56 protein-coding genes and 1 tRNA gene (1 of these 57 cut by a window edge) are annotated in these 56365 nt (G+C 68.3%); 16 read left to right on the top strand and 41 right to left on the bottom strand.

What is annotated here, in order from left to right:
• The 3 genes in view from ABB55_RS07755 to ABB55_RS07745 are tightly spaced (at most 21 nt apart) and all read right to left on the bottom strand, a layout consistent with a single transcriptional unit that may run on beyond the window.
• On the bottom strand, positions 1-206 hold the 5' portion of the coding sequence (locus ABB55_RS07755) for an EscF/YscF/HrpA family type III secretion system needle major subunit (protein ID WP_083463442.1). Its footprint begins 112 nt before the window's first position; the window shows 206 of its 318 coding nt (coding positions 1-206); it begins with the start codon at positions 204-206; the stop codon falls past the left edge of the window.
• 21 nt (positions 207-227) lie between these two features.
• A complete protein-coding gene (locus ABB55_RS07750) occupies positions 228-485 on the bottom strand; it encodes an EscE/YscE/SsaE family type III secretion system needle protein co-chaperone (protein ID WP_054358298.1) in 258 nt (85 codons plus the stop codon).
• The gene (locus ABB55_RS07745) at positions 482-1171 is read right to left on the bottom strand and encodes a Crp/Fnr family transcriptional regulator (RefSeq protein WP_054358297.1); all 690 of its coding nucleotides are present in this window, start codon (positions 1169-1171) and stop codon (positions 482-484) included. Before ABB55_RS07745 ends, ABB55_RS07750 begins: the two co-directional genes overlap by 4 nt.
• Before the next feature lie 478 nt (positions 1172-1649).
• Between ABB55_RS07745 and ABB55_RS07740 the strand changes: the two genes are divergently transcribed.
• Complete coding sequence (locus tag ABB55_RS07740) at positions 1650-3929, top strand: FHA domain-containing protein (protein ID WP_054358296.1); 2280 nt, start codon at positions 1650-1652, stop codon at positions 3927-3929.
• Between the two features lie 251 nt (positions 3930-4180).
• Here the strand turns inward: ABB55_RS07740 and sctU are convergent, their stop codons facing one another.
• From sctU to ABB55_RS07595, 29 genes are all read right to left on the bottom strand, one after another.
• Positions 4181-5314 (bottom strand): type III secretion system export apparatus subunit SctU, encoded by a 1134-nt coding sequence (sctU, locus tag ABB55_RS07735; RefSeq protein ID WP_054358295.1) that lies wholly within the window; start codon positions 5312-5314, stop codon positions 4181-4183.
• Positions 5311-6159 carry a type III secretion system export apparatus subunit SctT gene (sctT, locus tag ABB55_RS07730; RefSeq protein ID WP_054358294.1) on the bottom strand — a complete coding sequence of 283 codons (849 nt, stop codon included), beginning with the start codon at positions 6157-6159 and terminating at the stop codon, positions 5311-5313. Before sctT ends, sctU begins: the two co-directional genes overlap by 4 nt.
• A gap of 7 nt (positions 6160-6166) precedes the next feature.
• Positions 6167-6433: a type III secretion system export apparatus subunit SctS gene (sctS, locus tag ABB55_RS07725; protein WP_054358293.1), complete on the bottom strand. Its 267-nt coding sequence runs from the start codon at positions 6431-6433 to the stop codon at positions 6167-6169.
• Between the two features lie 10 nt (positions 6434-6443).
• Complete coding sequence (gene sctR / locus ABB55_RS07720) at positions 6444-7085, bottom strand: type III secretion system export apparatus subunit SctR (protein WP_054358292.1); 642 nt, start codon at positions 7083-7085, stop codon at positions 6444-6446.
• A gap of 92 nt (positions 7086-7177) precedes the next feature.
• Complete coding sequence (locus ABB55_RS07715; RefSeq protein ID WP_054358291.1) at positions 7178-8212, bottom strand: FliM/FliN family flagellar motor switch protein; 1035 nt, start codon at positions 8210-8212, stop codon at positions 7178-7180.
• Complete coding sequence (locus ABB55_RS07710) at positions 8209-8958, bottom strand: hypothetical protein (protein ID WP_054358290.1); 750 nt, start codon at positions 8956-8958, stop codon at positions 8209-8211. The genes ABB55_RS07715 and ABB55_RS07710 overlap by 4 nt, the downstream gene beginning before the upstream one ends.
• Positions 8955-9434, bottom strand: a complete 480-nt coding sequence (gene sctO, locus ABB55_RS07705) for a type III secretion system stalk subunit SctO (RefSeq protein WP_054358289.1) — start codon at positions 9432-9434, stop codon at positions 8955-8957. The genes ABB55_RS07710 and sctO overlap by 4 nt, the downstream gene beginning before the upstream one ends.
• Positions 9431-10735: a type III secretion system ATPase SctN gene (gene sctN / locus ABB55_RS07700; RefSeq protein ID WP_152982241.1), complete on the bottom strand. Its 1305-nt coding sequence runs from the start codon at positions 10733-10735 to the stop codon at positions 9431-9433. The genes sctO and sctN overlap by 4 nt, the downstream gene beginning before the upstream one ends.
• A gap of 71 nt (positions 10736-10806) precedes the next feature.
• Complete coding sequence (gene sctL, locus ABB55_RS07695) at positions 10807-11460, bottom strand: type III secretion system stator protein SctL (protein WP_054358287.1); 654 nt, start codon at positions 11458-11460, stop codon at positions 10807-10809.
• Positions 11439-12173 (bottom strand): hypothetical protein, encoded by a 735-nt coding sequence (locus tag ABB55_RS07690; RefSeq protein WP_054358286.1) that lies wholly within the window; start codon positions 12171-12173, stop codon positions 11439-11441. Before ABB55_RS07690 ends, sctL begins: the two co-directional genes overlap by 22 nt.
• A 115-nt stretch (positions 12174-12288) precedes the next feature.
• The gene (sctJ, locus tag ABB55_RS07685; RefSeq protein WP_200912009.1) at positions 12289-13089 is read right to left on the bottom strand and encodes a type III secretion system inner membrane ring lipoprotein SctJ; all 801 of its coding nucleotides are present in this window, start codon (positions 13087-13089) and stop codon (positions 12289-12291) included.
• A 43-nt stretch (positions 13090-13132) separates the two neighbouring features.
• On the bottom strand, positions 13133-13855 hold the full coding sequence (sctI, locus tag ABB55_RS07680; RefSeq protein WP_054358285.1) for a type III secretion system inner rod subunit SctI: 723 nt from the start codon (positions 13853-13855) through the stop codon (positions 13133-13135).
• Between the two features lie 338 nt (positions 13856-14193).
• Positions 14194-14484 (bottom strand): hypothetical protein, encoded by a 291-nt coding sequence (locus tag ABB55_RS07675; protein WP_054358284.1) that lies wholly within the window; start codon positions 14482-14484, stop codon positions 14194-14196.
• 107 nt (positions 14485-14591) lie between these two features.
• Positions 14592-15383 carry a hypothetical protein gene (locus ABB55_RS07670; protein WP_054358283.1) on the bottom strand — a complete coding sequence of 264 codons (792 nt, stop codon included), beginning with the start codon at positions 15381-15383 and terminating at the stop codon, positions 14592-14594.
• Positions 15380-15931: a hypothetical protein gene (locus ABB55_RS07665; protein WP_054358282.1), complete on the bottom strand. Its 552-nt coding sequence runs from the start codon at positions 15929-15931 to the stop codon at positions 15380-15382. The genes ABB55_RS07670 and ABB55_RS07665 overlap by 4 nt, the downstream gene beginning before the upstream one ends.
• The gene (locus ABB55_RS07660; protein ID WP_054358281.1) at positions 15924-17099 is read right to left on the bottom strand and encodes a MotA/TolQ/ExbB proton channel family protein; all 1176 of its coding nucleotides are present in this window, start codon (positions 17097-17099) and stop codon (positions 15924-15926) included. The genes ABB55_RS07665 and ABB55_RS07660 overlap by 8 nt, the downstream gene beginning before the upstream one ends.
• A 21-nt stretch (positions 17100-17120) precedes the next feature.
• On the bottom strand, positions 17121-19253 hold the full coding sequence (gene sctV, locus ABB55_RS07655; RefSeq protein WP_054358280.1) for a type III secretion system export apparatus subunit SctV: 2133 nt from the start codon (positions 19251-19253) through the stop codon (positions 17121-17123).
• A gap of 232 nt (positions 19254-19485) precedes the next feature.
• Positions 19486-20670, bottom strand: coding sequence for a hypothetical protein (locus tag ABB55_RS07650; RefSeq protein WP_054358279.1), 1185 nt, complete (start codon positions 20668-20670; stop codon positions 19486-19488).
• Between the two features lie 172 nt (positions 20671-20842).
• Positions 20843-22066: a hypothetical protein gene (locus ABB55_RS07645; RefSeq protein ID WP_152981965.1), complete on the bottom strand. Its 1224-nt coding sequence runs from the start codon at positions 22064-22066 to the stop codon at positions 20843-20845.
• A 5-nt stretch (positions 22067-22071) separates the two neighbouring features.
• On the bottom strand, positions 22072-22650 hold the full coding sequence (locus ABB55_RS07640; protein WP_054358277.1) for a hypothetical protein: 579 nt from the start codon (positions 22648-22650) through the stop codon (positions 22072-22074).
• A 174-nt stretch (positions 22651-22824) separates the two neighbouring features.
• The gene (locus tag ABB55_RS07635; RefSeq protein ID WP_054358276.1) at positions 22825-23313 is read right to left on the bottom strand and encodes a tetratricopeptide repeat protein; all 489 of its coding nucleotides are present in this window, start codon (positions 23311-23313) and stop codon (positions 22825-22827) included.
• A gap of 303 nt (positions 23314-23616) precedes the next feature.
• On the bottom strand, positions 23617-24093 hold the full coding sequence (locus ABB55_RS07630) for a type III secretion system chaperone (protein WP_054358275.1): 477 nt from the start codon (positions 24091-24093) through the stop codon (positions 23617-23619).
• Positions 24094-24126: 33 nt separating this feature from the next.
• Complete coding sequence (locus ABB55_RS07625) at positions 24127-25050, bottom strand: hypothetical protein (RefSeq protein WP_054358274.1); 924 nt, start codon at positions 25048-25050, stop codon at positions 24127-24129.
• A 16-nt stretch (positions 25051-25066) separates the two neighbouring features.
• Positions 25067-26089 (bottom strand): type III secretion system translocon subunit SseC family protein, encoded by a 1023-nt coding sequence (gene sctE / locus ABB55_RS07620; RefSeq protein WP_054358273.1) that lies wholly within the window; start codon positions 26087-26089, stop codon positions 25067-25069.
• Between the two features lie 19 nt (positions 26090-26108).
• Positions 26109-26681, bottom strand: coding sequence for a tetratricopeptide repeat protein (locus tag ABB55_RS30280; RefSeq protein ID WP_160321189.1), 573 nt, complete (start codon positions 26679-26681; stop codon positions 26109-26111).
• A 284-nt stretch (positions 26682-26965) separates the two neighbouring features.
• The gene (locus ABB55_RS07610) at positions 26966-27346 is read right to left on the bottom strand and encodes a hypothetical protein (RefSeq protein ID WP_054358271.1); all 381 of its coding nucleotides are present in this window, start codon (positions 27344-27346) and stop codon (positions 26966-26968) included.
• A gap of 21 nt (positions 27347-27367) precedes the next feature.
• Positions 27368-27748 (bottom strand): type III secretion apparatus assembly protein SctX, encoded by a 381-nt coding sequence (gene sctX, locus ABB55_RS07605; RefSeq protein WP_054358270.1) that lies wholly within the window; start codon positions 27746-27748, stop codon positions 27368-27370.
• Between the two features lie 92 nt (positions 27749-27840).
• Complete coding sequence (locus tag ABB55_RS07600) at positions 27841-29664, bottom strand: hypothetical protein (RefSeq protein ID WP_054358269.1); 1824 nt, start codon at positions 29662-29664, stop codon at positions 27841-27843.
• Positions 29665-29799: 135 nt separating this feature from the next.
• Positions 29800-30234, bottom strand: a complete 435-nt coding sequence (locus ABB55_RS07595) for a hypothetical protein (RefSeq protein ID WP_054358268.1) — start codon at positions 30232-30234, stop codon at positions 29800-29802.
• 257 nt (positions 30235-30491) lie between these two features.
• Here ABB55_RS07595 and ABB55_RS07590 point away from each other — a divergent pair, with 257 nt between their 5' ends.
• On the top strand, positions 30492-31121 hold the full coding sequence (locus ABB55_RS07590; RefSeq protein ID WP_054358267.1) for a hypothetical protein: 630 nt from the start codon (positions 30492-30494) through the stop codon (positions 31119-31121).
• A gap of 35 nt (positions 31122-31156) precedes the next feature.
• The gene (locus ABB55_RS07585) at positions 31157-31510 is read left to right on the top strand and encodes a hypothetical protein (protein ID WP_152981963.1); all 354 of its coding nucleotides are present in this window, start codon (positions 31157-31159) and stop codon (positions 31508-31510) included.
• A 238-nt stretch (positions 31511-31748) separates the two neighbouring features.
• Here ABB55_RS07585 and ABB55_RS07580 read toward each other — a convergent pair whose 3' ends face one another.
• Together ABB55_RS07580 and ABB55_RS07575 are read right to left on the bottom strand one after the other, a co-directional pair.
• Complete coding sequence (locus tag ABB55_RS07580) at positions 31749-32093, bottom strand: hypothetical protein (protein ID WP_054358265.1); 345 nt, start codon at positions 32091-32093, stop codon at positions 31749-31751.
• A 182-nt stretch (positions 32094-32275) separates the two neighbouring features.
• On the bottom strand, positions 32276-33643 hold the full coding sequence (locus ABB55_RS07575; RefSeq protein WP_054358264.1) for an aminotransferase: 1368 nt from the start codon (positions 33641-33643) through the stop codon (positions 32276-32278).
• 236 nt (positions 33644-33879) lie between these two features.
• On the opposite strand from ABB55_RS07575, the gene ABB55_RS07570 reads away from it, so the two are divergent.
• A complete protein-coding gene (locus ABB55_RS07570) occupies positions 33880-35766 on the top strand; it encodes an SUMF1/EgtB/PvdO family nonheme iron enzyme (RefSeq protein WP_210168252.1) in 1887 nt (628 codons plus the stop codon).
• 179 nt (positions 35767-35945) lie between these two features.
• Here ABB55_RS07570 and ABB55_RS07565 read toward each other — a convergent pair whose 3' ends face one another.
• From ABB55_RS07565 to ABB55_RS07550, 4 genes are all read right to left on the bottom strand, one after another.
• The gene (locus tag ABB55_RS07565; protein ID WP_338053645.1) at positions 35946-36836 is read right to left on the bottom strand and encodes an ABC transporter permease; all 891 of its coding nucleotides are present in this window, start codon (positions 36834-36836) and stop codon (positions 35946-35948) included.
• A complete protein-coding gene (locus ABB55_RS07560) occupies positions 36833-37852 on the bottom strand; it encodes an ABC transporter permease (RefSeq protein WP_083463441.1) in 1020 nt (339 codons plus the stop codon). Before ABB55_RS07560 ends, ABB55_RS07565 begins: the two co-directional genes overlap by 4 nt.
• Positions 37845-38927 carry an ABC transporter ATP-binding protein gene (locus tag ABB55_RS07555; protein WP_054358262.1) on the bottom strand — a complete coding sequence of 361 codons (1083 nt, stop codon included), beginning with the start codon at positions 38925-38927 and terminating at the stop codon, positions 37845-37847. Before ABB55_RS07555 ends, ABB55_RS07560 begins: the two co-directional genes overlap by 8 nt.
• Before the next feature lie 138 nt (positions 38928-39065).
• Positions 39066-40238: an extracellular solute-binding protein gene (locus ABB55_RS07550; protein WP_244471993.1), complete on the bottom strand. Its 1173-nt coding sequence runs from the start codon at positions 40236-40238 to the stop codon at positions 39066-39068.
• 343 nt (positions 40239-40581) lie between these two features.
• Between ABB55_RS07550 and ABB55_RS07545 the strand changes: the two genes are divergently transcribed.
• From ABB55_RS07545 to ABB55_RS30275, 8 genes are all read left to right on the top strand, one after another.
• Entirely contained in the window at positions 40582-41310 is a 729-nt protein-coding gene (locus ABB55_RS07545) for a sulfite exporter TauE/SafE family protein (protein ID WP_054358261.1), read from the top strand.
• 23 nt (positions 41311-41333) lie between these two features.
• Positions 41334-42092 (top strand): SDR family NAD(P)-dependent oxidoreductase, encoded by a 759-nt coding sequence (locus tag ABB55_RS07540; RefSeq protein WP_054358260.1) that lies wholly within the window; start codon positions 41334-41336, stop codon positions 42090-42092.
• An 86-nt stretch (positions 42093-42178) separates the two neighbouring features.
• Positions 42179-43147, top strand: coding sequence for an agmatinase (gene speB, locus ABB55_RS07535; RefSeq protein WP_054358259.1), 969 nt, complete (start codon positions 42179-42181; stop codon positions 43145-43147).
• 37 nt (positions 43148-43184) lie between these two features.
• Positions 43185-44306 (top strand): TIGR03364 family FAD-dependent oxidoreductase, encoded by a 1122-nt coding sequence (locus ABB55_RS07530; RefSeq protein ID WP_152981961.1) that lies wholly within the window; start codon positions 43185-43187, stop codon positions 44304-44306.
• Positions 44303-45106, top strand: coding sequence for a phosphonoacetaldehyde hydrolase (gene phnX, locus ABB55_RS07525; RefSeq protein WP_054358258.1), 804 nt, complete (start codon positions 44303-44305; stop codon positions 45104-45106). Before ABB55_RS07530 ends, phnX begins: the two co-directional genes overlap by 4 nt.
• Before the next feature lie 174 nt (positions 45107-45280).
• A complete protein-coding gene (locus ABB55_RS07520; RefSeq protein ID WP_054358257.1) occupies positions 45281-46336 on the top strand; it encodes an AraC family transcriptional regulator in 1056 nt (351 codons plus the stop codon).
• 110 nt (positions 46337-46446) lie between these two features.
• Complete coding sequence (locus tag ABB55_RS07515) at positions 46447-48177, top strand: GMC family oxidoreductase (RefSeq protein ID WP_083463436.1); 1731 nt, start codon at positions 46447-46449, stop codon at positions 48175-48177.
• Between the two features lie 715 nt (positions 48178-48892).
• Positions 48893-49039: a hypothetical protein gene (locus ABB55_RS30275; RefSeq protein ID WP_160321187.1), complete on the top strand. Its 147-nt coding sequence runs from the start codon at positions 48893-48895 to the stop codon at positions 49037-49039.
• Between the two features lie 443 nt (positions 49040-49482).
• Here ABB55_RS30275 and ABB55_RS07505 read toward each other — a convergent pair whose 3' ends face one another.
• The 3 genes from ABB55_RS07505 to ABB55_RS07495 all read right to left on the bottom strand — a co-directional run bounded on the left by ABB55_RS07505 (position 49483) and on the right by ABB55_RS07495 (position 52712).
• Positions 49483-50292 carry an ATP-binding cassette domain-containing protein gene (locus ABB55_RS07505; protein ID WP_083463435.1) on the bottom strand — a complete coding sequence of 270 codons (810 nt, stop codon included), beginning with the start codon at positions 50290-50292 and terminating at the stop codon, positions 49483-49485.
• Positions 50289-51371: an ABC transporter permease gene (locus ABB55_RS07500; protein ID WP_054358253.1), complete on the bottom strand. Its 1083-nt coding sequence runs from the start codon at positions 51369-51371 to the stop codon at positions 50289-50291. The genes ABB55_RS07505 and ABB55_RS07500 overlap by 4 nt, the downstream gene beginning before the upstream one ends.
• A gap of 312 nt (positions 51372-51683) precedes the next feature.
• Positions 51684-52712 carry a sugar ABC transporter substrate-binding protein gene (locus ABB55_RS07495; RefSeq protein ID WP_054358252.1) on the bottom strand — a complete coding sequence of 343 codons (1029 nt, stop codon included), beginning with the start codon at positions 52710-52712 and terminating at the stop codon, positions 51684-51686.
• Positions 52713-53185: 473 nt separating this feature from the next.
• Here ABB55_RS07495 and ABB55_RS07490 point away from each other — a divergent pair, with 473 nt between their 5' ends.
• The 4 genes from ABB55_RS07490 to ABB55_RS07475 all read left to right on the top strand — a co-directional run bounded on the left by ABB55_RS07490 (position 53186) and on the right by ABB55_RS07475 (position 56341).
• Positions 53186-54490, top strand: coding sequence for an ROK family transcriptional regulator (locus ABB55_RS07490; RefSeq protein ID WP_244471992.1), 1305 nt, complete (start codon positions 53186-53188; stop codon positions 54488-54490).
• A complete protein-coding gene (locus ABB55_RS07485) occupies positions 54474-54902 on the top strand; it encodes an RbsD/FucU family protein (RefSeq protein ID WP_054358251.1) in 429 nt (142 codons plus the stop codon). The genes ABB55_RS07490 and ABB55_RS07485 overlap by 17 nt, the downstream gene beginning before the upstream one ends.
• A gap of 38 nt (positions 54903-54940) precedes the next feature.
• Positions 54941-55891, top strand: coding sequence for a carbohydrate kinase family protein (locus ABB55_RS07480; RefSeq protein WP_054358250.1), 951 nt, complete (start codon positions 54941-54943; stop codon positions 55889-55891).
• A gap of 375 nt (positions 55892-56266) precedes the next feature.
• A tRNA-Gln gene (locus ABB55_RS07475) sits at positions 56267-56341 on the top strand.
• The last annotated feature ends 24 nt before the right edge of the window (positions 56342-56365 follow it).

Raw genomic sequence — 56365 nt, 5'->3', positions numbered from 1 at the left:
ATCTTCTCGGTGTCCGAGAGGTTCGCGTTCTGCTCGATGGCGCGGATGTCGTCCTCGATCTTGGTCATCTGTTCGGACAGATAGCGCTGGCGCCAGACCAGGTCGAAGCCGTCGCGGTTCACATAGTCGCTGATCCACTGCGCGCCGTTGTTGCCGCCGTTGGTGAGCGTATCGACCCAGAGGGCCGAGCCTGTGGTCTGCGTCATGAGGTTCCCCTCCCCGAGAGGTCAAGTTGTAGGAAAAGCTAACACGATCTCTTTTGCCGCCGCAAGCGCACGGGAAAGAGATGTGGCACGGGTGTAGTCGGCGGGAGGAAGTCCCGCCGACAGATCTTCCTCGACCGCCATCGCCGCGCGGTCGAGCAGTTCCAGGAGTTCCTCTCGGAACGCCGAGGCTTCCGGGCCGCGCAACCGTTCCTCGATCTCCGTCATGCCGAACGGGAGATCGGGGAGAACCGCCTGTGCGGGCTCGTGGGTCGGGATCATTCGTCCTCCTGCAGGGCAAGCAGTTCGAGCTTGTTGCGATCGACGATGATGATGGAACGGTTCTGGGTGACGATCCAGCCGGACCGCTCCCAGCTCTTCAGCGCGCGATTGACATTGCCGCGGGCGCCGCGCGCCATCAGGCCGAGATCGGTCTGGTTGACGACCGAGCCGATGCAGGCGCAGTCCCGGCCCTTGTAGGGCATGCGCGTGCCCAGCCCGTCGGCGAGCCGCAGCACCGCCTGGGCGAGCCGCGCCGACAGGCTGCGCAGGCTCAGATTGCGGGTCAGTTCGATATAGGACCGGTAGCGCCGCGCCACGAGACGCGCGAGAGCCTGATCGAGCTCCGGATGGCGCTGGCCGAGGCTGCGAAATGTGCGTGCCGAAACGCTCGCCACCGTCGCGCTGCCGACCGCCGTCGCCATGTCGCAATGCAGGCCGCGCTCGAAGACGCCCAACTCGCCGAAGGCTTCCCCGGGCGGCAGGATGGCGAACAGGATCGCCGAGCCGTCTTCCAGGAGCTGCGACAGGCGGACATGGCCGGCGCGTACGAAGTACAACTGCTCGGCGTCGTCTTCCTGCAAATATATGAATTCGTTGTTGCCGTAGTTGCGCAACGTCAGAGCCGACTGCAAGGCCGCCTTCGCTTCGTTGCCGATCGATGCGAACTCGGTATCCGCTCGAGACATCCATGCCCTCCGGCGGCCCGTCGGCGACCTGCCCCCTCACGTCGCATAGCCACCCCGGGCGGCTGCGGCCTCCCGGAGCGGTCTTGGCATTGTATACGACGCTTGCATGCATCAGCGCAATCTCATGCAGCACAAAGCCGTTCGGGTGATACCGATGGGCAACGGAGCAGGATGCCGGCTATGCCCGGCGGGTCGGTGCGGGGTCACCATGCTGGATGACCCGGGTCGATCAGCGCGGGGGCCTGACGGATCGCACGTTAGCCGATCCGGGTCGGGCGATTGTGCCGAACGGCACATCTGTCATTGGAAATGCCGATAAGTGTTGCGTACAATTGGACCGGTCGCACTTTGCTGCGCGGGGCCGGGGCTGTAGTCTCGCCGACGCTGCGCAGCCATCCGATCGGGACGGCGGCTTTGTGACCTGAACGCTACCCCGGCGGGGCGGCGTCAGCGCGGCGGATTGGCACGGCGGAGCGTCATGGCGGACGGTACGGAGTCGGAACGGACGATCCTCAAGATCCTGAACGGGCAGCAGTCCGGCGCCGAGGTGTCGCTGACGCCGGGGGATTATGCGCTCGGATCCGGTCCGGACGACGATATCCAGCTGGTCGATGTCAGTCTCAGGCCGGGGCACCTGAAGCTCCGCGTCGCGGTCGGCAAGATCCAGATCGCCGGCGGGTCGGGCTCGTTCCGGACGGCCAACGGCCTGATCGTCGCGGCCGGGAACCAGGACTGGCAGGAGGTCGAGCCGCTCGACGTGATCACCGCCGGCACGACCCGATTCGCACTCGGGCCGCCGACGGCCAAGTGGTCGACGATCGCCGAGGACGATTCCGAAAAGGGCATGGACCCGCTCGCCCGCGCCAAGGCGGCCGGCCAGGCGCGGCCGCGCAACGAAGGCGGCGGCCGCTCGGCCCTGCCGTGGGTCGCGGTCATCGCGGCACTTGGTTTCGGCGGCTGGTACGTCTGGGAGCATTACGGCAAGGTCGGCAAGCAGGTGGCGGTCGACCAGCGCTCGGATGTCGAGATCCTGCGCGACGCGCTGAACCAGTTTCCCTTCGGCCGCCCGATCGATATCCGACGGGAAGTCGACGGCACCATCTACGTCAACGGCTATGTCGAGACCCAGGTCGAACGCCGGGCTCTGGCCAATGCCATCGAGAAGACCAATGTCGCTGCCTATCCGCGCATCTGGGTGCTCGCCTCGCTGCGCAACGAGATCGACAATCTGATCAAGTCGCGCCAGCTTGCGCTGACCAGCTCGGTCACGGGCAACGGCGAGGTCGCCATCGAGGGGGTGGTGCTCGATGCCGAGACGGCCGACAAGTTCGTCGCCCTGCTGCGCGACAACGTGCTCGGCATTCGCGCGCTCGACAACCGCATCCGCACCGCCCGCATCCTGCTGCGCGACGTGGAGCGGCTCGGACGCCAGAACCAGATCGATCCCTTCGTCCTGTTCCGCCTCGACAAGGAACTGATCGAGGCGAGCGGCATCGTACCGACCACCCGGCTCGACGCCTGGCTGGCCTTCATGCAGTCCTATTCGGCGCGCTTCGCCAAGGATATCGGCCTGCGTTCGCTGGTCCAGGTGCAGGCCGAGAACGGCGAACGCGGTCCGGTCGTGCCCTTCGTCATCGGCGGCAAGGCCGGCGAGGGCGAACTGCTGATCGATCCGGAGCAGATCAAGTCCGGTCGCTACGACTTCAACACGCTCTACGGCAATGGCGGACTGGCACGCCCCGGCGGCCAGGCCGGCGGTCCCGGTCGGCCCGGCGACGGACGGCCGGGACCCGGTCCGCGCGTCGGCGGGGCCGGCGGCCTCGGCAGTCTGGGCGGCGGCACGGCCCCGGTTCCGGAGGCGATCACGGCGGCGGCGGCCCTCGACGGTGCCCGCCTGCGCGATCAGGCGCGCACGCTGATCGAGCGATGGCGCGAGGGCGGCGCGTTGCCGGAACGCAACGGCTTCAGCCCCGGCACGCTCGCCGCGGCGCTCAACGCGCTGTCCAAGGTCGGCTGGGCCGGTCCGGGCGGCACCGCGGCGCCGACCGAAGGCGGCCGCGTCTCCGCCGTCTATCTGGCGGCCTTGCGCGAGCAGCGGGCCGGGCCGGAGCAACTCTGCTGGCCGGGCGCGCGCGTGACCACCGCAAGCCTGACGGCGTCGCTGTTTTGGCTCGATCTCCTGAGCGTCTCGACCGACCTGTCGCTGGCGAGCTTCGATCAGGCCGAGCAGCGCGTGCTGATCGATACCGCGATGAATCCGCGCGGTGTCGCGGCCTGTGCGGCGTTCGGCAAGGCGCCGATGGCGGCGGCGATCAATGCTGCATCGGCATCGAACGGCGCCGGCGGCAGTGGATCTGCCGGTAACGGCACCGCGGCCAGTGCTTCGTCCGGCAATGGCTCCGCGGGCAACGGCGCCGGAAGTGCGAAGCCGGTGGCCGGCAAGGCGGCGGGCGACAAGCCGGCCTCGGTGATCGACAATTCGCTCTACATGGACGAGGTCCGGCGCAATCCGGAATTCGTCCGCTTCGTGGTGCGCGATCTGCCGACCTTCCCGCTCGACATCACCGGCGTCAGCATCGGGCCGGACCGCTATGTGCAGACCCGCGACGGGCGCAAGCTGCCGGAGGGCACCTCGCTCGACACCGCGTCCCGGATCGCTTCGGTCTCGGAACTCGGTGCGCTGGTGCAGATCAAGGACGGCAACGCCGTCCTGGTCTTCGATCCCGCCATCAACTGGGTCGCTTCGAGCCGGTTCTGATACCGACGGTCATGGAATGATCGTCGGTATTCTATACGCGAATTTCTCATGCCTCTGACGCCTATGAGAAATTCGCGTTGCCTCAACGGCCCGATGCGTCAGCATCCTGGGCCGTTGGTATGAGAGCCGGTTCCGACCGTCGAAGGCGCCACCCCGGCGGGACGGGTCGCGATCGCCCCCCTGGAGGGGCACTCCGCGCCGTCGGCGTGGCCCACCGTCTCTCCGGGCTCCGCCTGAACCGGGACCTTCCGTCACATCCGGTGTGCGACGCCCTCGGTGACGCGGTGGTCGCCGGCTTCCATGTCGATGACGCCGTGGGGCAGGGGCCCCTTGTAGAGCGTATCCTTGTTGCGCTCGACCCAGGCCAGCACCTCGGCGATGGCATCGAACAGTTCGTCCGGCACGAACTCGCCCGGATCGCAATCGGCGAACAGCGCGCGCGCCAGCGGCACGTTGCGGAAGATCGGCACGCCGGCCTGTTCGGCCTCGGTGCGCAGGTAGTGGGCCTGCAGGTTGCGGCCCTTGGCGACGATCATCGGCAGCGGAAGTTCGTCCGGCCGGTAGGCGATGCAGACGGCGAAATGGGTCGGGTTGATCACGACCGCGCTCGACTTGCGCGCCTGGTGGCCGCCGTCGCCCATGATCAGTTCCATGGCGAGCTGCTTGCGGTGGCCCTTGATGTGGGGATCGCCTTCGCTTTCCTTGTATTCGCGCTTCACCTCGTCCTTCGACATCATCAGGCTCTTGGTATAGGTGTGGCGCTGATAGGCGAAGTCGATCAGGGCGACCACGATCAGGGCGAAGGCCGTGTAGGCCAACAGCTTGCCCATATAGAGGCTGGCGACGGAGGCGAGGCAGGTCAGGCCGCAGGGCAGGGCGGTCAGGAAGGCGCCCATGGAATCGCGCACGACGAAATAGAGCAGGATCGACAGGAAGATGATCTTGGCGACCGACTTCAGGTTCTCGATCAGGTTCTTCATCGAGAAGATTTTCTTGAAGCCCTGGGCCGGACTGATCTTGTCCAGCTTGGGCGTCAGGTTCTCGAGCGCGAAGATGCTGCCGAACTGCATGTAGTTGGCCGCAATGGCCGAGAAGATGGCGACGCCGAGCACCGGCATCATGATGCTGACGCCTTCCGAGAAGGCGATCGAAATGCCGTTATAGGCGTTGGTGCGGAAGTCGCCGGTGGACAGCTGCGCGATGTCGTTCATCAAGGCGATCAGGCGCATGTTGGTCGACTGCGAGGTCGCCCACAGATAGGCGATCACCGACAGGAGCGAGATGGTCGTGACCACCTCCTGGCTGCGGGCGACCTGACCCTTGGCGCGCGCGTCGCGCACCTTCTTGGGTGTCGGCAGTTCGGTTTTTTCGCCGCCTTCGCTCATGGCCGTACCGTGCCTCCCGGAGGCTGCAGCTGGCGGATCTTCTCGCCGGCCTTCAGCATATTGTAGAACGTATCGGCCATTCCCGGAATGGTCAGCATCTGCTTGGCCGAGTAGGGCATCAGGATGCTGAAGTAGAAGATCAGCACGAAGATCGCCAAGGCGCTCTTGATCGGCATGGCCAGGATGAAGACCTGGATCTGCGGTGCGAAGCGACTGACCATGGCGAGCGCGAATTCGGCCATGAACATGATCGCGATGATCGGCGCCGCCAGCACGAACATCAGCCGGAAGGCGTGATCGAACATCAGCAGCAGCATCTTCGGGAACTGGTCGGAGATCAGCGGGACGGTGCGGTCCGCCGGCCAGGCGCCGTAGGAGGCATAGAGCAGCCCGAAGATCGGCAGCACGGCCCCGGTGATGAACAGATAGGTCAGGAAGACCTGGCTGAACATGTTGCCGATCGGGCTGGTCTCGTGGCCGTGCAGCGGGTCCACGCTGGAGGCGATGGCGGCGCCGCGCTGGTTGTCGATGAAGGCGCCGGCGGACTGCACCACCCAGAAGATCCAGCCGACCAGATAGCCGAGCAGGAAGCCGATGACGTATTCCTTGGCGAAATGCAGCGCAAAGACCGGCGGCGTTCGCTCGATCGCCAGCGCATAGTCGAAATTCACCGGCAGGACCGGCAGGCAGAGCACGAACACGGTCGCGGTGCGCGACAGGCGCGGCACCGAGGTCGCGGTGAAGATCTGCGACGTCGCCAGGAAGCCGTGGATGCGCGGCCAGGTCAGCAGGAGCGCGATGATCTCCTGATCGTAGATCGACCAGAGCGAGCGGAGCACATCCATTGGGGCGTCAGGTCAGGTTCGGGAAGTCGTTGAAGAGCTTCAGCGTGAAGTTCAGGATCTCCGCGCCCAGAAAGCCCGACATGCCCGCAATGGTGATCGCGACCGCGATCAGCTTGATGGCGAAGGACAGGGTCTGTTCCTGGATCTGGGTCAGGGCCTGGATCAGGCTGACCAGGATGCCGACGAAGGAGGCGACCGCGATCGGCGGCATCGAGAGGAGCATGACCAGCATCATGGCCTCGGTGACTTCATGCAGGGCCGTGGCAGGGGTCATGGTTCGTCCCTCAGATGTAGGTCTTCACGAGGCCGAGGATCAGCCGCGACCAACCGTCCACCATCACGAACAGGAACAGCTTGAACGGCAGCGAGATGGTCAGCGGCGACACCATCATCATGCCCATGGCGAGCAGGATGTTGGAGACGATCAGGTCGATGGCGATGAAGGGCAGGTAGAGCAGGAAGCCGATCTCGAAGGCCTCGCGCAACTGGCTGACCGTGAAGGCCGGGAGCACGATGACGAGCGAGTCCTGATCGATCCGGTCGACCAGCTTCTGCGGCCAGAGCGACTTGGCCGCCTCCATGAAGAACAGCTTCTCGCGCTCGGCGGCATGCTTCTTGAGGAAGCCGACCAGCGGCCCCTTGCCGTCCTCATAGGCGCGGCGCATGCCCTCGGCCGAATTGATCGAATACTGGCCGGCCGACAGGATGTCGTAGGTCTCCACGATCACCGGCGTCATGATGTAGCCGGCGAGGATGATCGCCAGCGCGTTCATGGCCATGTTGGGCGGGATCGACTGCACGCCGAGCGCGTTGCGCACGAGCAGGAACACGACCGAAAGCTTGATGAACGCGGTCGCCACCACGGCCAGGAAAGGCACCAGCGCGGCCAGCGCCAGTACGATGATCAGATTCAGCGGATCCGTCACGAACGGCCTCGTCGCGGGTGGTCTCGGGAGCGGAGCGCCGTCCGATGGACCGCACGGCGCCGAAGGGGTGTCGGGTAAGCGACCGGTCCGGCCTACCGGGACAGGTTGAGCCGGGTCAGCCGGACGGCGACGCGGTCGTCGAGCCGGACCAGATCGCCCGTGCCGATCACCTCGCCATTGGCCCGGACGGTGATCTCAATCCCTTCCTTGGGGGCCGGCAGATCGAGGGCGACGATGGCGCCGGGCTGCCAGGATTCCAGATCGGCGATCGGAACCGTGGTGCGGCCGAGGTCGAAATCGAGCGCGACGGTCAGTCCGCCGGCGGTGGGTTGGTCGGACATGCGCGAGGCTCCGGAACGGGTTTCGGCGCGCCAGCGGCGCTCGGTGCGGCGGGCGACCACCGTCCAGCGGCCGTTCTCGGCCTTCAGGTCGATGGCCAGATCGCCGGCGTGAAGGACGGCGGTGCGGCCGACGGTCTCGGCCAGCACGACGAAATCGCCGGGACGCAGGGCCCGGGCCTCGACGACCGGTAGGTCGATGGCGCCGAGCGCCAGCGAGACCTCCGCGGTCAGCCGGGTCTTCAGATCGGACCAGGCGGCCCGCGCCGCGAAGCTGCCGGAGCCAAGGGCGCGGCCGAGCACGACCGGATCGACGCCGAAATCGAAGGTGATCGGCTCGGGCGCGAGGCCGCGCAGGCTGACGGCGAACCAGCGCAGCCGCTTCATCTCCGGGCGGTCGGACAGGCCGCCGACCGATCCGGTGCCGGCCAGCCGCAGGGCACCGGCGCGGTGTGCCGGCAGCGCGCCGGCGATCATCGCCACGATGCCTTCCAGGATGGCGCCGCGCAGCCCGTCGGGCAGGTCGAACAGTTCGGCCGGCTGCAGGTCGGAATTGAACAGCGCCTTGAACGGGAAGCTGGTCAGCGAGATCAAGGCCTTGGCGCTGTCCGCGCCCTCGACGATCAGCGCCGCGCCGGCCGGTGCCGGGCGCTCGGCCAGTTCGAAGGTCAGCGAGGCATTGGCCGGACCGAGGCGGATCGGCTCGCCGGCATAGCTCAGGATGGCGGTCCAGAGCTTGGCCTCGTCGAGCTTCATGCCGAGTTCGGGAGGCAGGAAGGCCTGGGTCATGCGCGCGCGCTCCCGCCGGCGAAAAGGCTCGAAAAGGCGGACAGGCCGCTGCCGTCCGCGATCGCCTCGTCCCGGTCGGCGACGACGCTCTCGCGGATGGTCACCCGGCGGCCCTCGAAGCGGCGGGCCAGCGCGGCGGCCAGTTCGGCGGCGGCCGGGGCGAGGTCGATCTCGTGGCCGGCGCGGACGAGCAGGATGTCGAGGCTGGTCGGGGTGATCGAGACCTGCAGCTCGCGCAGACCCGCCGGCGCCACGGCGGCCCAGCCGGCATCGGCCATCTGCAGACGCAGGGCGATCGGATCGCCCGGGCGGCGGCCGAGATCGGCCGCCAGCGCCGATTCGATACGGGCCGACACGGTCTCGGCCATGGCGCCGGCCTCGGCGGCGCGGCGCCCGGCCTCGGACTGGAATTCAGGAACCGCGAGAGCAAGCGGGTCAGGGGGCGGGCCGGTCAGGCCGCCGGACCACTGCGCCGTCGCCAGCACGCGCGCGGCGTCGTCGGTCTTCGGTGCCGGATCGCGCGTCTCGGCCTCCGCGTCGCCGGGCCGCCGGGTCGCGGCCATGCGGGCGCCGAAGGCCTTGGCGCGATCGGCCATGGCGAGGCGGTCGGACAGGCGCCGGTCGCCGCCGGTGTTCATGCGCGCATTGGCGTCCGCGCCGGCGCGCGTGCGGGAATCGAGGCCCTGCTGCAGGCCTTCGCGGGCCTGGTCGAAGGGCCCCCGTCCGGAATTGGCGATCTCGCTCATGCCGGTTGCTCCCTCTTGCGCGAGAACAGATCCTCGATCTCGTTCTCCTCGGCCAGTCCCAGTTCCGCCGCGATGGTCGCGCCGACCTCGGTGGTCAGGATCTGGTACTTGTCACGGTCCTTGACGCATTTGTTGTAGATGTTGGTCGCTTCCTGCAGTTCCTTCTCGATCCGCATCATGACGTGGCGGGCACGTTCGACATCGTCGACCAGGATCTGATGCTCGGCCTCGAGCCGCAGGACCTTGCCCTTGGTTTCCTTGATGCCGTCGACATTGGTGCGGGTGCCGATGATCTCCTGATAGATGGCATCCTCGCGGGCGCGCAGGGTGCGCCGGCTTTCCTCCATCACGCCGCGGCGCTCGTCCACGGCGATCTGCGCGTCGCGGAGATCCTGGCGCTTCTTCTGCATATTGCGCAGCGCCTGATCTTCTTTCAGCTGCTTGACGCGCAGCAGGGTCTTCAGCTGGCCGATCATCGGGTGAGCGCCTTCAGCTTGTCGAGCGTGGTCTGAAAGGCGTCGAACTCGTCGGTGCGCTGCTGCAGGAACTGGTTGATCGGCTTGTACTTGGCGATCGCCATGTCGGAATCGGCGTCGCTGCCCTTCTTGTATTCGCCGACCTTCACGAGCAGTTCCACGTCGGCATAGGTGGCGAGCCAGGACAGCACCTTGCGGGCCATCAGGACGTGCTCCTTCGGCACCACCTTGTCCATCACGCGGCTCTTCGAGGTCAGCACGTCGATGGCCGGATAGTGGCCGCCGGCGGCGAGCTTGCGCGACAGGATGATGTGGCCGTCCAGGATCGAGCGCGTCTCGTCGGCGACGGGCTCGTTCATGTCGTCGCCTTCGACCAGCACCGTGTACATGGCGGTGATCGAGCCCTTGTCGTTCATGCCGACCCGCTCCATCAGCTTGGGCAGGTTGGCGAAGACCGAGGGCGGGAAGCCGCGCCGGGTCGGCGGCTCGCCGGCGGCGAGGCCGATCTCGCGCAGCGCGCGGGCGAAGCGGGTCACCGAATCCATCAGGAACAGGACGCGCTGGTTCTTGTCGCGGAAATATTCGGCGATCGCGGTCGCGATGAAGGCCGCCTTGGCGCGCTCCATCGAGCTCTTGTCGGAGGTCGCCACCACGATGATCGACTTGGCCATGCCTTCCGGGCCGAGATCGTGCTCGATGAACTCGCGCACCTCGCGGCCGCGCTCGCCGATCAGCGCCATCACGGTCACGTCGACGGCGGCGCCCTTGACCAGCATGGAGAGGAGCGTCGACTTGCCGCCGCCGGCCGCCGCGAAAATGCCCAGGCGTTGGCCTTCGCCGACCGTCAGCATGGCGTCGATCGCGCGCACGCCCATGGAGATCGGCTCGTCGATCACCCGCCGCTTCATCGGGTCCGGCGGGTTCTGGTAGACCGGGTAATGCGTCTCGGGTTCGAAGGGGCGGTCGAGACCGTCGACGAAATTGCCGAGCCCGTCGATGACGCGGCCCATCAGGCCGGGGCCGACGGCGACCGACTGGACGCGCCCGGTCAGGCGCACCTCGGTCTTCGGCGACACGCCCTGGGTCTCGCCGATCGGCGACAGCAGGGCCTGGTCGTCGAGAAAGCCGACGCATTCGGCCATCAGGCGGGCGCCGGTCTGGCGGGTGTAGAGTTCGACGATCTCGCCGACCTGGATCTCCGGGACGGAGGCATGGATGATCGTGCCGACCACCTTGCGCACCCGGCCGGTCAGGCCGAACGGGCGGAACTCGCCGACGCGTTCGTCCAGCGCCGCCGGCATGCGCTTCAGCGCCGCGCGGATGCGGTTCTTGCGCTCGCGCTCGGGGCCGCGACCGGGGCGGGGCAGGTCGTTCATCGATGCGCCCCCTCCGCGGCATCCTCCTCGGCGATCACGACCGCGCTGCGGCGCAGGATCGCCTCAAGCTCGTCGAGCCGCTGGGCGAAATGACCGTCGACGCGGCCGACCGGCGATTCCACGATGATGCGCGGCGGATCGAGCGAGGGATCCTCGACCACGTCGATCAGGTCGATCTCGGGGAAGCCCGCCTTGATGTCGCCGATCGAGCGGCGGAAATGCTCGATCTGGCTGGGGGCGAGCGAGAGCTGGATGCGCTTTTCCCGCCGCATCTGCTTCAGCGCGGCCCGCACCATGGCCTCCGCCTTGTCCTGGTCGGAGAAGCCGTCGACCAGCTTGCGCACCGCATGGATGACGAGATTGGTCAGGTCGCGGTCGATGTCGCGCAGCGCGTCGTCGAGGACGCGGCTTTCCTCCACGATGCGACCGACCGCCTGCATGCGGGCCTGTTCGAGGCCTTCCTCGAAGCCGCGGATCTTCTCGGCCGCATAGGCGTCGCGCGCTTCCTGGCGGATGCGCTCGGCTTCCTGCTCGGCGGCCTTCAGAAGTGCAGTGGCGGCGTCGAGCGGCTCGACCTCGCCTCCGCGCAGCACATGGGCGCCGGCGGACAGACGAAAGCCGAGTTCTTTCAGCCGATAATAGCCGACCATGACGGCAGCCTCCGGCGCATGAGTTTCACGATGTGGTCGACATGACCGGGCTGCAGCGCGGCGACGGCGTCGCGCCGGCCGGCCGGTGCGGCGTCGGCATGCAGCCGGGCCAGCACGAAGGGCAGGATCTCGGGCTCGACGGCCTCGACATAGTTCAGCGCCACATGCAGGCCGAAGCGGTTGACCGCGTCGACCCGCCCCTGCGCGGCATCCGGCGGCGTGGTCAGGATGTCGGACTCGGCCGGCAGCCGGTCGAGTTCGGCGAGGCTCGCATGCATGAACGGCGCCTCGTGAACCGCGACCGCGAAGGCGTCGCTGCCGAGCGCCTTCTGGGCCGCGATCCGGTCGCTTTTCAGAAGCATGCCGGCGATCCGCTTGTGCAGCACCGTCGCGGCCAGGATCATGGATGCCCGGTCGACCTCGATCGCACGCTCGGTGGCGAAGAGCAGGGCGAGCCGGCTCTTCGGCTGGGTCATCAGGCGATCGACGGTCGCCCGCGAGACCGGATTGCCGGTCAGCCGCAACCGCTCGCGGACCGCCCGGTTGATCGGCGCGGCGAAGGCCGGATGAGACGACAGGGCGCGGATGTCAGAGCCGGGCAATGGGGCGATGGCCAGCGCATCGACGTCCATGCGGCCGATCGGGCGCAGAATCGCATCGGCGAACCGGATCGCCGGGCCGAGCGCCTTGATGTCGGGTGCTGCCGCCGTCACCGGTCGGTCCTCGGTTTGGCCGGGCGATGCCCGCCCGCCGGGTTCGGTTGCCGCCACGCATTGCCACCGCCCTGCGTGCCGTGCCGGACCCGGGAGCGGCCGGTCGGCCGGCCGCTCATGACGGTTCGACCAGTGCGTTGGACCCGTCGCGGCGCGACCGGCCCTTGCGGGCATAGGCGACGAGGCTGGCGATCAGGGCGACCATGAGGGCCGCGATCAGGGCGCCGGTGCCGGACACGATCTGCCAGAAGCGGGTCGCGTCTGCCGTCTTGATCGAAACGCCGGGCACGACCTCGGTGAACTGCGCCGCCTCCGGGCCGGGCGTCGCGACCTTGGTCGGCTGCGCATCGGCGAGCACCACGGTCACGGCCGAATATTCGAGGCCTTCGATCGCGCTCGACACCAGGCGCCGGATCTGGGGGACGAAGAAGTCGAGATCGACGCCGGGCTGATGCTTGATGAACACCGCCGCCGAGGACGGCTTGACCGGCTGGCCGAGCTGCGGCGCGTCGGGCAGCACGATATGGACCCGCGCCGTCACCACGCCGTCGATATTGGACAGCGTCTGCGCCACGTCCTCGCCGAGCGCATAGATGTACCGAACCCGCTCCTCGAAAGGCGACGACATGATGCCGGACTTCTGGAACACCTTGCCGATCGATTCGCGCGAACTGCGCGGATAGCCGGTATCCTTCAGCAGCGCGATGGCGCGCAGCATGTCCTTGGATTCGACCGTGATCTTGAAGCCTTCCTTGCCGACGGAAACCTTTTCGGCCTGAACGCCGTTGGACATCAGGACCGCCAGGATCTGGTTGGCTTCCGGTTCCGTCAGGTTCGAATAGAGGTCGTTCTGGCAGCCGGCGAGAGCCAGCGCACCGATGAGGACACAGACGCGCAAGAGGAACTTGGACAGCAAGGCGGCACCACTTCGTCGGTCGGAACTGTCGGAGCCGGGCCGATCACTGGCCCTTCATCAGAGTATCGAAAGCTTGTGTCGATTTGCCCGTCAGCTTGGACGTGACCTCGACCAGGAGCGAAAAGCGCACCAGTTCCATCTGCATGGCCATCATGGTGTTCACGTCCATGTGGCTGTGCGACATCAGCTTGCCGAGTTGCGCCTCGCGGGCGTCGAACACGCCGCGCAGCTTCTGCATGCCCTCGATGATCGCGTCGCCGCTGCCCTCGGCCGGCACCGTGGTCTTGGCCGCCGGCGCGTCGAGTTCGAGGGCGCGCCGGGCGCGCTCGCGATCGGTCGTCGCGGCGGTCCCCGATGTCGGCGTCGGGGTGGTCTGCGAAATCGTCGTCTGACCGTTGACCGTCTGGCCGGCAACCGGACGGGCACCCGTGGTCGGCTGTCCGTTCAGGGCCGGTGCGGCGCCGGGCTGGCCGGTGACCGGCCGTGCGCCGCCTGGTCCGCCGAAAAGCTGGCTGAGCCGCATGCCGCCGGTGGCGGTCGATACGGAATCGGTCGCGACCGCGCCGGCGACCGGCTTCGGCGCATCGACGGCCGCGACCTTGGTGGTCTGGCCGCCGCTCACCGCACGGTCGAGGGCCGAGTCGAAAAGGCCGGTGCTCTTCTTGTCGGGCGAGGCCGCCGTTTTCAGCACCTCATAGCCGGAATGTTCGGAATGGCCGGTAGACGCCGCCAACTGGCCGCCCAGCGAGAAACCGATCGTGGTCATGTCAGCCGTCCCTCATGCCGTCCCGCTTCGTGCGACCGCAAACCGCCGGCGGCTCGCCAGTCCGAACCGCCCCGATGGAGCGCTTCTCGCACGCATACAATTGGATACGAATTGCACCGCTACGGCAAGCGTTGCATACGTACGATTCATTAACCCGGAGCGAAATCACCGGGTGTGATGAACGTCACAGGCTGATGCGCTGCCGCGGACCTGCGGCCGTCGTGGCCGGTCCGGCGGCCATGCGCCACGGCCGGCCGGCCCGGCAAGGGATGCCGGGAAAAGGTGCAGAGATGCACCTGCCCGATTTTGCGCCGGCCAGGACCCGGACGGTCGCCCGATCAGATCGGGGTATTCTTGCCGGGGTCGTAGTAGACGCCGTTCTTGCTCAGTTCGGCGACCGGGTCGAACTTGCTCGATTCCTTGTTCTTCTCGAGGTTGAGAACGCTCTTGTCGTTCAGATAGTCCTCGAAGGAATCGGTCTTGGCGTCGTTCGACGGCTGCAGGCGCTTGTCGTTCGACTTGTCGATCTGCAGCTTCGAATCGACCGGCAGCGGATCGCGGGTGGTCCGATCGCTGACCGGCTCCGGGATCGGGACGGTGCTGGAGCGCTGGATGCTGTCGATACCCATGGCGTGGTCTCCTCCTGATGGGCGGCCCGCTGTGACCGGAATGCGGCGCGGGCGGCGATATCGGGCATTCCGAATGGGTTTGCGGATGAGTTCCCCAAGTCGGATGGTCAGGTCCGCCGCCGGGAGGGGCGACGGGTTTCGGCGTAGATGACCAGGGCGAGGCTCGCCGTCACGGCGAGAAGCGCCAGGATCATGCGTCCGTACCGGCCGAGCCGTTCGGACAGAGTTTCCCCCTGAACCGGGCTGCCGTCCAGACCGCCACCGTTCCGGCCTCCCGGCACCGGCCGGTCGACGCGTTCGCCACCCGAGCCGGCGATGATCTCGGCGAGGCCGGCGCGAAAGCGGCCGGGGTCTGCTGAGCGGGCGACGAGGGCCTCGAAGGCCGGCGCCCAGGCCGCGCCGTTCGCCTGCCCGCCGACGCGGAGCGCGGCCGGGACCGACAATTCCCGCCAGGATCGGCCATCGCGCACGAGACGTGCCGTTACGGCGCCGTACCAGGCGGCATCGAAGACATAGAGGCGGACCGCACCCGGCTCGGCCAGCAAGGTCGCGGCTGCGATGCGGGCCGCGGCGCTCGCCTGGTCGATGCCGGCGAGGGCGAGGACGGTCCGGGTCCGACGGCCCGGAATGCCGATCTCGATGCGCTCGGCATGCAGGTCGACGGTCAGGCCGGGGGCCGCGGGACCGCGCAGGCGCAACAGTTCGACCAGTCCGGCCGGCGCTTCCGGGCGGTGCGTCCGGGTGTCGAGATCGCGGCTGGCCTCGATCGGTGCCGGCCGGGTCGCCGGTTCCGGCGTGCCCGAACGGGCGAGCAGCACGATCAGGATCAGCAGGAAGGCGGCAAAGACGTTGGCCGACAGGTCGGCCGCCACGGTCATGCCGACGCGGTCGCCGATCATGGCCGTCCCTCCCGATCGCCGGTCCGGCGGGTCCGGCAGGCGGCGGCGAGATCCGGCCGCTCGGCGAAGCTGCAGGCGCGATCGAGCCGCACCTGACGGATCTCCTGCGGCCCGCGTGCGGCCAGCACCGGTTCCAGCGCGAAGGCGGTATCCTCGCCGCCGGGCTCGATCAGGAGGAGGACGGCACGGCCGTCCCGCCGCGCGCGGGCGAGCCGGTCGGCTAGGCCCGGATGGTCGGCGATGGCATCCGCGCCGATCCGCTCGACGGTCTCCGCGCTGCTCCCGGCCGGCGCGGGATCGACCAGCGCGAGCCCGTCCGGGCCGGCCAGGATCGCGTCGGCGGCCGCACCGTCGACCCGGTACTCGGCGAGCGCCAGCACCTCGGCGAGCGACTTCAGCCGCGCGCGCTCCTGGACGGCCGCGACGCCGACGCTCGGCAGGATCATCAACACGGCGAGCAGGCAGATCGCCCCCATGCCGAAGAAGAGGTCGGTCAGCGGGTCGAAGCCGTCGCGTTCGGTTTCGTCGTCGGCGATCCGGTCAGCCATGGCGGACGGCCTCCGTGGCGACGAGCGCGCCGACCACCCGGCGCGCCTCGGCGGCGAGTTCGGTCTCGCGGCGCTCCATGACGGCGATCAGCAGCGAGGCGACGATCGAGCCGATCAGGCCGAGCAGGGTGGTTTCGAACTTGATGGCGAGGCCGGCGAGGCTGGCCGCGATATCGGCGCCGCCGCCGCCCGCGCCGAGGCCCTGCGGCAGTTCCGCCATGGCGGCGGCGAGGCCGACCACGGTGCCGAGGAAGCCGAGCAGGGGCAGGAACGGGACCAGGCCGCGGGCGAATTGGCGGGCGGCGCGGTGGAAGCCGTCCTGGGCGGCCGCGGGCGACAAGGGACCCGCGTCGGACTCCGGTCCGCCGCTGCGGGCGACCCAGTCGGCGACGAGGCGTAAGAGCCGGCTCGACGGCCGCGCCGCGATCTCGTCGGCCACCAGGGCGTTCAGATCGGCCGCCGATCCGCCGGCGCGGGCCCGGCCGTGCCGGCGCAGGCTCGCCAGTGCGGCGGCGTCGGCGAGATGCAGCCGCAGCGCATCGGCCAGATGGGCGAGAATGACGAAGAACAGCACGATGATCGCGCTGTGCAGCGCCGTGCTGCCGGCCAGCGCCGTGACCAGGATGCCGGACGGGCCGGCGGGTGCGAGCGTCTTCAGCCAGGGCAGGGCGAGATGGAAGGCGAGGCCGAGCGCGGCGCCGAGGAACAGCGCGGCGAGGCTCGACTGCACGCCGACCGGCCCGGTCGTGCCGAGCGGATCGGCCCAGAAGGCCGCGAAGCGGGCTTCGGTCTCGGATGCGAGCACGCGGCTGGCGAAGAAGGCGACCAGGATCTGCGGCCAGAGCACCGCCTCCGCGCCGCCGATCCCCGCGGTTCCCGGGCCGCCGACGGTCGTTCCGTCGCCCGACGGGCCGCCGCCGACCGCCGCCGCCGGGTCGAACAGCAGCGGCATCGCCAGCGTGAGACCGCCGATCAGCAGCACGGCGCCACGCAGGAGGTCGGGATGGCGCAGCGCCAGGGGCGGGAACTGGGCCAGCACCAGGCCGGCCACGCCGAGCGCGGCAGCCGCCAGAACGGGCCCCGGCCAGTTGCCGGCGTGGATCGCCAGATGCAGCGCGAAGGCACCCGCGAGACCGACGGCATAGATCGTGACCTTCTGGCGATCCACGAACCGGTCCCCCGCGCGGCCTCAGCCCGATGCGATCTGGCTGACGAGTTTGACCCGTTCCAGCGGCTGCACATTCGCGTAGGGCGCGAGCTCCTGATAGGAGAGCACGGCCAGATCGGGGAAGTCGCGCTCGACGATCTTGCGCATGAAGCGCCGGATATCCATCGGCGCCAGGATCACCGGCGGCAGGGCGTGATGGCTGACATTGCCGATCACATTCTTCATCGAGGTGATCAACTGGCGGTGGATGTCGGGCGACAGGGCCAGATAAGACGCGCCCGATGTCTGGCGGACCGCACCGCGCACGGCATCCTCGATCTCCTTGGAGATCAGATAGGCCGGGATCAGATTCTGCCCGCCGGAGAATTTATGCGTGATGTAGCGCGACAGCGCGCTGCGCACATGTTCGGCGAGGACGATCGGGTCCTTCTCGCGCTGACCCCACTCGACCAGCGCCTCCAGGACGGTGCGCATGTCGCGGATCGAGATCTCCTCGCCGACCAGCCGCTGCAGCACGTCGTTGATGGTGATCACCGGCAGGGTGCGGGTCACCTCCTTGACCAGTTCGCCGAAGTTCTTCTGCATTTGGTTGAGAAGATACATCGTCTCCTGGATGCCGATGAACTCCGAGGCGTTGCTCTTCAGCACATGCGCCAGATGATAGGTCAGCATGCTGGACAGGGTCATGACCTGCACGCCGGCCTTCTCGACCAGCGCCAGGTGCTTGTTGGAGACCCAGTAGCTCGGCGTATGCGGCAGGAAATCGTCGCCGCGCTCGAACGGAATGTCGAACATCTTGAGGTTCGCTTCCGTCTCGCGGACGATGAAGTAGCCCGGCCGCGCCGCGCCGGCGGCAACCGGGATCTCGTTGACCATGATCCGGTATTCGCCGTCCTTCAGATTGTCGTTGAGGCGCAGGTGGATGCCCGGGAACGGCACGCCGAGGTCGAAATAGAGCGCCCGGCGGACGCGTGCGACCTCGCGATCGAGCTTCTCCGGGCGGATCGAATTGCGCACCGACGAGGCGATGTCGACGATCAGCGGCACGGTCAGCGCGAAGGTGACGGCCTCGACCGGCTCCAGATCCTCGACATCGTCGTCCTTCTTGGGGAAGGACGGCACCATGCCCTTGGGGGCGATGGCGGGGGCCAGCGCCGGCATCTCCGAGGAGCGCTGCTGGCTCGACGACCGCCGGCGCTTCCTTTGCGTCATCCAGCCGAGCGACGCGAAGGCGATCGCCAGCGACGCGAACACGATCATCGGGAAGCCCGGCACCACGGCGAAGATCGCCAGGATCACCGACGTGATGAGCAGAGCCTTCGGCTCGTTCATCAGCTGCATGGCGATGTCGCTGCCGAGGTCCTGGTTCTCGTCCGAGGACACGCGGGTGACGATGAAGCCGGCGGTGATCGAGATGAACAGGGCCGGGATCTGCTGGACGAGGCCGTCGCCGATGGTCAGCAGCGCGTAGCGGTTCAGCGCGTCGCTGACTTCCAGGCCGCGCTGCAGGGTGCCGATCGTGATGCCGCCGATCAGGTTGACGGCGATGATGATCAGGCCCGCGATGGCGTCGCCCTTCACGAACTTCATGGCGCCGTCCATGGCGCCGTAGAGCTGGCTTTCCTTTTCCAGCTTGGACCGCCGCCGCTTCGCCTCGTCGAGCTCGATCAGGCCGGCGCGCATGTCGGAATCGATCGACATCTGCTTGCCGGGCATCGAATCGAGCGAGAAGCGGGCGGACACTTCGGCGACGCGTTCCGAACCCTTGGTGATGACCATGAAGTTGACGATGGTCAGGATCAGGAACACCACCATGCCGACGATCAGATTGCCGCCGACGACGAAGTTGCCGAAGGTTTCGACGATATGACCGGCATCGGCCTGGATCAGGATCAGTCGCGTGGTCGAAATGGCCAGCGCCAGCCGGAAAAGCGTCGTCAGCAGCAGCAGCGACGGGAACGCGGACAGCTGCACCACGTCCTTCAGATACATCGCCGCCATCAGCAGCACGGCCGAGATCGACAGGTTCAGCGCGATGAGCGTGTCCACCAGCCAGATCGGCAGCGGCAGGATCATCATGAAGACGATGCAGATCAGCAGGAAGGCCAGGAACAGGTCGTTCCGCTTGGACAGCGTCTGCAGGAATTTCGTCATGGAGCCGTCGCCCTCGCCGTCTCTCGCCCTCGATCCGTGCGTTTCGCCCGGACCCGCCGCCCACGCACATTCAGGCGCGTGTCGGACAGACTACCGCGCGCGGCGCCCCTGCGGAAAGGGCGGCCGCGCCACGGTCTCGAACTCATTGCATGCAGGATCGGCGCCATCGGCCCGGCAGGACGGCCGGTTCGCGCCCCTCCGCCGACCGCCGCCCGGGGGCTTCCGGTCCCCGTCAGACCGAGAGCCGCATGCGTGACCCGTTGGTCGTCGCTTCCTGGAACAGGTTCGTCTTCGGCGGCGGCTCCAGGGCGGCGAGCGTCTTCAGAACCGAGGTCAGCGCCTCGACCAGAGCCACCGCCTTCGCGCCGATCTCGGCGGCGAGCGACTTGGCCCCGGCCGTCTGGCCGATCGGATTGGCGTTGGGGCCGATCGTCGTCCCCGGCGGCGGGGTGCTGGCGCCCGTCTGCTGCGGGAGGAAGCCCGTATCGCCGTCCTGGCCGAGCACCTTGCGCAGGATGTCGGTTTCCGTGTCGGTATCCTGGTCGTTGAGCTTCTGCAGCTTCTCGAAGGCCTTCACGTCGGCGAAGCGCGAATCGAAGGCGATCGCGGCCGCGACCAGGTCGTCGACGGGGATATCGAGGCCGGAGGTCGGCGTGGCCTTGGCCAGCAGACGATCGATCGCCGCCAGGGTCTGCGAGAGCTGACTGGCGAGCGTGGTGATCTGCTGCTCCAGGTTCGCGATGGTCGCCTCGTTGGAGGCCTTTTCCGCCTGGGCGTCGGAGATCGTCTTGTCGACTGCGGCGATCTGCGTGTTCACGCCGTTGATCTGGCTATCGATGGCATTGCGCTGGGTGACCAGGCCGTCGCGTTGCGAGACCAGCTGCGCGCGGGTGGTCGGATTGGTCGTGTGCGCGATCTGATCGTTGAGCGAGTCGATCTGGTTGGTCAGGGTGTTGCGCTGCGAGACGAGACCGGACTTCTGGTCCTCCAGGTCCGACTTCTGGGCCTGGGCGTCGGCGATCGTCTGATCGAGCTCGGCGTTGCGCGCCGTCAGCGTGTCGATGCTGCTCTTCAGGGCGAGGATATCGGCCAGGGCGCCCCGCCGGATCGAGTTCTCACCCTTGATCCGCTCCTTGTCGTTCTCCTCGAACAACTGGTCGAGCGCCATGGCGACCTGGTCGAGCAGGACGCTCACGTCCTGGAAGGTCGAACTCGGCGACAGGCCGAGATTTTCCAGCGACAGCCGGGCGAAGGGCAGGCTGAGATACTGGGAGTCCGCATCCGAGCTCGAGTAGGTCGCGCCGTTCGGGACGGCCGGCACCGACGACGCGCCGCCGGTCGGGGAGGACTGCGGAATCGTGGTCGTCGTGAATTGCGGGTCGGTGATCGACGTGCCGCTGGTGACTCCGATCGCCATGGGATGGTCCCCTCTCGATTTCGAATTGTTGCCCCATCCTAGTGCGGATGCGGACCATCATTGTGCTCAACGTCACTCTGGCGCGGGATTTGGCGCCGCACGCCGTCGCATTCCATGACGCCCGGCTGCTCGTGCGGCCGGGGCGTCACCGACGGCGCCTGCCAGACGGCGGCTACAGCTGCAGCCGGTGCCGGCGGCCGCGCGGCAGCATGTCGGTGCCGGGATCCGGTTCGGGCGGCGCCTCCTGCTCCTCGCGCATGCGCTTCAACTCCTCCTTCAGGCTCGCCATGATGCTTTTCAGCGCCTTCAGGATGCGTGCGAGGAAGAGCAGGAAATTGCGCCGCCGGTTCTCGTCGACCAGCAGCGTGCGGATGCGCGCCATCATCGCCTCGCCGACGCCGAGGGCCGCCAGATAGGACAGGAGCAGGGCCTCGCCGACGAGGCTCGGCTCCTCGGCACCGTCGGCAGCCTGACCGGCAGCGGCCTTGCGGGCGCGCATGGCCTCTTCTTCGGGCAGGGCACCGGTGAGCGGGCGCGGCCGCGGCCAGCCGGGGATCATGGCCGCGTTGAGGATCATGCTGTCGATGATGGTGCCGGCACGGCCGTCCGCGGCGGCGGCCGAAAGCGTCGCCGGGTCGGCCAGCGGCAGGCCCGCGGCGGCGAGGCCGGAGGTGCGGCCCTCAGTCGACGACGAAGCACGGGCGCTGCGTTCCGTGCCCTGGGCGGTCGCCCCGTCCGCGTCGGTCGACGCTGCCGCCGCCCTGACGGCGCTTGCCGACCCCTCGGTGCCGCCGAGGCGCCGGTTCTGGGCCGCAGCCGCGGCCGCAGCGGTGGTGCGGTCGGCGAGCGTCTCGCGGTCGCCTTCGATCAGGTTGAGGGTTTCTTCGAGCGCCCGGTCGATCAGTTCGCGCGTGGTCAGCGCGCGCGCCGTATCGGCCGTGCGCGCGGCCTCGCCGGCGTCCGACACCATGCCGTCGTCGGGCCGCAGGGCGCGCGCCGCCAGGCTGGTGGCGAGGAGCGAGGCGGAAATCGGACCCGTCGCCGTCTGTCCCGGCATTGCGGTGAACGGCGCCGGCGCGGGGGCGTCGCCGGCCTCGGCCGCATCGACGCCGGCCCAGGGGGCCAAGGCCTCCGGACCGGAATCGGCATTGGCTGCAGGCGACGTGGCCGTCGGGCTGGAGAGGCCGGCGAGGGTCAGGGCCGGGGAGACGGCCGGCCGGGCCCGGTAGGGATCTGCGGTCTCGGGCGGAAGCGACTCCGGGGCGTCGAACGTCTGCGCCGGCGGCGGAATCAGCTTCAGTTCGTTTTCGGTCACCAGGTTCTTGGCGACCGTGATGGCTGTCGTCGTCTGCCCGATCTGCTCGACCATGCTGAGGATGCGCTCGAGCGTGATCATGGCGGTCACCCTCGCGCGTTGCGTTCGGTTCGCAGGGCGAGGGCGCTGCGGAAGCGCGCCACCTCGACCTTGAGTTCGCCCGGGAGCCGGTCTTCGCCGAGGGCATCCAGGCGATCGAGCGCGAGGCGGGCGCCGTTCCAGTCGCCGCGGCGGATCGCCAGTTCCGCCTGGTGGACGGGCGGGATCGGCCATTGCGGCGCGAGGCTCGCGGCCGTCGCGAAGGCGAGGGCGGCCTGATCCAGTCGATCGGCGATGCGCAGACAGATGCCCCAGCCGACCCAGTTGTCCGGCTTGCCGCCCTCGATCAGGCACAGCGTGCGGAACAGGCTCTCGGCGCGGTCGGGCCGGCCTCCGGCGAACCATTGATGGGCGCGGGCATAGAGCAGGCGCGGCACCCCGGCCGGCACCGCAATGGCCTCGCCGAGCGAGGCGCCGCGCTTCAGCTTCTCGAAGATCGGTCCCGCCTCGATGCCGGACTTGCCCAGCACCTCGACGAAGATCTCGCCGAGCAGATCCACCTCCTCCGGTGCGAAGCCGAGCGCACGGCCGAGCGCGGTCTCGTCGCCCTGGGCGGGTGCAGCCATGCTGGGTCTCCGGTTGGCGATGGCCGGCGACGACCCGCGATCGGGGCGCCGCCGCTGCGCTCAGGATGGTTCAGGGTGCGTTACCTCCAGTCCGGATGCAACGGCCACGAGGGGGCCGGACATACCGAACCGGTCGCGGCCGGACCCCGGGCCCGGAACCGGCCGCCATCGGGGTCAGGACGGCTTGGCTTCGGCCGTCTTGAGCAGGCGTTCGGCTTCGGTCGCGACGAGGGTGTCGCCGCTTTCCTTGGCCAGCCGCAGCGCATCGGCGAGATCCTCGCGGGCCTCGGCGAGCTCGCCGGCGGCCAGGCAGGCCCGTCCGGACAGGAAATAGCCGCGCGGATTGCGCGGCTCGAGCGCGATCACGGCCGAGGCGGCCTGCAGCGCCATGTAGTGCTCCTCGAGCTGCAGGGCACAGTTGGCGAGGCCGATCTGGTAGTCGGCGACCGTCGGGAAGCACAGCACCAGCGCGCAATAGATGCGCATCGCGCGCACCGGCTGCCCGCGCTCCAGGAGGCTCTTGGCGATATCCAGGCCGACGGCAAGATCGTCGGCGGCGAGGCCGAGATTCTTGCCGATCTCGGCCTCGACCAGAAGCCGGCCGAAGGCGTCGACGGCCGAGCCGGTCTGGGCAGAGTCGGTCTGCGCGGTCATGGTTTCCATTCCGGGTTCTCCATCCCAGACGGCGCCGCGCCGGGGCGGCGGCCGTTGTCTCAATCTCACGGTGCCGGTCCGGTCGGGCACATGCCGTTTCGCGGCAGGGTATCCGATCCGGTGCGGTCGGCAGTCAGTCGGTTGACGGGCCGGACACCGGCGAGGCCGATGCGAGGTCGCGCGCCCGAGGGCACTGCATGGCCGGGTATCTGTCGATCGGGGCTCCCACCCCGTCGACGGCCCGGTTCGGCGCGTCCGGCCCTCCGCGGCCGGGCCTGTGATCGGGCGGCCGTCTGATCGGGCGGCCGTCGGCTACGGCCTGAAGATCATGGCCTCCTCCAGGCCCCCCGTCCCGCCACGATTGTCCGGCTCCCGCCGGGACCGCGCGGACAGTTCGGGCGACAGGATCTCGACCGCCTGGATGACGTTCTCGATCACGCCGATCAGCCGGTCGCCCCGGCCGTCGGCATAGTCGAACCGCGCTTCGGCGAGAATGGCCGCCCCGGCCGGATCGTCGGGATCGGGGCCGACCCAACTGCAGTTGGAGGCCATCAGCCCGAGCCCGATCTGCAGGAGCCGCCGGGTCTGCCCGTCGCGTTCGCCGGGGTCGGCGGAGAGCCGGCCGAGCCGCCCGGAGACGGCCAGGCCGCGCCCGTCGGCGGTTTCGGCCAGCTTGAGATCGGTGCCGTCGATCGAGAGCGTCACTTCCGGCTTGTCGCGAAAGGTCGGCGCCGGGAGCCGGAGCCCTGCCCACAGCCGTCTGATGGTGGTCTCGAAATTCGCGCTCATGACGCCCCGCCGCTCCGAGCCAATCCGTCGCCGTCACATCTTGAAGGCGCGCATCAGCTCGGCCTTGGCGTCGCCCATCTCCTTGAGGAAGTTGATCACGGCCTTGAGGGTCTCTTCAACCCCCTGCTGCACTTCCTTGGCCAGGTCGGCGACGCCTTTTTCGGTTTCCGCGTAGGCGGCATGCACCGAGGCGTCGGCCTCCTGCTTCTTCGCCGTGCCCTGGCCGATGCCGCTGATCATGCCGGAGATTGCTTCGAAGACCTTCGAGATCGCCGCGTTCTTCTGCAAGTCGGCCGTCACCTGCTGCAGCAGCATGCCTTCCGAGATGGTCTTGTTCGAACCGCTCAGCGGATTGGAGCCGCCGGTCGTGTTCGGCTTCGGCGAGGTCGAGGTGTCCGGCACGTCGGTGGTCGCGGTCGACATCTTGGCCTGGGCCTTGGCGGCGCCGGCGAAGGAGACGACCGAGCCGAGGATGCCGATCACGGCGCTGACGATCGCGGTGGCGATCATGGTGCTGCCGGCCTTGTTGAGGTCGGCGGCCTGGGCCAGCATCTGCCCCTTCGCCGCTTCGCGGGCCGCCAGTCGCTCGTCCAAGGCCGCCTTGCGCTGTTCGGCGGCCATTTCGATCATGGCGCGGCCGAGCAGGTTGAGGGCGCTGCTGTCCTTCAGGATCGTGTCCAGCACGCTCATGCCGGACGAGATCACGTCCATGGCGCTGTTCAGGACCGACAGGACCTTGTCGGCCTTCACATCCGACATGGTCTGACCGGGGCCGTTCGGCGCCACGTCGGCGCTCTGCAGCAGGGCCAGGAAAATCTGCTGCTCGAGGGCGGGCAGCTTGTCGAGCTTGGCCAGAACGCCGGACTGCACCTGCTCGGCGACTTCCGGCGGGACCGTCAGCTGACCCTGCGCGTTGTAGAATGAAGCGGGAACGTATTGAGGGTTGATCTCGACCATGGCGGATGTCCTCCGGTCAGCCGGTGAATTTGGCGTTGGAAAGCATGTCACCCTTGTCCTTGATCATGTCGGTGATCATGTCCATCATCTCGTTGAACCGATTGCCGGCAGCGATCAGGCGCTGCAGCGACATATCGATCAGCTCCTCGAGGAGCTGGATATTGGCGTCCTTTTCCATGGCCTTGGCCTGGAGTTTCTTGGCTTCGCCTTCGGTGACCGCGGCGTCGGCCTTGATACTCGTCGTGACGACTTCGTTGACCGCGCTCGCCATGGTGGTGATGTTCTGGATGGTCTGTGCGACCTTCTGGAACGACTGGACGGCATTGCTCAGCTGTTGAACCGCCGTGGCGAAGGATGCGCCGCCGGTCACGACCGCACTGGCGATGGCGAGGGCGATGCCGACGATCGCCATGGCGATCCGGAAGCCCATGTCGGCCTTGGCGCATTCCTCCGGCGACGCGCCGGCGGCCTTGGCGATGTTGCCGGCGATGCCGAGCCCTGTCGCCATTTGTACTGCCGAGTCGACCATCATGATGATGCCGACGACGCCGGCCGCGATCAGCAGGGCGCCGGCCACCGGGCAGACCGCGGACAGCAGGGCGCCGAGCACGATGGCCAGGGCAGCGGCGATCGCCTGGAAGATCAGGCCGATGATGTCGAAGATGTTGCCGCTGTTGCGCTTGTCGATCGACTCCTGGATCTTCTTTTCCGCTTCGTCGATCTTCGCCTTCTTGGCGCCGAGCTCGGTGCGCTTGGCCTCCTGGTCCGACTTGTACTTGTCGGTGGACGCCTTGTCCTCGCTCTCTTTCATCTTCGCCGTGATCTCGGCGAGGAAAACCTCGACCATGTCGCCCGACATCTGTGGGAGAAGCGAGCCGAGCGCGGCCATCATCTCCGTATAGCCCTGGACATTGTTCAGGTCAGGAGTCGGGCCGTTCTCGCCGAGATTGCCCGATCCCGTGATGTCCTTGCCCTTGAGCTCGGTCTGGGAAATCTGCTGATTGCCACCGACCGTGCCGACGCCACCAATGCTAGCCATGACGGGTCTCCTCTCGCGGTTAGTTGCTGGCTTCGGCGCGACGCTCGGCCAGGACGGCGAGCATTTTGGCCGCGTGTTCGGCGGCACCCTTGCTGCCGAGACCACGCTCGGCGAAACGGGCCGCACTTTCGAAGCTCTGCTGGGCGTTGTCGTATTCCTGTGCGGCCATGAAGCACTCGCCGAGACGCAGATAGCCGTCGGGGTTGGTGGCATCCATGGCCAGGAAGTTCAGGTAGAGCTTGGCGGCAGCATCGAAGACGCCGTCAAGCTGATAGGTGTTGGCGATCGCATAGACGGAGCGGTTCTCCTCCAGCGGATCGAACAGATAATTCTGAAGCAGGATGTCGCGGGCCTTCTGACGGTCGCCGGCCTGGATGGCCTGAACCGCAAAGGTGAACATCGCATCGCGATGCTGCTGGGTGATGCCCATGATCGATCCCAAAGGAATGCCTTCACGGACCAGATCGATGATCTCTTTCTGCTTCGGGGTGAATTCAGCCGTCCCGAAAAACTGCTCAAGCAGCTTCTCGCTGACCTGAAGCGCTCCGATCATCTGGCCTTCGGAGTTCATCATCCCATCGATGATCGACACGGTGTTCTCCTCGGGAATGTTGGACGACATCTGTCGTGAGTGAGACTAGGCGATCGACGCCGGCGAAGTGTGTCAAAGGTTACAGTCAGAGAATTTTGCCGCCAAGCTGCTGCCGCAATCGCGGTGTCGGCCCTCCCCCGGTCTGTAGCAGCCAGGTGTTGCCGCCCCGTGTCGTCGCCGTCCCGTGTCGCCGCCGTCGGGTCCGGTTGCACCGGCGGGACGACGGGCGGGAGAGGATCGCGCGGCGGAGGGCAGGCGGGAGAGGGCAGGCGGGAGAGGGCGGGCTATTCGCCCTCGCCCTCTCCGGAGCCGTGTCGCAGGTAGCCTTCCACGGCATCGCGGGCGCGCGCCTTCTCGCCGAGTTCGTAGAGGCAGCGCGCCTTGATGTAGCGGCGCATGCGCTGGCGGTCGTCGAGCTTGTAGCGGCCGAAGCGCTCGAGCGGATCGATGCGGTCGAGATCGTCCAGGCAGGCGAGGGCACCGGACCAGTCGGCCCGGAAGAAGCGCATGATCGAGCGTGCCAGCAGCACCTCGGGCGAGGCGTCGCCCAGTTCGTGCAGTGCTTCGACGAGCGTTGCCGCCCGGTCGATATAGCCGTGCTGGGCGAGCACAAAGACATTGAGCAGCAGGAAGTCCCGCTTCCGGTCGTCGACGGGGGATGTCACGAGGCCTCCGATCCGTCGCGGTCAGCCGCGCAGGAGGACGGCGAGCGATCGCCGGACCTCCTCGTCCATGGCGACGGAATCTTCCAGGTGGCTTGCGGCCAGTTCCAGCACCGCCTTGCGCCGCCCGCTCGAGCGCGCCGCCTCGGCGATGAACTGGTCGCGCACGGCAATGCGCGTGTCGGTCAGGGTCGCCGGGTCGAGCAGGTCCGGATCGAGAAAATCCGGCTGCAGCAGGCGCGGCAGGCGTTCGTCCAGGGACGGGCGTCGCGTGATCTCGTCCAGAGCGCGGTATTGCGGCAGGAAGGCCGGCGCCAATCCGCCTTCCTTGGGCAGGTGGACCTCGTCCTGTTCCTGCCAGACCGAGATCGATTCGACGCCGCGATCGAGATACCGGATGCGCATGCTTGTCGTCCCAATCCGCTGTGATCATGCGTCCGCAGACCGCGATGGCCTACGCGCACAAGCGCGAGCGGGCCATGGTCGGCGCAATGCTATCAGTTCCCGGTGGCGCGTGCGATGCTCTGGATCGTATCGAACATCTTCGACAATGCGCCGTTGGCCAGGTCGAAATGCCGGTCCTTCTGCTTCGACAGCGAGTTGATGTCGTTCATCTTGACCTGGTTTTCCTGGTTGATCAGGTTCACCGCGTTGGACAGGTTGGTGTTGTAGCTGTCCCACTGGCCGCGGCGCCATTCCTTGAACTCGTCGCCGCCGGTGCCGGGAATGACCATATTGTTCAAGATGACGAGGTGTTCGACATCCTTCGGTTCGATGATCTCGTGCAGCGGCCGCTGGATGCCGCGCAGCTTTTCGATCGGATGCAGCGCGATCGTTCCGTTCGCTCCGGCGCCGTTGGTCGCCAATGTCTGGTCGAACATCGAGATCAAGAGCTTGGTGTTGGCATTCGTCACCGCGGTGATCTTCTCGTCGCCGGAATCGGTGCCGTTGATCGTCCGGTCCTCCTCCTGCTCGGTCGCGTCGAACATCTTGATGGCGTTGTTGACCATCTGCTGCATCTGTCCGTAGACCTGAAGGAGCACGTTCTGCTGGTTGATCTCCTCCGTGTCCGCCGTCACCTTGGCTTCGTCCATGAGGTTGTAGTTGAGCTGCAGCAGGAAGATCAGGTTCGGCACGTCGAGCTTCTTGTTCTTCAGCTTGCCGTCCTTGACCAGTTCCAGCTTGGCGTTGTCGAGCGCCAGGATGCGCCGCTCCTGCTCGACGAACTTGGCCAGGCCGCGCGCCACGGCCGCGCCGCTGTCGAGGCTGGAGACGTTGTAGTAGTAGCCCGTGCTGGTGGAAATGACGTTGCCGTCGTCGTCGGCGCTGGTATCGAGCAGCTCCGTCGGGGTCACAGACTGTGCGAAGGTCTGGACGCGCTTGAAACGGGTCAGGATTTCGTCGAGCGCCTTCTTGAACTCGGTGAACGAGAAGATGCCGGAATTCTCCAGGCGACCCGTATAGGTCTTGGCCGGAGTCACCGTCGTATCGGTATGCCCCATCGCCCAGTTGTCGATCTCGTCGCGGAACACCTTGCAGATCTCGTCCGTCAGGGCGGTTCCGGACGTCCCCTGCATGAAGCTCTTGTAGCTGGTCGCCATATCGGCGAGCGCCTGACGGGCCTCCTCCGGCGTCTCGACATGCGGCGTCACGGTCGTGCCGGTCGGCCCGGTATAGCTGATCGTCGCACCCACATAGGGGATCAGGCCGAGACGGAAGGCGAGGCCGGCGGTGCCGTTGGCGGAGGTGGTGCCGGCAAAGGCCGGAAGCACCGCGATCGCCTCCTGGTCGACCTTCGACAGCCTGGCGAAATCGTTCTTCTGCATCTGCTCGACGACGCCGGCCTTGGTCTTGCCGTCGAGCAGGATCGCCGTGATCGTGCCGTCGGTCGAATTGCCGATCGTCACCCAGGGATTGGCGGCCGATGCCAGCGAATCCTTGTTGTTGGCGATGTATTGCATCTGCCACCAGGAGTGCCAGCTCAGGAAATCCTCCGGGTCGAGCGTGCCCGGGCTGTCCGTGAAGCCGTCGGGCGGCGTCGAGATGGCCGGCGGCGGTGCGGTCACGCCATCGAAGACGGGGAACAACTGGTCGGTCTGCGCGACGAGCGCCGGCGAATCGATGCCGTCGTCCGCTCCCGGCAGCAGGAAATAGGGCTGGTTGTAGCCGTCGAGGACCGTCGTGTTGGTATTCGAATCCGTATAGGCGGTCAGGTCCTGTCCGGGCGTGGACTGGATGATGCCGGCCTGCTCGATGACCGGATCGGCTTCCAGCGGCTGGTAGATGGCTCCGAAGGTCGAAGACCAGAACACGTCGGACATATCTCACCTCGCTGGCCGCCGTCGTGGCGACCGGTTGCGGTTCGGCGCCGGCTTCGCTCGGACGACGGTCGCCGAGCGGACGGACGCTTGGAATTCCCGGTTCCGGGGGCGCGTCGCAGGATGCGCCGTCCGGATCTAGAGTTTCAGTACGGTGCGCGCCTTGGATGACTCCTCGGCGGCAAGCGACGGCATCAGTCCGGCCCGGGCCAGTTCCCCGCCCGGTCGGTTCGGCGTGGCGAGGGACGGCGCCGCGACGTCCGGCGTTCCGGCCCGGCGCTGGCGGGCCGCGATCACCGAGGCCACGCGCCGCGCCAGCTGGTCGGCCATGAAGTCCAGTTCCGTCATGTCCCTGGCGCCGACCATGGCCGCCAGGATCGCCATGGAGCCGGGATCCGATTGCACGATCTCGGTTTCGGCCAGTTGCGTCAGCGCCTTGCGCATCTCGCCCAGGACCCGTTCCCAGTCGCGGTGCCGCTGACGCGCGCTGGTCCGCGCCAGCAGGGCGGTGAGGCGCTCGACGGCCTCGGCGGTCTGGTCATGGGTCGGTCGGTTGTCGCCGGCCTCGGACATGCTGTTCCCTCGTCGTCCGCCGGGGCACGGTCGGCAGAATGCCCGGAGGCGCTGCGCCCGAACCGGCATCGGCAGGCATGCTCGGCGCCGCCCGCCGCCCTCCCGGATGGCCGCCGCACGGCAGCCAAGCGGACCCGGACGGCGTCGACGCCCATTCCCCAATCCGAGCTGCATGGTATCAGCGCGCTCTCGACAGTCTGTGCCGAAAGTGACACTCCCATAGCGAGGGGCATGTTAGCCCAAGAACCCGAGCGGTGATGCTGGAGTCTTCCTTGGCCGCCTATGTGAGCGAGATCATGCAGGGCATTCTGACCCTCGGGCCGGACTGGGCCCTTTCGGGGCCCGGCTTGGTCATCCTCTCCGACGAGACCCCCGCGGCGGTTGCCACTGCCGTCGAGGAGTTGCTCGTCCGTCTGACCGACCGTGCCGCCGACGGCGATGCCGTGGCGCGCGACGTGCTGACCTTGACCGGTCCGGCGGGAGAGGCCTGGCAGCCGGGCGTGATCGTGGGCTGCGACACCGGGGCGGTCCTCGCGGCGGCCGGCCGGGCCGCGGAAGCCGGCGATCGCCAGGGGGCCGCGCGCCTTGCGGCCTTGCTGACCACGGTCGAGGAATCCGCTGCCGACGGCTACCTGGCCTTGGCCGCGCTGGCCGCCGAGGCGGCCGCCCACGACATCGCGATCGAACTCGGCACCCGCGCCCTGGAACTGTCGCCGGGCCATCCGCGCGCCCATGTCATCATCGGCTATGGGCAGTTCAAGAAGGGTCAGAGCAAGGCCGCGCAGAACAATCTCGCCTCCGCGACGCGGTTGGCGCGCCGGCGCCCCGAACTGCGCGCCGACCAGCGGGCCGCGCAGCAGCTGCTGCTGTTGCTGCACCTGACCTGATCCCTTCGTCACCCAACATGCCGGGCTCCATGCCGATGATCGAAACCGACGCCGTCCGAGCCCTCGTGGATATCGGCTTCATCGCCCTGTCGCGCGGGCTCGACCGCCATGCCGAGGCGATCTTCGACGGCGTCACCGCGGCGCGTCCGGACGGCGAGGCCGGGCCGCTCGGCATGGCGCTGGTGGCGCTGCTGCGTTCCGACGCCGACCGTGCCGTCAAGCTCCTGCGCACGCTTCCGCCGAGCGATCCGGTCCGCCTGTTTCTGGGCATGGCGCTGCTGCGCCGGGGCGACCGCGCCGACGCGGCCCGCATCCTGACCGACGTGGCCGCGACCGCTGCCGATGCCGGCACCGCAGACCTCGCGCGGGCCACCCTGGCGGGAGCCTGACGCGAACCGGCCGGCGCCCCGTCGGATCGCCGAACGCAAGCCGCGCGACCCCGCAGGCCTCCCGAAACCGTGCCCGGCTTGAGCGTGGGCGCCCTGCTGTCCGCCCGGGTGCGGGGCGTGGAAGGGGCCTTTGCGGGACCAGGCGATTCGGCACGGCAGGCGCAGACGGCGTTCGCCCCGGTCTCCGCTCGCGCGGAGCGGCGGATCACGTCACAACGTCAAACGATCGATCGGGCGATCAGGAATTCGGGCCGAAGGCGGTCGGCGGCGGCGGGTCATTGTCCGGCTTCGGGCAGACATAGAAGCCGTGGCGCCAGTAGCAGCCCGAATAGAACCAGGGCCGGTAATTGCCGTAGCAGAGTTCGGTGAACGGGGGCTTCGAGCGCGTTCCGCAGGGGCCCGGATCGACATACTCGACGACATGCGGCGGCGGCACGACCTTGACGGGGGGCTGCACGACGACCGCGGGAGGCCGCATCCCGGCCGGATCGGCGGCAATGGCCTGCGGTGCGGCCAGGACGGCAAGGCCCATGCAGGCCAGAACGACCGACGTTCCACGCCAGACCGTCTTGTTCGCCGTCATGCCGTCTCCTCCAGGGCTTGCGCCGGCCCGGCGCAGCCTCCGGACCGCGTCGAGCAGACGCGATTTTTCGAAAGAATGCAATCTGTCGAGCCGGCGCCGGAACGCATTCGGTGCCGGCGCGGCTTGCATGCAACGGGGCCGATGCCGGCGCGCTCCGAGGGGCGCCGGCATCGGCCGGGTCGTCAGGCCGGCATCAGGCGCGGCAGGGCGGCGTCGAGGCCCGAGCGGAACTTGGCCAGCAATTCGTCGATCTCGCCGGCGGAGATGACCAGCGGCGGCGTGAAGGCGATGCGGTCGCCGATGGCGCGGACGATCAGGCCGACCTTGTGGCACTCCTCCATCACCTGGATGCCGGCCTTCAGCTCCGGCGCGAAGGGGATGCGCTTCGCCTTGTCGGCCATCAGTTCCACGCCGGCGATCAGGCCGACGCCGCGGGCGTTGCCGACCAGCGGATGCGCCTCCAGATCCTTCAGGCCCTGCTGCAGCAGCGGGCCGACCTTGCGGACATGGCCGAGAATGTCGCGCTCCTCGTAGATCTTGAGCGTCTCGCTGGCCACCGCGCAGGCGACCGGATGGCCGCCATAGGTGAAGCCGTGGCCGAAGGTGCCGAGCTTCTTCGATTCCGACACCATCGCCTCGTAGATCTTGTCGGAGATCATCAGGGCCGAGATCGGCTGGTAGGAGGCCGACATCGCCTTGGCGCAGGAGACCAGGTCGGGCTTCAGGTCGTAGGTCTCCGAGCCCCACATGTTGCCGGTGCGGCCGAAGCCGCAGATGACCTCGTCGGCCAGGAACAGCACATCGTATTTCTTCAGGACCGCCTGGATCTTCTCGAAATAGCCGGCCGGCGGGGTGATCGCGCCGCCGCCGCCCTGCACCGGCTCGGCGAAGAAGGCCGCGACGGTGTCCGGACCCTCGGCAAGGATCAGCTTTTCCAGATTGTCGGCCATCCGCGTCGAGAAGGCCTCCTCGGACTCGCCGTCCTCATGGAAGCGGTAGTAGTGCGGATTATCGGTGTGCTTGAACATTGCCAGCGGCGCGTCGAAATCGGCATGCATGTGCGGCTGGCCGGACACGCTGACCGAGGCGACCGTATTGCCGTGGTAGCCGCGGACGCGACCGATGATCTTCTTCTTCTGCGGGCGGCCGAGCGCGTTGTTGTAGTACCAGATGATCTTGATGGCGGCGTCGTTGGCCTCGGAACCTGAGCACTGGAACATGACCTTCGACATGCCCTTCGGGGCGATGGCCAGCAGCCGGTCGGCGAGTTCGACGCTCGGCACGTGGCTCTTGGCGAAGAAGGTGTGGTAGTAGGGCAGCTCCAGCATCTGCTTGTAGGCGACCTCGGCCAGCCGCTTCTCCGAGAAGCCGAGCGAGGCGCACCAAAGGCCGGCCATCGCCTCCAGATACTTGTTGCCGGCTTCGTCGAAGACATAGACGCCTTCGCCGTGCTTCATGATCGTCCCGCCGGTGTCCTGATAGGCGGCGAGGTCGGTCTGCTGGTGGATCAGCGTGGCACGGTCGAGCAGGTCGTGGGAATTCGCGATCATGAGTTCGGCCTCGGGGCAGGTTGGACGACGCGGCGGAAGGCGGCAGCCGCATTTGTCGCATCGCGACGGGCGTTTCCGCAACGGGGCCGCTGCGGTGGGCGGCTCTGCAAGGGACGCCGGGCGCCGAAAGACGGCGATGCGGCCCTGGGTTCCCAGTCGATTGCAGGGCTTTGCCCTTGCGGGACGTCGTGCCGCTCCGCATGATCTTATCGGTCACGGGGATTGCTGCGATGAGGGTGTCTCGCCTGCTCGGTTACGGGCTTGTTGGTCTTCTTGTTGCGCTCCTGAACTGCGTGCCCGCCTTGGCCGAGAAACGTGTGGCGCTGGTGATCGGCAACGGGTCCTACAAGGCGGCCGGACGACTGACCAATCCGGAGAACGATGCCAGGGACATGGCAGCGACGCTGGAGAAACTCGGCTTCGATGTGGCTTTGACGCTCGATGCCGACCGGAGCCGGTTCGAGACGGCAATCAGCGATTTTTCAGACAAGGCCATGGGCGCCGACGTTGCGCTGGTCTTCTATGCCGGCCATGGCATGGGGCTCGGGTCCGAGACGCATCTGCTGCCGGTCGACGCGGATTTTCGCAACGAGTTCGAGGCGCGCAATCGAACCATCGGCCTCACCTCTTTGCTGAGCACGCTCGACGGTCGCGCCAAGATGGTGATCGCGCTGATCGACGCCTGTCGTGACAATCCTCTGGCCGATCGCCTGGCCGACAACATGCGCAGTGCGGGGCGAAGCGTGTCGGTCTCGCGTGGTCTGGCGCGGATCGAGATCGGCGCGCCTGACACTCTGGTTGTGTATGCGACGACGCCTGGGCGGACGGCGGCCGACGGGAGCGGACGGAACAGTCCCTTCACGACGGCGCTACTGGCGCATCTTCCGACCGAGGGCGTCGAGGTTGAGGCGGTCTTGAAGCGTGTGAGTGCGCGTGTTCAGGAACTGACGGGAAACAAGCAGGAGCCTGAGCGCCTGTCTCGGCTGAAGCGAGAGTTCTACTTCAAGCCTGCCGTGAGCGTGCCCACCCCGGCGCCCGCCGCGACTGATCCGGACGCCGGGATGCGCGCGGACTTCGCCCTTGCCGAGCGTGCGAACACGCCGGAGGTCTGGCAGGCGTTCATCGACCGATACAAAACCGGCTTCCTGGTGGCTTTGGCGCGTCAGCGCCTTTCGGCACTGACGGCGCCGGTGCCCACAGCCACATCGGCGCCGAGCGTGACGGCGCCGTCGAAGATCGAGGTTGCAGGTTTGCCGCCGGCTGCGCGCCCGGATGGGGGGACCTGCGACGGGGGTGTTCAGACGGTGTCGCTGGGCGGCCGGGCGGCGAGTGTTCTGACGGCGTCCGAGGAACGGTGTCTGAAGGCGAAGGACGAGTTCCGGGAATGCGCGGACTGCCCTGCGATGGTTGTCATACCGGCGGGCACGTTCACAATGGGATCGCCGGAGACCGAGGAAGGGCGCGAAATCAACGAGGGTCCTCAGCGGACGGCGCGAATTGGGAAGTCGTTTGCGGTGGGCAAGTTCACGGTGAGCTTTGCGGAATGGGATGCTTGCGTTGCGGGAGGTGGCTGCAAAGGCTACCGGCCAGGGGATCGAGGCTCGGGCCGGGGCAAGATGCCGGTAATCAATGTGTCGTGGGATGATGCGAAGGCTTACGTGGATTGGCTGTCGAAGGTGACAGGGAAGAGCTACCGGCTTCTGAGCGAAGCGGAGTGGGAATACGCGGCACGAGCAGGGACGACCACGCCGTTCTGGTGGGGCTCGTCGATCTCGACGAGCCAAGCGAATTATGCCGGCAACTCTACCTATGGAAGCGGCAAGAAGGGCGAGTTCCGCGAGCGCACCGTCCCGGTCGACAGTTTTGCTGCGAATCCGTTCGGGCTCTATCAGGTTCACGGCAACGTGTGGCAATGGGTTGAGGACTGCTATTCGGACGACTACAAGGGTGCACCAACGGACGGCTCGGTTAACACAACCGATGACTGCAAATATCGTGTTCTTCGCGGCGGTTCCTGGGACGATGATCCGAGGTACCTTCGTGCGGCCGTCCGCGGCAGATACAATCCCGGGAATCGCTACTTCGACAATGGCTTCCGGGTAGCAAGAACGTTAACTCGTTGATCTTTACCTCTTTTGCTTGTCTTTCTTGTCTTTACTTCGCTTGCCAGAGATCCAGGGGCGCAGCCCCTGGCGGCGGTCATCTTTTGGCCATTTCATCGACTTGATCGGCTATTGCCGTCCTCAAGCCGCTGTGCCGCGTCTCGGTGTGGCGTGTCTTGCGCAGGTGGCGGAACGGTGCCTCAGGCTGCCGTGGCGCCGGCGGCATCCGCGGTCAGTTCGGCGTTGAACGCCTTCTCGGCGGTCGCCGCCCGGGCCTTGGCGCGGGCCTCCTCGCGGCGCTTGACGATCTCGAACAGGATCGCCCCGACCACGGTCACGGCCACCACCGCCACAGCCAATGCGCTCAAGGCCGGCGTGGTGCCCTGGCGCATGCGGCCGGCGAGCACGGTGGTCAGCGTCTTGTCGGCCAGGATCGCGAAGGTGGTCGTGTTGTAGTTCTCGAACGAGGAGAGGAACGCGATCACCGCCGCCGAGCCGATCGCGGGCAGCATGAAGGGCAGGAGGACGTGGCGGAAGACCTGGGCGCGCGAGGCGCCGAGGTCGAGCGCGGCCTCCTCCAGGGTGCGGTCGAAGCGCGCCAGCCGGGCCAGGAAGATCAGCATCGTATAGGCCGAGATGAAGCTCGACTGCGCCAGCACGGTCAGCACCGTGCCGTCGTAGATGAATTTCAGCCCGGTCATCTGCGTCGCCTGGCGCCAGAAGACGACCGTCGAGATGCCGATGATCACGCCCGGCGTCAGCACCGGCGAGACCACGATCAGGTAGTAGAAGGAGCGCGCCCGGGCGTAGACCTGGGTCATCACCAGCGCGCCGGCCAGGCCGATCGGCACGGAGACCAGGACCACCAGGAAGCCGATCCAAAGGCTCTTCTGCAGGCCGTAGATCATGTCCTTGTCGGCGGCGAGCACCGAGAACCAGTCGAGGGTGAAGCCCTCGAAGGGCATGATCTGCGGATAGGCCGACTTGTTGAAGGCCGTGACCCCCATGATCAGCAGCGGCCCGAACAGATAGGCGAAGAAGATCACGATATAGACGCCCATCAGGGCGCGATGGATGGCGCGCGTGCTCACCGGGCGATCTCCCCGAGGCCGAGCCGGAACAGCTTCAGGACGCCGAGCACGAAGACCACGCAGGCCGCGAGCAGGATCAGCGCATAGGCCGCGCCCTGCTGCCAGTTGAAGGCCTGGTAGAAGCGGTCGTAGACGATCGGCGTGAACCACAAGGTCTTCGGGCCGCCGAGGATCAGCGGCGCGGCGATCGAGCCGGCGGTCAGCATGAAGACCAGGGTCGCGCCGGAACCGATGCCCGGCTTGGCGTGCGGGATGACGATGAAGGTGTGGATGTGCCACCAGGGCGCGCCGAGGTCGCGCGCCGCCTCGATCAGATTCTTGTCGAGCGTCTCGATCGCATTGTAGAGCGCGAACATCATCATCAGCAGGTAGGCGTAGGCGAGCCCGGAATAGAGCGCCACGTCGGCGGCGATGAAGTCGACCGGCTGGTCGATCGCCCCCATGGCGAGCAGGGCCTTGTTGATGACGCCCTGCTGGGTGAACAGGATGCGGAACGCGAAGGCGCGCAGGATCTCGTTGACCCAGTAGGGCGCGATCAGCAGCAGCATCATCAACCGGAGCCGGGCCGGACCGGCGACCCGCGCCATGTAGAAGGCGATCGGGTAGCAGATGGCGAAATCCAGGATGGTGATCAGGATCGAGACCCAGATGGTCAGCCCGAAGGCCTTCAGGTGGGTGACGTTCCAGGCGTCGGTCGAGGTGGTCGAGCCGAACAGGAAGTAGCGGTAGTTCTCCAGCGTGTAGAAGTCTTTCGGCCCGCCCCACTGCGGCGGCGCGAGCTTCGGCCGGAACGACAGATCGACCATCGCCATCAGCGGCATGACGATCATGAACACGGTCCACAGGCCGACCGCGACGATCAGGAACAGCGCCACCGGCCAGCCGTTGCGGTCGACGAAGCCGGCGGGCGCGGCGGGGCCGAGCCGGCGCCGCTCCAGGATCGCCAGAAGCGCGAAGCCGGCGACGACCAGCGGCGGCAGGAGATAGATGATCCACTGGCCGACGGAGCTATGCATGGTCGGCGCTCTCCGGCGGCAGCACGATCGCCTCGGCGTTCGGCCAGGTCAGCGTGACCGGGGCGCCTTCCTCCGGCACGTTGCGGGCGGTCGCGCCGGAAAGCGTGGCGATGAGGCGGATGCCGGCCTCGGTGGCGAGCGTCAGATGCGTGACGGTACCCTCGAAGGACGCCTCCGCGATACGGGCCGGGATGCCGTCGGCGCCGGCCGGGCCGATGGTCAGGCTTTCCGGCCGGACGAACAGGATCGCGTCGGAACCGGCCATCAGCTTGCGCGCATTGACGCCGGCGAGCGGCCCGAGCGGGGTCTCGACCCGGGCCAGATCGCCGTCCATCTCCAGGACGCGGCCGGCGAGGCGGTTGTTCTCGCCCACGAAGGCGGCCACGAAGGCGGTGCGCGGATGGTTGTAGAGCGTGCGGCCGTCGGCGACCTGCTCGATCACGCCGCGATTCATCACGGCGATGCGGTCCGACATGGTCAGCGCCTCGCCCTGGTCGTGGGTGATGTAGATGAAGGTGATGCCGACGCGGCGCTGGATGGCGCGCAGTTCGTTGCGCATATGCTGGCGCAGCTTCAGGTCGAGGGCGGAGAGCGGCTCGTCGAGCAGCAGCACCTGCGGCTCGACGGCGAGCGCGCGGGCGATGGCGACGCGCTGCTTCTGGCCGCCCGACAGTTCATCGATGCGCTTGCCGCCCTGGCCGGGCAGCGCGATGAGATCGAGCAGACGTTCCACCGTCTCCGCCCGCTTGCGCTTGGCCACGCCGCGCACGCGCAGGCCGTAGCCGATATTGTCGGCGACCGACATCATCGGGAACAGGGCGAGATTCTGGAAGATCAGCGCGGTCGGCCGGGCATTCGGTCCGATCCCGCGCATGTCGCGGCCGTTGATCAGGACGCGGCCCTCGGACGGGTCGACGAAGCCCGAGATGGCGCGGAGCAGGGTGGTCTTGCCGCATCCCGAAGGACCGAGGAAGGAGAAGAATTCGCCGGGGCTGATTTCGAGATCGGCGGAACTGACTGCGGTGAAGTCGCCGAAGCGGACGCTGACGCGGTCGAGATGGACGGCGGCTGTCATGGAGGATCACGGTCTCCGGCGGGCGACGGGATTGCACGGGACGAAGGCCGGCGCGGGCCGAACGGGTCCGCGCTGGCTGCTTGGGCGGCGGTCGCGGCGGCCCGGCCGGGCCGCCGCGGAGGTGCCGGGTCGGCCGGATCAGGCCGCCTTGAACTTTTCGGCATACTGCGTGCGCAGTTCGGCGAACCACGACGGCTCCGGCGGACGGTGCCACAGGCGCGACAGGGCGTCGTCCGGGAAGGCTTCCGTGAAGTTCTTCTTGGCGACCTCGGACAGCATGCCGTCGGAGCCCTTGCAGACCGGGTTGTAGCCCGAACCGTCCGCGACCTTGGCCGAGACCTCCGGCGAATGGACGTAGCTCAGCCACTCGTAGGCCTGCGCGATATTCTTGGCGCCGGTCGGCATGGCCCAGCCGTCGAGCCAGGCGATCGCGCCTTCCTGCGGCGCCATATAGGAGACCGGCTTGCCCTGCTTCTTGAGGGAAAGAGCCGGCCCGTCCCAGGTCTGGCCGATGACCACGCCGTTCTCCATCAGGCCCGACTTGGTGTTGTCGGCCGAATCCCAGAACTGCTTGATCCAGGCCTTCTTGCTGATCGCGACCTTGAGGATTTCGTCGTATATCTTCTTCATGGACGCTTCGTCCTTGAAGGCGTCCATCATGCGGTTGGACGGCACCTTGCCGGTGGCGTCGAGCCAGAGGCCGATGCCGGCGAGCAGCGAATGCGGCCGGCCCTGCACCTTGCCCTTGAATTCCTCGCTCCACAGCGTGCCGTAGCTGAGCGTCTTGTACTCGATCTTGGCGAGGTCGGTGCGCCAGGAGATGGCTTCCGAACCCCAGCAATGCGGCACGTGATAGAGCTTGCCGTCCCAGGTCCAGACGCTGGTCGAGCCTTCCAGCATGGCCGGAAGCAGGTTGTCGAGCTTCATCTTCTTCGGATCGAGCGGCTGCAGCAGGCCGAGATCCTTGAACTGCGGCGAGCGGTCGCGCGTCGGCTGGCAGAGGTCGAAGCCTTCGCCGCCGGTCGCCTGCAGCTTGTTGATCTGCTCTTCGTTCTGCGAGAAGGGCGTCGAGACGACCTTGATGCCGGTCTTCTTCTCGAATTCCGGGATGACCGGATTGGGCAGTTCGTCATCCCAGTGCAGGAGGCTGAGGGTGCCGGAAGAGGACAGCGCATCCTTGACGTACCACGGGCCGACCGCCGACGCGGCGCCGGCGACCGCAGCAGCCTTCAGCACCGAGCGGCGGGAGAAGTTGCGCGCCGCGGCCAGCGTGGCGGCGGTGTCTTTGCGAGGATCCTGCGTCTTGCTCATCGATTGAGTTCCCTGCATTGGAGCAACGGTCAGGAAGCACGAAGCGGGCCACGCGAGCCGGCCTTCGCTTCGGCTTGCGCGAGGGTTTCGGGCGGTTGCGGTTCCTGCCTGCTGATGCATACCGAAGCGGCACTTGCCGTAAAGATGGGCAGACGACCCGCGCCTGCCGCCGCGACACGATCCGCATCGGAGCACTAGGCGGCCTGTGATGCCAGTTGAGGAATTTGTTCTTCCTGGTGCGAGCGGCGCAGTTTCTTTTCCTGCCGGCGCTTCCTTCCGAGGCAAAGGAGCGATAGGCAGGGCCTCGACAAAATTTTTTCCGTCCCGCCGCGAAACGACTGCCTTGGGCCTCCTCACCGCCGCCTCCATCGTGTTCGTCGCCGGCATCCTGCGCGGCATGACGGGCTTCGGCTTCGCGCTCGTCGCCGCGATCGGTCTTGCCCATGTCTGGCCGCCGGCGATGGCGACGCCGGTCGTGCTGCTTCTCGAACTGGTCGTCGCGGTGGTTCTGCTCTATGGGCTCGACCGCGCCGCCATCGAGCCGCGGCGGCTGGTCCGGCTGTGCCTCGGCGGGGTGGCCGGGACGGCGATCGGCACCCTCATGGTCTCCGGGCTGCCGGCGGCCTGGGCCAAGCCAGCGCTCGATACGGCGGTGTTCGTCTCCGCCCTGGCGGCGCTCGCCCATGTCAGCGCACCGCGCCTCGACACCCCCGCCTGGGCGGCGGCGGTCGGCTTTCTGGTCGGCCTGTTCGCCGGCGCCTTCGCGGTCGGCGGGCCCTTCGTGGTGGTCTGGTTCCTGGCCGTCGGGGCGCAGCCGGCCGCGATCCGGGCGAACCTGATCGTCTTCTTCGCGGTGGTCGATTTCGCGGCCGTCGCCTTCCGCTGGCCGACCATCGGCATCCCGGCCGAGGCCTGGGGCCACGCGGCGATGCTGCTGCCGCCAGCCTTTCTCGGCACCTGGGCGGGCGGGCTTCTGTTCCGGCGCGTCAATGCCGCATGGTGGCGTCGCATCGCCGCCTATTCCATCGCGGGCGGAGCTGTGCTCAGTCTGGCCCGATCCCTGCTCTCCTGAACAAGCATCCGAGGAGAAACGCCTTGACCAAGACCGTGCTCATCACCGGCGCTTCCGCCGGCTTCGGCGCCGCCACCGCCCGCCGCTTCGTCGCCGGGGGCTGGCGCGTGATCATCACCGCGCGCCGGGCCGAGCGGCTCGCCGATCTCGCCGCCGAACTGGGCGGCCCGGAGGTCGCGCATGTCGCCGCCTTCGACATGCGCGACGAAGTCGCGATGGACGCGGCGCTCGCCGCCCTGCCGCCGGCCTTCGCCGAGATCGATGCGCTCGTCAACAATGCCGGCCTCGCGCTCGGAACCGGCCCGGCCCAGGCCTCGAGCCTCGACCAGTGGCGCCAGATGATCGACACCAACGTCACCGGTCTGGCCGCGATCACCCACAAGGTCCTGCCGAAGCTGATCGCCCGCAAGGGCAGCATCGTCAATCTCGGCTCGGTCGCGGCGCACTACCCCTATCCGGGCGGCAACGTCTATGGCGGCACCAAGGCCTTCGTGCATCAGTTCACGCTGAACCTGCGCTCCGACCTGTCCGGCACCGGCGTGCGCGTCACCTCGGTCGAGCCCGGCCTGTGCGAGAGCGAGTTCACGCTGGTGCGCACCGGCGGCGACCAGGCCGCCTATGACAAGCTCTACAAGGGCGCCAACGCGTTGCAGCCCAAGGACATCGCCGAGACCATCTTCTGGATCGCGACCCTGCCGCCGCACATGAACATCAACATCATCGAGATGATGCCGGTCAGCCAGTCCTTCTCGCCCTTCACGGTCCATCGCGAAGGCGTCTGACCGCTTGCACGAGGTCCAGCCCGGCGGGTTGGCCGGGCGGCCGCCACCCGCACCGTCCCGCCGAGCGAAGAGAGTTCCCGCGCGCCATGGTCAAACGTATCGAACGCTATCCGGAACTGGCCGACCCGCAGCTGCGGCCGCGCTATACCGGCATCCCGACCTTCTTCCGCCGGCCCTATACGGAAGATCTCGCGGCGGTCGATATCGGCGTCATCGGCGTGCCCTTCGACGGCGGCGTCACGCACCGGACCGGCACAAGGCACGGACCGCGCGAGATGCGCGGCCAGTCCTCGCTGATCCGCCGGTTCAATCCGGCCACCGGCGTCGATCCCTTCGCGCTCGTCCGCGTCGCCGATCTCGGCGACGCCTGGGTCGAGAAGCCCTACGAGCTCGAAGGCGCCCATGCCGAGATCGCGGACTTCTTCCACACGGTCTGCGGCGCCGGCGTGACGCCGCTCTCCGTCGGCGGCGATCATTCCATCTCGCTGCCGATCCTGCGTGCGGCCGCCCGCGGCGGCCCGGTCGGGATGGTGCATATCGATGCCCATTGCGATACCGGCGACGACTATCTCGGCTCGCGTTTCCATCACGGTGCGCCGTTCCGCCGGGCCGTCGAGGAAGGCCTGCTCGATCCGAAGCGGGTCATCCAGATCGGCATCCGCGGCAGCCTGAACGCGCCGACGATGTGGGACTTCTCCTATGCGTCCGGCATGCGCGTCGTGCCGATCGAGGAGTTCGACGACAAGGGCTGGGCCTGGGCCGCGGAAGAAGCCCGCCGGATCGTCGGCGACGGCCCGACCTATTTCTCCTTCGACATCGACAGCATCGATCCGAGCCAGGCGCCCGGCACCGGGACCCCGGAGGCCGGCGGCATCATGGTGCGCGAGGCGCAGCGCCTGATCCGGGCGTTGTCGGGCGTCGACTTCATCGGCGGCGATCTGGTCGAGGTCTCGCCGCCCTTCGATGTCGGCCAGATGACCACGCTCGCCGGTGTCACGATCCTGTACGAGATGCTGTGCGTGATGGCCGAGGCGCGGGTGAAGCGGTCGGCCTGAGGGCCGCCATCGCAAGGGTTTGTCGCAGGGGATTGTCGTGGAAAGCTATGATCTTGCCGTCGTCGGGGCCGGTATCGTCGGCCTCGCCCATGCGCTGGCGGCCGCGAAGAAGGGGTTGAAGGTCGTGGTCGTCGACCGCGACGCCCAGGCCAACGGCGCCTCGATCCGCAATTTCGGCTTCGTCACCGTGACGGGCCAGGAGCGCGGCGCCTGCTGGCAGCGGGCGATGCGCTCGCGCGACATCTGGGCCGAGATCGCGCCCGAGGCCGGCATCCGCGTCGAGCATCGCGGCCTCGTCGTCGCGGCGCGCCGGCCGGAGGCGGCGGCCGTGCTCGAAGCCTTCATGACCACCGAGATGGGCGCCGGCTGCCGGATGCTGTCGCCCACCGAGGCGCGCGGCCTTGTGCCGGCGCTGAAGGCCGACGGGATGGTGGCGGCGCTGCACTCGTCCCATGAAATCCGGGTCGAAAGCCGTGAGGCGATCCCGAAGCTGGCGCGCTGGCTGGAAACCGCCCATGGCGTGACCTTCCGCCGCCAGACGGCCGTGCGCACCGTCGCGCCGCCGGCGATCGAGACCACCACGGGCACGATCCGCGCCGCCCGCGCGGTCGTCTGCCCCGGCGACGATTTCCTGTCGCTCTTCCCCGAGCGCATCGCCGCCTATGGCGTGACCAAGTGCAAGCTGCACATGATGCGCGTGACGCCGGCCGACCCGACCCCGCTCGGTGCGGCCGTGATGTCCGATCTCGGCCTGGTGCGCTATCTCGGCTATGCGGCGCTGCCCGAGGCGGCGGCGCTCAAGGCCCGGCTCGAGGCCGAGCAGGCCGATGCGCTCGACAACGGCGTCCACCTGATCGTCGTGCAGTCGGCCGACGGCTCGCTGGTGGTCGGCGACAGCCACCATTATGGCCCGACGCCCGATCCCTTCGCGCCGGAGCATGTCGACCGGCTGATCCTCGACGAGTTCGATGCGGTGCTGGCCATGCCCGGCCGCCGCGTGACCGAGCGCTGGACCGGCATCTATGCCTCCGCGTCGGACCGGCTGATGTTCGTCGACAAGCCGTCCGACGACGTGCGCATCGCGATGGTGACGAGCGGGACCGGGGCCTCGACGGCCTTCGGCATCGCCGAAGAGGTGATCGGGGAGTGGATCGGATGAGCCAGCTGAAAGCGGTCGTGTTCGATTGGGCCGGCACGATCGTCGACCACGGCTCGCGCGCCCCGATGGGCGCCTTCGTGGAGGTGTTCCGCCAGTTCGGCGTCGCCCTTTCGATCGCCGAGGCACGCGGTCCGATGGGCCTGCCGAAATGGGACCATATCGACGCGCTCCTCAAGACGCCCGCGATCGCAGCGCGCTGGCAGGCGGCGCATGGCGTCGTGCCTGGAGCGGCCGAGGCCGACCGCATCTACGAGGTCTTCGTGCCGCTCAACGCGCAGGTGGTCACCGACTATGCCGACATGATCCCGGGCGCGGTCGAGACGGTCGCCGCCTGCCGGGCGCGCGGCCTGAAGATCGGCTCGACCACCGGCTATACCCGCGAGATCATGGCCAATCTGACGCCCGTGGCGGCCGCGGCCGGCTATGCGCCCGACAACCTGGTCTGCGCCGGCGATCTCGCCGCCGGCCGGCCGACGCCCCTGATGATGTACCGGACCTTCCTGGATCTCGGCGTCTTCCCGGCCCATGCGGTGGTCAAGGTCGACGACACCGAGCCGGGCATCGCCGAGGGGCTGGCGGCCGGGACCTGGACGGTCGGCGTCGCCGTCTCGGGCAACGCCATGGGGCTGTCGCGCGAGGAGGTCGCCGCGCTCGCCCCGGCGGAGTTCGCCGCGCGCCGCGACGCCGCCACCGCGACGCTGGTCCGCGCCGGCGCCCATGTTGTGATCGACAGCGTCGCCGACCTGTTGCCGGTCCTCGACGAGATCGAAGGCCGCCTGATGCGCGGCGAACGGCCGTAACGACGGTCCGGCGCGCAGCGTTCGTCTCGGGGAGTGCATAGGTCGACGCGGACGACGATGCCGCGCCGGGCCGGAGGCGGCCGTCTGGCCGCTTGTCGGGGTCGTGAAACGGCGTATCATCGCCGGATCGACCGGATCACGCGGGCTGGCCCGCAGCGGCAGGAACGCTCGCCCATGCAATCGCGCCAGGGCATGCCGGGACCTTTGCAGGGGCTCGATCTGGCCCCGCTCTATCGCGACTGCCTGCTCGATTCGCGCGAGCGTCGCGAGACCTACGATGTCATTGCCGGCGAGTTGTGCGACTACGGCCTGCAATGGCGCGGCGGCGCGGTCGATGCCAAGGCCTATCGCTGCCGGACCGGGCGGCTCGCCATCTATTCGATGCGCTACGGCGACGAGGTGACGATCACCCCGGACCTCTACCGCGATTTCCTGCTGGTCCATGTCTGCCTGCGCAACGGCATCGAGCTCGACGGCGACGGCGAGACCGCGCATGTCCCACAGGGCGGGGTCTATTTCAGCGCACCGCAGCGGCGCATCCGCCTGCGCTGGCAGGAGGGCTGCGAGCAGGTCATCATCCGGGTGCCCTATGGGCTGGCCGGGATCGAGGCCGGGACGCCGCTGAGGCCCGGCGCGCCGCTGGCGGCCGGTCTGGCGCCGATCTTCTCCAGCCAGCTCAACATGCTCCTGTCCCTCGCCCGCCAGCCCGAGGGGCTGCCGGGTCTGGCCGATTGGGCGGCCCATGCGGAGGAGGGCTTCGCGCGCTTCGCCGCCCTGCATCTGCGCGCCGATCCGGCGCAAGCCGCCGCTGCGTTGCGATCCTGGGACCCTGCGGGCGGCGAGGCCTCGGAGCGCGACGGTTCGGAGCGGCATGCCGACCGGCGCGACCGGCTCGTCGCCTTCATCGAAAGCCGTCTCGCCCGGCCGATCCAACTCGACGATCTGACCCGGGCGGTCGGCGTCGGACGGTCGCAATTGAACGATCTGACCCAGCAGGCCTTCGGCTGTGCGCCGATGGCGCTGGTGCGCCGGCTGCGCCTCCAGGCCGCCCGCCGCGACCTGGAAATCGATCCGGACCAGACCCTGACCCAGCTCTCCTTGCGCTACGGCTTCGAGCATCAGAGCCGCTTCTCCGCCTACTATCGCCGCCTGTTCGGCGAGGCGCCGCGCGAGACGCGCGGGCGGCTGCACGGCGCCGCCCCGGCGACCGGCACCGGAAGAAGCGGATAACCGGCGGCGCTGCCGCCGCAAGAGGTGGATATTTCAAGCCTGAAAGAGACGCCATCCTGTCGGGGATTGGAGCCGGGCGTGCAGAATTCCGGCCGCGAATGGGGAGCGTCATGAAAGATCTCGGCGAAGACCTTCGGTCCACCCTTCTGGACAAGCTCGAAACGTCCCTGCTGTGCGGAACGATCCGGCGCCGGCAATTCCTGCAATGGTCGCTCGCACTCGGCCTCGGCATGCCGGCTGCGTCCGCCCTGGCCGACACGCTCGATGCGGCGCGCGCCAACCAGGACGCCCGCGCCAAGGCCCTGTCGGGCGAATTCGATATCATCGTCTGCGGCGCCGGCACGTCGGGATGCACGCTCGCCGGCCGCCTCGCCGAGGCGGGATTGAAGGTCGCGCTGATCGAGGCCGGCGACTGGGACACGGCGCCGAGCATCCTCGATCCCGGCCAGTGGTTCATGAATCTCGGCACCGAGAGGGATTGGGGCGATGTCGCGGTGCCGACCGCGAGCGTGAACGGCCGCGCCATCGCGTCCCACATGGGGCGCGCCGTCGGCGGCGGCTCCTCGATCAATGCGACCATCTGGGTCCGGCCGCCCCGCGCTGATCTCGACGGCTGGGCCGAGACCGCCGGCGACAAGGCCTGGGGCTACGACGCCGCGTTGAAGCTCTTCACCGGCCGGATCGAGAACTGGCAGGGGCCGGCCAGCCCCTATCGCGGCAAGGGCGGCAAGGTCTGGTCGCAAGTCGCCGCCGACCCGCCGCCGATCGCGCCGGCCATGCTGGCGGCGGCCCGCAATCTCGGCCTGCCGGTCTCCGACGACCTCAACGGCGCCCGCGAGGAAGGCCCCGGCGGCTTCGCCCTGATGAACCAGATCATCAAGGACGGCCGGCGCATGAACATGGCGCAGGCCTATCTCTATCCGGTGATCGACCGGCCCAATCTCACCGTTCTGACCCGAACCCGGGTCACCCGGCTGGTGGTCGAGAACGGCCGGGTGGTCGGCATCAAGGCCCTGCGCGACGGGGCCGAGATCACCCTTCGGGCGGCACGCGAGGTGGTGCTGTCGCTCGGCGCGATCCGGACGCCGCAGATCCTGATGCTGTCAGGCATCGGCGACCGCGCCCATCTGGCGCAGCACGGCATCGCGTCGGTTCTGCATGCGCCGGAGGTCGGCCGGAACTTCCACGACCATATCCTGCATGGCGGCTGCATCTGGGAGAGCCCGGAGCCGGTCAAGATGAAGAACTCGGCCGCCAACGCGTCCGGCTTCTGGAAGTCCGATCCGGCCTTCGACCGGCCGGACATGAACATCGTGCAGATCGAACTGCCCTATGCGTCGGATGCGATCGGCAAGGAATACGGTCCGCCGGCCAGCGCCTGGGCACTCTGCGCCGGCCTGGTCGATCCGAAGAGCCGCGGCGAGGTGCGGCTCGCCTCGGCCGATCCGACCGCCAAACCGGTGGTGACGGCCAGTTTCCTGTCCGATCCGCGCGACGTGAAGTCCCAGATGGCGGCGATCGACCTCTGCCGCCAGATCGGCAACGATCCCGCGATGAAGCCCTATGCCAAGCGCGAGGCGGTGCCCGGCAAGGCGCTGGATCCGGACGCCAAGGCGCAGTTCGTGCGCAACGGCGCCACGACCTTCTTCCATCAGGTCGGCACGGCCCGCATGGGCAAGGACGACGGCGCCGTCGTCGGCGCCGACCTGAAGGTCAAGGGTTTGGCCGGCCTGCGCATCGTCGACGGCTCGATCATGCCGCGCATCGTCACCTGCGCCACCATGGCCACCTGCGTGCTGATCGGCGAACGGGGGGCCGACCTGGTGCTGGCGGGGAAATAGGGGGAAGGGGGCCGTGGGCAGCAGGCAGTCGGCGGTGGGAAGTGGGCAGAAGGCAGTAGGCAGTAGGCAGTAGGCAGTAGGCAGAAGGGAAGCGACCCACGGTTGGCATCCCCGGACAAGGCCCGAAGGGCCGCCGATCCGGGGCCTACTCGCCCTGCGGTGGCATCAAAATCGTCAATTAAATCAGAATCTTGCTGCAATTTGGCAGCAGAGTGGGTCCCGGCTCTCCGCTCGCGCTCCGGCCGGGAATGCGCTGAGAGATTGTGCCGTCGGCCCCCCGATCTCTCGACGCAGCTCCGTTCTGCCGGTGCGTCGCCCGCGCCTTGCACGCGGCTTCCTATGTCCCAATCCAGATTGCCTTCCCGCCCTCACGCCGCCCGGGCCTCGCCCGGAGGCGCCATGGCGCCGGTCGCGATGGCGACCGCGTCCGACATCGTGATCGCGCGCCGGCAGAGCCTGGCTGCGTCGAGAGATCGGGGGATCCACCGCGCGATCTCTCAGCGCATTCCCGGCCGGAGCGTAAGCGGAGAGCCGGGACCCACTCTGCTGGTGACTTGCCGTAAGACCATGCGTTCATTGATGATCTTGATGCGGCTGCAATGTGAGTAGGCCCCGGATCGGCGGCCCTTCGGGCCTTGTCCGGGGATGCCAACCGTGGGTCGCTTCCCGACGGACTTCCCGGCCTCACGCCGCCCGGGCCTCTTCCGGAGGCGCCATGGCGCTGGTCGCGACGGCGTCCGACATCGTGATCGCGCGCCGGCAGACCCGGGCTGCGTCGAGAGATCGGGGGATCCACCGCGCGATCTCTCAGCGCATTCCCGGCCGCAGCAAAGCGGAAAGCCGGGATCCACTCTGCTGGTGACTTGCCGTAAGACCATGCTTTCATTGACGATCTTTATGCCGTTGCAAGGCGAGTGGGCCCCGGATCGGCGGCCCTTCGGGCCTTGTCCGGGGATGCCAACCGAGGGTCGCTTCCCGACGGACTTCCCGCCCTCACGCCGCCCGGGGCTCTCCCGGAGGCGCCATGGCGCCGGTCATGTTGGCGACGGCGTCCGACATCGTGATCGCGCGCCGGCAGAGCCTGGCTGCGTCGAGAGATCGGGGGACCATCGCACGATCTCTCGGCGCATTCCCGGCCGGAGCGCGAGCGGAGAGCCGGACCCATTGTGCGGGCGGCACCGGCAAGCTATCGGATTTATTGACGATTTTGATGCGGTTGCAAGGTGAGTGGGCCCCGGATCGGCGGCCCTTCGGGCCTTGTCCGGGGATGCCAGCCGTGGGGCGCTTGCAGACGACCTCCCGCCCTCACGCCGCCCGGGCCTCTCCCGGAGGCGCCATGGCGCCGGTCATGATGGCGACGGCGTCCGACATGGTGATCGCGCGCGGGTCGACCACGGCGTGGCGGCGGCCGAGGCGGTGGATGTGGATGCGGTCGGCGACCTCGAAGACATGCGGCATGTTGTGGCTGATCAGCACGATCGGCAGGCCCTTGGCGCGCACGTCGAGGATCAGCTCCAGCACCTTGCGGCTTTCCTTGACGCCGAGCGCGGCGGTCGGCTCGTCCATGATCACCACGCGGCTGCCGAAGGCTGCGGCGCGGGCGATGGCGACGCCCTGGCGCTGGCCGCCCGACAGGGTCTCGACGGGCTGGTCGATGTTCTGGATGGTCATCAGGCCGAGCGAGGACAGCGCGGCGCGGGCCTCCCGACGCATGCGCGGGCGGTCGAGCATGCCGAGCAGCGTGCCGAGCGGGCCGGCGACGCGCGGCTCGCGGCCGAGGAACAGGTTGTCGGCGATCGACAGCGCCGGCGACAGGGCGAGGTTCTGGTAGACGGTCTCGATGCCGATGCGGCGGGCGTCGATCGGGCTGTCGAAGCTGACCGGCTGGCCGTCGAACAGGATGGTGCCGTGGTCGGGCCGAATGGCGCCGGTCAGCGCCTTGATGAGCGAGGACTTGCCGGCGCCGTTGTCGCCGATCACGGCCAGGATCTCGCCCGGCATCAGATCGAAGTCGGCATGGTCGAGGGCGGTGACGCGGCCGTAGCGCTTGACGAGGCCGCGCGCTTCGAGAATCGGCGCTTGGGAGACGGGCACTTGGGGAACGGGCGTGCTCACTGCGAAACCCTCCGGAGCCACTGGTCGAGAGCGACGGCGACGATGATCAGCGCGCCGACGGCGAAATCCTGCCAGAGAACGTTGACGCCCGAGAGCGCCAGGCCGTTGCGGAACACGCCGACGATCAGGGCGCCGAGCAGCGTGCCGACGATCGAGCCGCGGCCGCCGAACAGCGAGGTGCCGCCGATCACCACCGCGGTGATGCTGTCGAGGTTGGAGGTCTGGCCCGATTGCGGGCTGGCCGAGCCGTAGCGGCTGATCATCATCCAGGCGGCGAAGGCGCAGACGATCCCGGCGACGATATAGACCGACATCAGCACGCGCTCGACCCGGATGCCGGCGAGGCGCGCCGCTTCCGGATCGTCGCCGACCGCATGGACGTGACGGCCCCAGGCGGTCATCGACAGGAGATACCAGAACAGCGCGATGGCGATCACCATGGCGATCGAGCCGTAGGTCAGCCGGGCGTCGCCGATCGGGATCGCGGTGGCGAAGAACTGCAGGAGCGGCGCGGTCTCGCCGATATCCTGCGAGCGGATCGTCTCGCTGTCCGAGTACCAGAGGTTCAGCGCGAAGACCATGTACCAGGTGCCGAGCGTCACGATGAAGGGCGGCAGCCGGAAACGCGTGACCAGGATGCCGTTGACCGCCCCGCAGGCCGCGCCGACCGCGACGCCGATCAGGATGGCGAGCGGCGTCGGCACGCCGGCGGTGACGGCGAGCTTGCCCATCACCATCGAGGCCAGCACCGCGATCGCGCCGACCGAGAGGTCGATGCCGGCGGTCAGCACCACGATGGTCTGGGCGATGCCGATCACCGCGATGATGGTCACCTGCTGCAGGACGACCGAGAGATTGAACGCGGTCAGGAAGCGCTGCCCGCCGGCCATCGCGAAGACGGCGACCGAGAGGACCAGCACGAGGGCGGGGATCGCCGTCGGGTGGACGTGAAGCAGATGCTGGATCCGCTTCAGGAGCGACGGCGTCTCCTCCTTGAAGGTCGCCACGGTCGCCTGGGCGCCGATCGCCACCTTCTCGAAGTCCGCCGGCGCGCGCGGAGGGGTCTCGTTCGCGCTCATGGGTTCGGTTCCTCGCTGGGCGGCGCTTCGACGGCAACCGCGGGGCCCGGTCCGGCCGGGCGATGGTGCGCGGGCGCCCCGGTCGGGGACGCGTCGCACTGCCGACCCGGCCGCACGCACGCACCAATCGGACGCGCCGGGCTCGGTCAACGTTTGGGGGGAAGGGCCGGCGGAGGACGCGCCTCGGGCCGTCCCGCCGGTCGGGCTCTCAGGGCGTCATCCGATCCGACGGGATCCGATGACGCCCGGGATGTCTTGGGCTGTGCAAGCATTTCCCGATCGGAGCCGATCGCCCCCGACCGGACCTTGCGCTCAGCCCCAGCACTTCTTCAGGGCGTCGGCCGAGGTGATCGACGGCTGGCCGGCGACCGGCTTGTCGGTGACCAGTTCGACGCCGGTGTTGAGGAAGTCGAGGCCAGGGCTCTTCTCCGGCTTCTTGCCGGTCTTGGCGAACTCGGCCACCGCCTCGACGCCCTTGGAGGCCATCAGCAGCGGGAACTGCATCGAGGTGGCGCCGATCACGCCGCCCTTGACGTTCTTCACGCCCGGGCAGCCGCCGTCGACCGAGACGATCAGTACCGACTTCTCCTTGCCGACCGCCTTCAGCGCCTCATAGGCGCCGGCCGCGGCCGGTTCGTTGATCGTATAGACGACCGTGATCGAGGGGTCGCGCTGCAGCAGGTTCTCCATGGCGCGGCGGCCGCCTTCCTCGGAGCCCTGGGTCACGTCGTTGCCGACGATGCGCGGGTCCTTCTCGTCGCCGTTCTTGCGCGGGTCGCCGAGATCGATGCCGAAGCCCTTCAGGAAGCCCTGGTCGCGCAGCACGTCGACCGAGATCTGGTTCTTGTTGAGATCGAGCAGCGCGATCTTGGCACTGGCGGCCTTGTCGCCGAGCGAGGCCTTGGCCCACTGGCCGATCAGTTCGCCGGCCTTGAAATTGTCGGTCGCGAAGGTCGCGTCGGCGGCCTCGGCCGGCTCGAGCGGGGTGTCGAGCGCGATCACCAGCAGGCCGGCCTTGCGCGCCTTCTCGACCGTCGGGACGATGGCGCGGCTGTCGGACGGGGTGATCAGGATGCCCTTGGCACCGGCCGAGATCAGGCTCTCGATCGCCTCGACCTGACCCTGGTTGTCGCCGTCGACCTTGCCGGCGAAGGAGCGCAGTTCGACGCCCAGTTCCTTGGCCTTGGCCTCGGCGCCTTCGCGCATCTTGACGAAGAACGGGTTGGTGTTGGTCTTGGTGACCAGGCCGACGATCGGCTTGTCGGCCGCGGCGGCCGGCGCGAGAGCGGCGATCAGACCGGCGGCGGTGCCGGCCACGAGCATGCTGGCGAATTTCCTCATCGCGTCCTCCCTGGGGCGCCGGCCTCCGCGCAGAGGCGGATGGGCGCTCGATCCCTTTGAAATCGAAAGCATCCAGGCCCCGGCCGCAATGGGTGGACCGATCGCCGGATGTTCCGCGGACGGTCCCGGCGGCCGACGGCTCGGCCGTCGCGTCGTTGTCGTCCCGTCGGCCCTTTTCCGTCGGGCTTGTCCCGTTTTTGACATGAGCCTCCGGCCCTGTCAATAAATAAATCCATCGGATGAATTTATTGACAGGGGCGCCGCCGACAGGCAGGATCGGGCGTGGTCAAAGGGCGCGCCGCGGTGTCGCGTGTCGCGCGGCCTGGGTTGGAAGCCGCTGTCCGCCGTCGTCCCGACGGGGGCAGGGGCCGCCGACATCCCGGCCTCGCGATGGCCGCCGGGCCGGGTGCGGCGCCTGTCCGACCGGACGTGCCTGCGGCTTCGGTCGGAAACTTCGGACCGTGGAGACGGATGTGGACGACGTTGACGATCCTTCGCGGCGTGCCGCCCTGCGGCCCGAGCCCCCAGGGCCTTCCGGCCCCTCCGGGCATGAGGGTCTCCCGGCGGCCGATCTGCGCCGCGGCACCGACCAGGCCGGGGTCCGGGCCTATAACGAGCGCCTGATCCTGTCCCTGATCCGGCGCGGCGACGGCCTGCCCAAGGCCGAGATCGCGCGCCTGACCGGACTGTCGCCGCAGACCACCACGGTGATCATGAACCGGCTCGAGGCCGATGGTCTGATCCGCCGCGGCGAGCCCCAGCGCGGGCGCGTCGGCCAGCCGTCGATCCCCTATCGGCTCGATCCCGACGGTGCGCTCGCCTTCGGGCTGAAGCTCGGCCGCCGCTCGACCGACCTGGTGCTGGTCGATTTCGTCGGCCGGGTGATCGCGCGCCGGCACTGGACGCATGCCTATCCGCAGCCCGACCTGCTGCTCGCCCAGGTTGCATCCGGCACGGCCGCCTTGACCGCCGGCCTGTCGGCGGAACGGCGCGGCCGGATCGTCGGCTTCGGCATCGCCACCCCGTTCGAGCTTTGGAACTGGGCGCCGCAGGTCGGCGCGCCGGCGGGCGTCATGGAGGCCTGGCGCGGCTTCGACGTGGCGGCCGAGATCGGCGCCCGGATGCCCTGGCCGGTCCATGTCATGAACGACGGCACGGCGGCCTGCGCGGCGGAGAATTTCTTCGGCCGCGCGCCGGCCCCGCGCGACTTCGTCTATGCCTTCATCGGCTCCTTCATCGGCGGCGGTATCGTGATCAACGGCAATGTCGTTCCCGGACGCACCGGCAATGCCGGCGCGATCGGCTCCATGCCGATCCCGCTCGCGCGCGCCGACGGGTCGGTGACGACGGCCCAGCTGATCAGCAGCGCCTCGCTGGCCGAACTCGAAGCCCGCCTGCGCCGGCAGGGCGTCGATCCCTCCGGCCTCTATATCCAGCCGCATGACTGGCCGGACTACGGGGAGACCCTGGAAACCTGGATCGCCGAGGCCGGGCGCAGCCTCGCCGTGCTGACCGCCGCGGCGACCGCGATCCTCGATTTCGAGGCGGTGGTGATCGATGGCGCCGTGCCGAGCGCGATCCGCAGCCGCCTGGTCGAGGCGACCCGGGCCGGGCTCGGCCATCTCGACCTGCAGGGCCTGACGCCCTGCGACATCCGCGAGGGCACCGTCGGGGCCGACGCCCGCGCCATGGGCGGTGCGGCCCTGCCGTTCCTCGCCAATTTTGCCCGCAACAGGGAGGTCCTGTTCAAGGACGCCAGCGATGCTCAAAGGGATTGACCCGGTTCTCGGGCCGGATCTGATCATGACGCTCCGCGCCATGGGCCATGGCGACGAGATCGCCGTCGTCGACGGCAACTATCCGGCCGTCGCCCATGCGCGCCGGCTGGTGCGCATGGACGGCCACGATGCGACGCGCGTGGTCGACGCCATCCTGTCGGTGATGCCGCTCGACGACGACCAGGATGCCGCCTTCCGGCCGGGCATCCGCGGCGACGAGGCCGCGGTCGAGCCGATCATGGCCGATTTCGAAGCCATCGTCCGGCGCCACGAGCCGGCCAAGGCGGTCACCCCGCTGATGGGGCAAGCCTTCTACGACCGCGTCCGCGCCGCCTATGCGGTGGTGGCGACCGGCGAGCGGCGGCTCTACGGCAATCTCGTCCTGCGCAAGGGCGTCGTCCGGCCGGACTGAGACGCCGGCTGCCAATCACAACAAGGGAGGAGGCAGCCATGCTGCTTGTCGCCGGCGAGGCGTTGTTCGACATGATGGGGCACCGGACCGAGGCCGGCGAGGCCTTCCTGCCGGTGGTCGGCGGGTCGCCGCTCAACGTCGCCATGGGGCTCGCCCGCCTCGGGCGGCGCACGGCCTTCCTGACCAAGCTCTCGACCGACTTCTTCGGCGACCGGCTCGACGCCTTCATGGCGGCGGAGGGGATCGACCGGCGTCATGTCGTGCGCGCCCCCGGCCTGCAGACCACGCTGGCCTTCGTGGCGCTGGGCGCCGACGGCCAGCCGGTCTATTCCTTCTACGGCACCGGCGCGGCCGACCGTTCGATGACCGAGGCCGACCTGCCGGCGCGCCTCGATCCGGACGTCTCGGCGATCCATTTCGGCTCGATCGCGCTCGCCCAGGAGCCGACCGCCGGCACCCTCGACCGCTTCATGGCGCGCATGGCGGACGACAAGGTCATTTCGCTCGATCCGAACATCCGGCCGAGCATCATCCCCGACCGGCGCCGGTGGCTCGACCGCTTCGCCGGCCAGCTCGTACGCGCCGACATCGTCAAGGCCTCCGCCGAGGATGTCGCCTGGATCGAGGGCGAGGGCGCCGATCTGGAGACGGTCGCCCGGCGCTGGTCGCGCGCCGGCCCGGCCTTCGCGCTGATCACCGACGGCGGCCACGGCGTCCATGTCGCCCGCGGCGGCCAGCATGTCTTCATGCCTGCCCTGCGGGTCGCGGTCTCCGACACGATCGGCGCCGGCGACACGTTCCAGGCCGCGATTCTCGCCCGCCTCGACGAGCAGGGGCTGCTCGCCAAGCCGACCCTGCGCATGCTCTCCGACGATCGCCTCGCCGACGCCATCCGCTTCGCCATCGCCGCCGCCGCCATCACCTGCACCCGCCGCGGCGCCGACCTGCCGCGCCGCGACGAAGTCGACGCCATGCTGCTGGCGGCGTGACGGATGTGATGTCCGGGGGGCAGGGGATGGCGTGACGGATGGCGACGTCCGTTGGACAGGCAACGGCGTGACGGATGGCGATGCTCGTCGGGGCAGGGGACGGCCTGACGGATGGCGACGTCCATCGGGCAGGGGATGGCGCGGCCGGTGATGTACCCGCCATCGGCGGATGGGCGGTAACGGCCCGGGATCGCGGTCAACCGGGATGGCGAGACCCGCGATGTCGTAACCGGCGCGCCTACCGGCGGCCGCGGTCGATCGCGGATCGCCGAACTCCGGTCGCGCGCCGCGGCCGCTTGCGTCCGCGCCGCGACGGTTGCGGCCTCGCCGCGAACTGGCTATGAGAGGCCTCCGCCGGAACCGACACCGGCCCGTTGGGGCGTCGCCAAGTGGTAAGGCAGCGGATTTTGATTCCGCCATCCGCAGGTTCGAATCCTGCCGCCCCATCCAGAATTTTCGCCGAATGAGCCGTTT

The sequence above is a fragment of the Prosthecodimorpha hirschii genome (genome assembly GCF_001305515.1).
Taxonomy (GTDB): Bacteria; Pseudomonadota; Alphaproteobacteria; order Rhizobiales; family Ancalomicrobiaceae; genus Prosthecodimorpha; species Prosthecodimorpha hirschii.
Note: the sequence above shows the minus strand (reverse complement) of the source record. Positions and strands in the feature narration are given on the sequence as shown.

Bases quoted from the DNA above. Each gene is read 5' to 3' on its own strand.
- ABB55_RS07740 (WP_054358296.1), top strand. From the start codon at position 1,650: ATGGCGGACGGTACGGAGTCGGAACGGACGATCCTCAAGATCCTGAAC.
- ABB55_RS07630 (WP_054358275.1), bottom strand. From the start codon at position 24,093: ATGAGCGCGAATTTCGAGACCACCATCAGACGGCTGTGGGCAGGGCTC.
- ABB55_RS07750 (WP_054358298.1), bottom strand. From the start codon at position 485: ATGATCCCGACCCACGAGCCCGCACAGGCGGTTCTCCCCGATCTCCCG.
- ABB55_RS07555 (WP_054358262.1), bottom strand. From the start codon at position 38,927: ATGACAGCCGCCGTCCATCTCGACCGCGTCAGCGTCCGCTTCGGCGAC.
- sctL (WP_054358287.1), bottom strand. From the start codon at position 11,460: ATGGTCGGCTATTATCGGCTGAAAGAACTCGGCTTTCGTCTGTCCGCC.
- phnX (WP_054358258.1), top strand. From the start codon at position 44,303: ATGAGCCAGCTGAAAGCGGTCGTGTTCGATTGGGCCGGCACGATCGTC.
- speB (WP_054358259.1), top strand. From the start codon at position 42,179: ATGGTCAAACGTATCGAACGCTATCCGGAACTGGCCGACCCGCAGCTG.
- ABB55_RS07585 (WP_152981963.1), top strand. From the start codon at position 31,157: ATGATCGAAACCGACGCCGTCCGAGCCCTCGTGGATATCGGCTTCATC.
- ABB55_RS07575 (WP_054358264.1), bottom strand. From the start codon at position 33,643: ATGATCGCGAATTCCCACGACCTGCTCGACCGTGCCACGCTGATCCAC.
- ABB55_RS07625 (WP_054358274.1), bottom strand. From the start codon at position 25,050: ATGGTCGAGATCAACCCTCAATACGTTCCCGCTTCATTCTACAACGCG.
- ABB55_RS07675 (WP_054358284.1), bottom strand. From the start codon at position 14,484: ATGGGTATCGACAGCATCCAGCGCTCCAGCACCGTCCCGATCCCGGAG.
- sctO (WP_054358289.1), bottom strand. From the start codon at position 9,434: ATGATCGGCCAGCTGAAGACCCTGCTGCGCGTCAAGCAGCTGAAAGAA.
- ABB55_RS07590 (WP_054358267.1), top strand. From the start codon at position 30,492: ATGCTGGAGTCTTCCTTGGCCGCCTATGTGAGCGAGATCATGCAGGGC.
- ABB55_RS07640 (WP_054358277.1), bottom strand. From the start codon at position 22,650: ATGGCTGCACCCGCCCAGGGCGACGAGACCGCGCTCGGCCGTGCGCTC.
- ABB55_RS07595 (WP_054358268.1), bottom strand. From the start codon at position 30,234: ATGTCCGAGGCCGGCGACAACCGACCGACCCATGACCAGACCGCCGAG.
- ABB55_RS07710 (WP_054358290.1), bottom strand. From the start codon at position 8,958: ATGAGCGAGATCGCCAATTCCGGACGGGGGCCCTTCGACCAGGCCCGC.
- ABB55_RS07515 (WP_083463436.1), top strand. From the start codon at position 46,447: ATGAAAGATCTCGGCGAAGACCTTCGGTCCACCCTTCTGGACAAGCTC.
- ABB55_RS07495 (WP_054358252.1), bottom strand. From the start codon at position 52,712: ATGAGGAAATTCGCCAGCATGCTCGTGGCCGGCACCGCCGCCGGTCTG.
- sctI (WP_054358285.1), bottom strand. From the start codon at position 13,855: ATGACCACGATCGGTTTCTCGCTGGGCGGCCAGTTGGCGGCGTCTACC.
- ABB55_RS07560 (WP_083463441.1), bottom strand. From the start codon at position 37,852: ATGCATAGCTCCGTCGGCCAGTGGATCATCTATCTCCTGCCGCCGCTG.
- ABB55_RS07485 (WP_054358251.1), top strand. From the start codon at position 54,474: ATGCTCAAAGGGATTGACCCGGTTCTCGGGCCGGATCTGATCATGACG.
- ABB55_RS07650 (WP_054358279.1), bottom strand. From the start codon at position 20,670: ATGGCGATCGGAGTCACCAGCGGCACGTCGATCACCGACCCGCAATTC.
- ABB55_RS07580 (WP_054358265.1), bottom strand. From the start codon at position 32,093: ATGACGGCGAACAAGACGGTCTGGCGTGGAACGTCGGTCGTTCTGGCC.
- ABB55_RS07715 (WP_054358291.1), bottom strand. From the start codon at position 8,212: ATGACCCAGGCCTTCCTGCCTCCCGAACTCGGCATGAAGCTCGACGAG.
- ABB55_RS07645 (WP_152981965.1), bottom strand. From the start codon at position 22,066: ATGATCACGCTCGAGCGCATCCTCAGCATGGTCGAGCAGATCGGGCAG.
- ABB55_RS07550 (WP_244471993.1), bottom strand. From the start codon at position 40,238: ATGAGCAAGACGCAGGATCCTCGCAAAGACACCGCCGCCACGCTGGCC.
- sctN (WP_152982241.1), bottom strand. From the start codon at position 10,735: ATGCCGGCGGCGCTGGACGAACGCGTCGGCGAGTTCCGCCCGTTCGGC.
- ABB55_RS07745 (WP_054358297.1), bottom strand. From the start codon at position 1,171: ATGTCTCGAGCGGATACCGAGTTCGCATCGATCGGCAACGAAGCGAAG.
- ABB55_RS07600 (WP_054358269.1), bottom strand. From the start codon at position 29,664: ATGTCCGACGTGTTCTGGTCTTCGACCTTCGGAGCCATCTACCAGCCG.
- sctV (WP_054358280.1), bottom strand. From the start codon at position 19,253: ATGACGAAATTCCTGCAGACGCTGTCCAAGCGGAACGACCTGTTCCTG.
- sctU (WP_054358295.1), bottom strand. From the start codon at position 5,314: ATGAGCGAAGGCGGCGAAAAAACCGAACTGCCGACACCCAAGAAGGTG.
- ABB55_RS30275 (WP_160321187.1), top strand. From the start codon at position 48,893: ATGGCGCTGGTCGCGACGGCGTCCGACATCGTGATCGCGCGCCGGCAG.
- ABB55_RS07520 (WP_054358257.1), top strand. From the start codon at position 45,281: ATGCAATCGCGCCAGGGCATGCCGGGACCTTTGCAGGGGCTCGATCTG.
- sctS (WP_054358293.1), bottom strand. From the start codon at position 6,433: ATGACCCCTGCCACGGCCCTGCATGAAGTCACCGAGGCCATGATGCTG.
- ABB55_RS07665 (WP_054358282.1), bottom strand. From the start codon at position 15,931: ATGGCTGACCGGATCGCCGACGACGAAACCGAACGCGACGGCTTCGAC.
- ABB55_RS07670 (WP_054358283.1), bottom strand. From the start codon at position 15,383: ATGATCGGCGACCGCGTCGGCATGACCGTGGCGGCCGACCTGTCGGCC.
- ABB55_RS07480 (WP_054358250.1), top strand. From the start codon at position 54,941: ATGCTGCTTGTCGCCGGCGAGGCGTTGTTCGACATGATGGGGCACCGG.
- sctT (WP_054358294.1), bottom strand. From the start codon at position 6,159: ATGGATGTGCTCCGCTCGCTCTGGTCGATCTACGATCAGGAGATCATC.
- ABB55_RS07635 (WP_054358276.1), bottom strand. From the start codon at position 23,313: ATGGAAACCATGACCGCGCAGACCGACTCTGCCCAGACCGGCTCGGCC.
- sctE (WP_054358273.1), bottom strand. From the start codon at position 26,089: ATGGCTAGCATTGGTGGCGTCGGCACGGTCGGTGGCAATCAGCAGATT.
- ABB55_RS07500 (WP_054358253.1), bottom strand. From the start codon at position 51,371: ATGAGCGCGAACGAGACCCCTCCGCGCGCGCCGGCGGACTTCGAGAAG.
- sctX (WP_054358270.1), bottom strand. From the start codon at position 27,748: ATGCGCATCCGGTATCTCGATCGCGGCGTCGAATCGATCTCGGTCTGG.